Origin of the sequence: Sulfuricella sp. (assembly GCF_035531155.1) — a bacterium.
Classification (GTDB): Bacteria; Pseudomonadota; Gammaproteobacteria; order Burkholderiales; family Sulfuricellaceae; genus Sulfuricella.
Map to the genome: position 1 here is coordinate 1 of NZ_DATKTK010000052.1, position 55,808 is coordinate 55,808.

General features: G+C 57.2%; 59 protein-coding genes and 2 tRNA genes. 50 read left to right on the plus strand and 11 right to left on the minus strand.

What is annotated here, in order from left to right:
* The 5 genes from VMV64_RS11045 to VMV64_RS11065 all read left to right on the plus strand — a co-directional run.
* On the plus strand, nt 1-331 hold a 331-nt coding region (locus tag VMV64_RS11045), incomplete at its 5' end, for a M48 family metalloprotease (protein WP_325330247.1).
* A 123-nt stretch (nt 332-454) separates the two neighbouring features.
* Complete coding sequence (locus VMV64_RS11050) at nt 455-1,420, plus strand: TerC family protein (RefSeq protein WP_325330249.1); 966 nt, start codon at nt 455-457, stop codon at nt 1,418-1,420.
* A 27-nt stretch (nt 1,421-1,447) separates the two neighbouring features.
* Nucleotides 1,448-1,852, plus strand: coding sequence for a rhodanese-like domain-containing protein (locus tag VMV64_RS11055; RefSeq protein ID WP_325330251.1), 405 nt, complete (start codon nt 1,448-1,450; stop codon nt 1,850-1,852).
* 263 nt (nt 1,853-2,115) lie between these two features.
* Nucleotides 2,116-3,327, plus strand: coding sequence for an efflux RND transporter periplasmic adaptor subunit (locus tag VMV64_RS11060; protein WP_325330253.1), 1,212 nt, complete (start codon nt 2,116-2,118; stop codon nt 3,325-3,327).
* Complete coding sequence (locus VMV64_RS11065; protein WP_325330255.1) at nt 3,324-6,440, plus strand: efflux RND transporter permease subunit; 3,117 nt, start codon at nt 3,324-3,326, stop codon at nt 6,438-6,440. The genes VMV64_RS11060 and VMV64_RS11065 overlap by 4 nt, the downstream gene beginning before the upstream one ends.
* Here the strand turns inward: VMV64_RS11065 and VMV64_RS11070 are convergent.
* The 4 genes from VMV64_RS11070 to VMV64_RS11085 all read right to left on the minus strand — a co-directional run bounded on the left by VMV64_RS11070 (nt 6,373) and on the right by VMV64_RS11085 (nt 9,515).
* Nucleotides 6,373-7,377 carry a tRNA-dihydrouridine synthase family protein gene (locus VMV64_RS11070; protein ID WP_325330256.1) on the minus strand — a complete coding sequence of 335 codons (1,005 nt, stop codon included), beginning with the start codon at nt 7,375-7,377 and terminating at the stop codon, nt 6,373-6,375. The two genes, VMV64_RS11065 and VMV64_RS11070, sit on opposite strands and share 68 nt — an antisense overlap.
* A 266-nt stretch (nt 7,378-7,643) precedes the next feature.
* The gene (locus VMV64_RS11075) at nt 7,644-8,054 is read right to left on the minus strand and encodes an MOSC domain-containing protein (RefSeq protein WP_325330258.1); all 411 of its coding nucleotides are present in this window, start codon (nt 8,052-8,054) and stop codon (nt 7,644-7,646) included.
* A gap of 47 nt (nt 8,055-8,101) precedes the next feature.
* The gene (locus VMV64_RS11080) at nt 8,102-8,680 is read right to left on the minus strand and encodes a DUF1415 domain-containing protein (RefSeq protein ID WP_325330260.1); all 579 of its coding nucleotides are present in this window, start codon (nt 8,678-8,680) and stop codon (nt 8,102-8,104) included.
* A 250-nt stretch (nt 8,681-8,930) separates the two neighbouring features.
* Nucleotides 8,931-9,515 carry a superoxide dismutase gene (locus VMV64_RS11085; RefSeq protein ID WP_325330262.1) on the minus strand — a complete coding sequence of 195 codons (585 nt, stop codon included), beginning with the start codon at nt 9,513-9,515 and terminating at the stop codon, nt 8,931-8,933.
* Nucleotides 9,516-9,863: 348 nt separating this feature from the next.
* Here VMV64_RS11085 and murJ point away from each other — a divergent pair, with 348 nt between their 5' ends.
* The 22 genes from murJ to VMV64_RS11195 all read left to right on the plus strand — a co-directional run bounded on the left by murJ (nt 9,864) and on the right by VMV64_RS11195 (nt 30,408).
* Nucleotides 9,864-11,402 carry a murein biosynthesis integral membrane protein MurJ gene (murJ, locus tag VMV64_RS11090; RefSeq protein WP_325330264.1) on the plus strand — a complete coding sequence of 513 codons (1,539 nt, stop codon included), beginning with the start codon at nt 9,864-9,866 and terminating at the stop codon, nt 11,400-11,402.
* 187 nt (nt 11,403-11,589) lie between these two features.
* On the plus strand, nt 11,590-12,537 hold the full coding sequence (locus VMV64_RS11095; RefSeq protein ID WP_325330266.1) for a bifunctional riboflavin kinase/FAD synthetase: 948 nt from the start codon (nt 11,590-11,592) through the stop codon (nt 12,535-12,537).
* 22 nt (nt 12,538-12,559) lie between these two features.
* Complete coding sequence (locus tag VMV64_RS11100; RefSeq protein ID WP_325330268.1) at nt 12,560-12,946, plus strand: GxxExxY protein; 387 nt, start codon at nt 12,560-12,562, stop codon at nt 12,944-12,946.
* Nucleotides 12,947-12,984: 38 nt separating this feature from the next.
* Nucleotides 12,985-15,783, plus strand: coding sequence for an isoleucine--tRNA ligase (gene ileS / locus VMV64_RS11105; protein ID WP_325330270.1), 2,799 nt, complete (start codon nt 12,985-12,987; stop codon nt 15,781-15,783).
* On the plus strand, nt 15,776-16,261 hold the full coding sequence (gene lspA / locus VMV64_RS11110; protein WP_325330272.1) for a signal peptidase II: 486 nt from the start codon (nt 15,776-15,778) through the stop codon (nt 16,259-16,261). Before ileS ends, lspA begins: the two co-directional genes overlap by 8 nt.
* 80 nt (nt 16,262-16,341) lie before the next feature.
* On the plus strand, nt 16,342-16,782 hold the full coding sequence (locus VMV64_RS11115; RefSeq protein WP_325330274.1) for an FKBP-type peptidyl-prolyl cis-trans isomerase: 441 nt from the start codon (nt 16,342-16,344) through the stop codon (nt 16,780-16,782).
* Between the two features lie 2 nt (nt 16,783-16,784).
* Complete coding sequence (gene ispH / locus VMV64_RS11120) at nt 16,785-17,723, plus strand: 4-hydroxy-3-methylbut-2-enyl diphosphate reductase (RefSeq protein WP_325330276.1); 939 nt, start codon at nt 16,785-16,787, stop codon at nt 17,721-17,723.
* A gap of 153 nt (nt 17,724-17,876) precedes the next feature.
* Nucleotides 17,877-18,278, plus strand: coding sequence for a type IV pilin protein (locus VMV64_RS11125; protein ID WP_325330278.1), 402 nt, complete (start codon nt 17,877-17,879; stop codon nt 18,276-18,278).
* Entirely contained in the window at nt 18,272-18,823 is a 552-nt protein-coding gene (locus VMV64_RS11130; protein ID WP_325330280.1) for a pilus assembly protein, read from the plus strand. The genes VMV64_RS11125 and VMV64_RS11130 overlap by 7 nt, the downstream gene beginning before the upstream one ends.
* Complete coding sequence (locus VMV64_RS11135) at nt 18,820-20,211, plus strand: PilW family protein (RefSeq protein ID WP_325330282.1); 1,392 nt, start codon at nt 18,820-18,822, stop codon at nt 20,209-20,211. Before VMV64_RS11130 ends, VMV64_RS11135 begins: the two co-directional genes overlap by 4 nt.
* Nucleotides 20,208-20,711: a pilus assembly PilX family protein gene (locus tag VMV64_RS11140; protein ID WP_325330284.1), complete on the plus strand. Its 504-nt coding sequence runs from the start codon at nt 20,208-20,210 to the stop codon at nt 20,709-20,711. The genes VMV64_RS11135 and VMV64_RS11140 overlap by 4 nt, the downstream gene beginning before the upstream one ends.
* 26 nt (nt 20,712-20,737) lie before the next feature.
* Nucleotides 20,738-23,791 (plus strand): pilus assembly protein, encoded by a 3,054-nt coding sequence (locus VMV64_RS11145; protein ID WP_325330286.1) that lies wholly within the window; start codon nt 20,738-20,740, stop codon nt 23,789-23,791.
* Nucleotides 23,792-23,832: 41 nt separating this feature from the next.
* A complete protein-coding gene (locus VMV64_RS11150; RefSeq protein WP_325330288.1) occupies nt 23,833-24,336 on the plus strand; it encodes a GspH/FimT family pseudopilin in 504 nt (167 codons plus the stop codon).
* Nucleotides 24,337-24,534: 198 nt separating this feature from the next.
* Complete coding sequence (locus VMV64_RS11155) at nt 24,535-25,578, plus strand: NAD(P)/FAD-dependent oxidoreductase (protein ID WP_325330290.1); 1,044 nt, start codon at nt 24,535-24,537, stop codon at nt 25,576-25,578.
* A 41-nt stretch (nt 25,579-25,619) separates the two neighbouring features.
* Nucleotides 25,620-26,048, plus strand: a complete 429-nt coding sequence (locus tag VMV64_RS11160; protein WP_325330292.1) for a transcriptional repressor — start codon at nt 25,620-25,622, stop codon at nt 26,046-26,048.
* Between the two features lie 105 nt (nt 26,049-26,153).
* Nucleotides 26,154-26,229 (plus strand) — tRNA-Thr (locus tag VMV64_RS11165).
* Nucleotides 26,230-26,405: 176 nt separating this feature from the next.
* Nucleotides 26,406-27,626: a tyrosine-type recombinase/integrase gene (locus VMV64_RS11170; RefSeq protein WP_325330294.1), complete on the plus strand. Its 1,221-nt coding sequence runs from the start codon at nt 26,406-26,408 to the stop codon at nt 27,624-27,626.
* A 107-nt stretch (nt 27,627-27,733) separates the two neighbouring features.
* Nucleotides 27,734-28,312 carry a hypothetical protein gene (locus VMV64_RS11175; protein ID WP_325330296.1) on the plus strand — a complete coding sequence of 193 codons (579 nt, stop codon included), beginning with the start codon at nt 27,734-27,736 and terminating at the stop codon, nt 28,310-28,312.
* A 306-nt stretch (nt 28,313-28,618) separates the two neighbouring features.
* Nucleotides 28,619-28,933: a helix-turn-helix domain-containing protein gene (locus VMV64_RS11180; RefSeq protein WP_325330298.1), complete on the plus strand. Its 315-nt coding sequence runs from the start codon at nt 28,619-28,621 to the stop codon at nt 28,931-28,933.
* A 13-nt stretch (nt 28,934-28,946) separates the two neighbouring features.
* Nucleotides 28,947-29,090 (plus strand): hypothetical protein, encoded by a 144-nt coding sequence (locus VMV64_RS11185; protein ID WP_325330300.1) that lies wholly within the window; start codon nt 28,947-28,949, stop codon nt 29,088-29,090.
* Nucleotides 29,090-29,593 (plus strand): hypothetical protein, encoded by a 504-nt coding sequence (locus VMV64_RS11190; protein ID WP_325330302.1) that lies wholly within the window; start codon nt 29,090-29,092, stop codon nt 29,591-29,593. Before VMV64_RS11185 ends, VMV64_RS11190 begins: the two co-directional genes overlap by 1 nt.
* A gap of 143 nt (nt 29,594-29,736) precedes the next feature.
* Complete coding sequence (locus tag VMV64_RS11195; RefSeq protein ID WP_325330304.1) at nt 29,737-30,408, plus strand: hypothetical protein; 672 nt, start codon at nt 29,737-29,739, stop codon at nt 30,406-30,408.
* 174 nt (nt 30,409-30,582) lie between these two features.
* Here the strand turns inward: VMV64_RS11195 and VMV64_RS11200 are convergent, their stop codons facing one another.
* The 3 genes from VMV64_RS11200 to VMV64_RS11210 form a co-directional block, all read right to left on the minus strand.
* Nucleotides 30,583-31,074, minus strand: a complete 492-nt coding sequence (locus VMV64_RS11200; RefSeq protein WP_325330306.1) for a hypothetical protein — start codon at nt 31,072-31,074, stop codon at nt 30,583-30,585.
* Between the two features lie 708 nt (nt 31,075-31,782).
* A complete protein-coding gene (locus tag VMV64_RS11205) occupies nt 31,783-32,415 on the minus strand; it encodes a lytic transglycosylase domain-containing protein (protein ID WP_414718882.1) in 633 nt (210 codons plus the stop codon).
* A 68-nt stretch (nt 32,416-32,483) separates the two neighbouring features.
* Nucleotides 32,484-34,199, minus strand: a complete 1,716-nt coding sequence (locus VMV64_RS11210) for a proline--tRNA ligase (RefSeq protein WP_325330307.1) — start codon at nt 34,197-34,199, stop codon at nt 32,484-32,486.
* Between the two features lie 133 nt (nt 34,200-34,332).
* Between VMV64_RS11210 and VMV64_RS11215 the strand changes: the two genes are divergently transcribed.
* The 8 genes from VMV64_RS11215 (at nt 34,333) to VMV64_RS11250 (ending at nt 39,754) form a co-directional block, all read left to right on the plus strand.
* Entirely contained in the window at nt 34,333-34,656 is a 324-nt protein-coding gene (locus VMV64_RS11215) for a DUF883 family protein (protein ID WP_325330308.1), read from the plus strand.
* Between the two features lie 13 nt (nt 34,657-34,669).
* Complete coding sequence (locus tag VMV64_RS11220) at nt 34,670-35,062, plus strand: phage holin family protein (protein ID WP_325330310.1); 393 nt, start codon at nt 34,670-34,672, stop codon at nt 35,060-35,062.
* A 240-nt stretch (nt 35,063-35,302) separates the two neighbouring features.
* Nucleotides 35,303-35,602 carry a YqjK family protein gene (locus VMV64_RS11225; RefSeq protein WP_325330312.1) on the plus strand — a complete coding sequence of 100 codons (300 nt, stop codon included), beginning with the start codon at nt 35,303-35,305 and terminating at the stop codon, nt 35,600-35,602.
* 191 nt (nt 35,603-35,793) lie between these two features.
* Nucleotides 35,794-36,576 (plus strand): polyamine aminopropyltransferase, encoded by a 783-nt coding sequence (locus tag VMV64_RS11230; protein WP_325330314.1) that lies wholly within the window; start codon nt 35,794-35,796, stop codon nt 36,574-36,576.
* Nucleotides 36,577-36,782: 206 nt separating this feature from the next.
* Nucleotides 36,783-37,262, plus strand: a complete 480-nt coding sequence (locus tag VMV64_RS11235) for an RNA pyrophosphohydrolase (protein ID WP_325330316.1) — start codon at nt 36,783-36,785, stop codon at nt 37,260-37,262.
* Between the two features lie 12 nt (nt 37,263-37,274).
* Nucleotides 37,275-37,868: a CBS domain-containing protein gene (locus tag VMV64_RS11240; RefSeq protein WP_325330318.1), complete on the plus strand. Its 594-nt coding sequence runs from the start codon at nt 37,275-37,277 to the stop codon at nt 37,866-37,868.
* 96 nt (nt 37,869-37,964) lie between these two features.
* Complete coding sequence (locus VMV64_RS11245; RefSeq protein WP_325330321.1) at nt 37,965-39,170, plus strand: cyclopropane-fatty-acyl-phospholipid synthase family protein; 1,206 nt, start codon at nt 37,965-37,967, stop codon at nt 39,168-39,170.
* An 80-nt stretch (nt 39,171-39,250) separates the two neighbouring features.
* On the plus strand, nt 39,251-39,754 hold the full coding sequence (locus tag VMV64_RS11250) for a CNP1-like family protein (RefSeq protein ID WP_325330323.1): 504 nt from the start codon (nt 39,251-39,253) through the stop codon (nt 39,752-39,754).
* 296 nt (nt 39,755-40,050) lie between these two features.
* Here the strand turns inward: VMV64_RS11250 and proB are convergent, their stop codons facing one another.
* From proB to rplU, 4 genes are all read right to left on the minus strand, one after another.
* On the minus strand, nt 40,051-41,169 hold the full coding sequence (gene proB, locus VMV64_RS11255) for a glutamate 5-kinase (protein WP_325330325.1): 1,119 nt from the start codon (nt 41,167-41,169) through the stop codon (nt 40,051-40,053).
* Between the two features lie 44 nt (nt 41,170-41,213).
* Complete coding sequence (cgtA, locus tag VMV64_RS11260; protein ID WP_325330327.1) at nt 41,214-42,281, minus strand: Obg family GTPase CgtA; 1,068 nt, start codon at nt 42,279-42,281, stop codon at nt 41,214-41,216.
* Nucleotides 42,282-42,426: 145 nt separating this feature from the next.
* Nucleotides 42,427-42,684: a 50S ribosomal protein L27 gene (gene rpmA / locus VMV64_RS11265; RefSeq protein WP_325330329.1), complete on the minus strand. Its 258-nt coding sequence runs from the start codon at nt 42,682-42,684 to the stop codon at nt 42,427-42,429.
* Nucleotides 42,685-42,696: 12 nt separating this feature from the next.
* The gene (gene rplU, locus VMV64_RS11270) at nt 42,697-43,011 is read right to left on the minus strand and encodes a 50S ribosomal protein L21 (protein ID WP_325330331.1); all 315 of its coding nucleotides are present in this window, start codon (nt 43,009-43,011) and stop codon (nt 42,697-42,699) included.
* A 167-nt stretch (nt 43,012-43,178) separates the two neighbouring features.
* On the opposite strand from rplU, the gene ispB reads away from it, so the two are divergent.
* The 15 genes from ispB to VMV64_RS11345 all read left to right on the plus strand — a co-directional run bounded on the left by ispB (nt 43,179) and on the right by VMV64_RS11345 (nt 55,708).
* A complete protein-coding gene (ispB, locus tag VMV64_RS11275; protein WP_325330333.1) occupies nt 43,179-44,147 on the plus strand; it encodes an octaprenyl diphosphate synthase in 969 nt (322 codons plus the stop codon).
* A gap of 12 nt (nt 44,148-44,159) precedes the next feature.
* Nucleotides 44,160-44,236 (plus strand) — tRNA-Pro (locus VMV64_RS11280).
* 966 nt (nt 44,237-45,202) lie between these two features.
* On the plus strand, nt 45,203-45,691 hold the full coding sequence (locus tag VMV64_RS11285; RefSeq protein ID WP_325330335.1) for a hypothetical protein: 489 nt from the start codon (nt 45,203-45,205) through the stop codon (nt 45,689-45,691).
* Nucleotides 45,688-46,440, plus strand: a complete 753-nt coding sequence (locus VMV64_RS11290) for a hypothetical protein (RefSeq protein ID WP_325330337.1) — start codon at nt 45,688-45,690, stop codon at nt 46,438-46,440. Before VMV64_RS11285 ends, VMV64_RS11290 begins: the two co-directional genes overlap by 4 nt.
* 70 nt (nt 46,441-46,510) lie before the next feature.
* On the plus strand, nt 46,511-46,762 hold the full coding sequence (locus VMV64_RS11295; protein WP_325330339.1) for a hypothetical protein: 252 nt from the start codon (nt 46,511-46,513) through the stop codon (nt 46,760-46,762).
* Nucleotides 46,763-46,881: 119 nt separating this feature from the next.
* On the plus strand, nt 46,882-47,658 hold the full coding sequence (locus VMV64_RS11300) for a hypothetical protein (protein WP_325330341.1): 777 nt from the start codon (nt 46,882-46,884) through the stop codon (nt 47,656-47,658).
* Nucleotides 47,655-47,948 (plus strand): hypothetical protein, encoded by a 294-nt coding sequence (locus VMV64_RS11305; RefSeq protein ID WP_325330343.1) that lies wholly within the window; start codon nt 47,655-47,657, stop codon nt 47,946-47,948. Before VMV64_RS11300 ends, VMV64_RS11305 begins: the two co-directional genes overlap by 4 nt.
* Nucleotides 47,948-48,838: a type IV secretion system protein gene (locus VMV64_RS11310; protein WP_325330345.1), complete on the plus strand. Its 891-nt coding sequence runs from the start codon at nt 47,948-47,950 to the stop codon at nt 48,836-48,838. The genes VMV64_RS11305 and VMV64_RS11310 overlap by 1 nt, the downstream gene beginning before the upstream one ends.
* A gap of 312 nt (nt 48,839-49,150) precedes the next feature.
* Nucleotides 49,151-49,369 carry a hypothetical protein gene (locus VMV64_RS11315; protein ID WP_325330347.1) on the plus strand — a complete coding sequence of 73 codons (219 nt, stop codon included), beginning with the start codon at nt 49,151-49,153 and terminating at the stop codon, nt 49,367-49,369.
* Nucleotides 49,362-49,667: a hypothetical protein gene (locus VMV64_RS11320; RefSeq protein ID WP_325330349.1), complete on the plus strand. Its 306-nt coding sequence runs from the start codon at nt 49,362-49,364 to the stop codon at nt 49,665-49,667. Before VMV64_RS11315 ends, VMV64_RS11320 begins: the two co-directional genes overlap by 8 nt.
* A complete protein-coding gene (locus VMV64_RS11325; protein WP_325330351.1) occupies nt 49,664-50,125 on the plus strand; it encodes a hypothetical protein in 462 nt (153 codons plus the stop codon). The genes VMV64_RS11320 and VMV64_RS11325 overlap by 4 nt, the downstream gene beginning before the upstream one ends.
* 1 nt (nt 50,126) lies before the next feature.
* A complete protein-coding gene (locus VMV64_RS11330) occupies nt 50,127-51,845 on the plus strand; it encodes a type IV secretion system DNA-binding domain-containing protein (RefSeq protein WP_325330353.1) in 1,719 nt (572 codons plus the stop codon).
* A gap of 10 nt (nt 51,846-51,855) precedes the next feature.
* Nucleotides 51,856-55,092, plus strand: coding sequence for a MobF family relaxase (gene mobF / locus VMV64_RS11335; protein ID WP_325330355.1), 3,237 nt, complete (start codon nt 51,856-51,858; stop codon nt 55,090-55,092).
* A 120-nt stretch (nt 55,093-55,212) separates the two neighbouring features.
* Nucleotides 55,213-55,338 (plus strand): hypothetical protein, encoded by a 126-nt coding sequence (locus tag VMV64_RS11340; RefSeq protein WP_325330357.1) that lies wholly within the window; start codon nt 55,213-55,215, stop codon nt 55,336-55,338.
* A gap of 31 nt (nt 55,339-55,369) precedes the next feature.
* Nucleotides 55,370-55,708, plus strand: a complete 339-nt coding sequence (locus VMV64_RS11345; RefSeq protein WP_325330359.1) for a hypothetical protein — start codon at nt 55,370-55,372, stop codon at nt 55,706-55,708.
* Nucleotides 55,709-55,808: the final 100 nt, after the last annotated feature.

Here is a 55,808-nt window from a genome sequence, read left to right on the forward strand (position 1 = left end):
GTTCAAGACCGAGCGGGGAACCGGCCCGGCGTTCTTCGTCACCATGATCATCGCCGAGATGGTGCTGGGCATCCTCGCCTCGATCATCGTCATGTGGTTCTCGCGCCGGCGCGAGTTCATCGCCGACTCGGGCGGCGCGGCGCTGGCTGGAAAGGGCGCCATGATCGCCGCGCTGGAGCGCCTCAAGGCCCAGCACGAGCCCGCGCCGCTGCCGGAGAAGATGGCCGCTTTCGGTATTTCCGGTGGAATGGGTTCAGGCTTGAAGCGCCTGTTCATGACCCATCCGCCGCTGGAAGAGCGCATCGAGATGCTGAAGCGCCTTAAGGTATAGCGCTATCCAAGCCGACCCATGCGGTAGGCTCTACCCACCAATCCTGAACCTGTATTCTCCTGCGGCTGTTTTCAGCCGTAGAGGGAGGTATCGCCTTTAACCTGAGACAATTTGAACGTAACAATGAATAACGTAATCTCCGTTGGTGAACCCTGGATGTGGGCGGCCTTCATCGCCTTTGTGCTGGTCATGTTGGTGTTGGACCTGTTCGTGTTCGGCGGCAGGAAAGCGCACAAGGTGAGCGTCAAGGAGGCGGCTACCTGGTCGCTGGTCTGGGTGAGCCTTGCGCTGCTGTTCAACGCCGGTCTGTGGTGGTACTTGAACGGCACGGCCGGACAGGAGATCGCCGACCGCAAGGCGCTGGAATTCCTCACCGGCTATCTGATCGAGAAGTCGCTGTCGGTGGACAACGTGTTCATCTTCCTGCTGATTTTCTCGTCTTTCCACGTCTCCGCCGAATACCAGCGCCGGGTGCTGATCTATGGCGTTCTGGGCGCCATCGTTCTGCGCGCGGTGATGATCCTGGCCGGTGCCTGGCTGGTGCGGGAATTCAGCTGGGTGCTCTACTTCTTCGGTTTCTTCCTGGTGGTTACCGGCATGCGCATGCTGGTCATGGCAGAAAAGGAGCCCGACCTTAACAAGAACCCGGTGCTGAAATTCGCGCGCCGGCATCTGCGCATCTCCGAGGACCATCACGGCGAGAAATTCATCGTCATGAAGGGCGGCATGCGCTATTTCACGCCGCTGTTTCTGGTGCTGATCCTGATCGAGGTGTCCGACCTGGTGTTCGCGGTGGATTCCATCCCGGCCATCTTCGCCATCACCACCGACCCCTTCATCGTCTTCACCTCCAACATTTTCGCGATCATGGGGCTGCGGGCGCTATATTTCCTGCTTGCCGACGTGGCCGACCGCTTCCACCTGCTGAAATACGGCCTCGCCATGGTGCTCACCTTCATCGGCGCCAAGATGCTGATCGCACCGTGGTATCACGTGCCGGTGGCGGCTTCGCTGGCCATCGTCGCGGTGCTGATCGGATCGAGCGTCATCGCCAGCTTGATCGCCACGCGCAACAAGCCCTCCCATTGAAAATCTGCTCATGAACGGAATTACGCCATGATTTTTCGCCTCTTCGTCTTCGTTCTTTTTGTGCTTACCCTCGGCGGTTGCGCCGAGCCGCCCTACACCAACGTCGATAACGCCCAGTTGAAGGCGCTGCTGGCGCAGGGCGTACCCTTGTACGACATCCGCCGGCCGGATGAATGGCGCCAGAGCGGCGTGGTGGAGGGTGGCCGCAAACTGACTTACGTGGACGCAAGCGGGCGGCCCAATCCGGAATTCCTGTCACGCTTTACCGCCGAAGTGGACAAGAACGCCCCCGTTGTTTTGATCTGCCGCACCGGCAGCCGCTCCGACTCCTTGGCGCGTGAACTGGCGGAGATGGGCTATACGCAGGTTTACAATGTGCGTAACGGCATCACCCGCTGGATAAGTGAAGGCAATCCTGTCGCGCGTCTATGACCCGAGTACCCACTTGGGACCACGAGCAAAGCAGGGGCGTTCTCTTGCTGCATAACTCTTAACCGGGATTGTCCCGCGCCCTTTCTCCTTGCCCACTGAATGTGGGACAATCGATACCCGAAGAAGCCTGATCCGGTGCGCCGGGTAACCCTCATTCGGATTGTTGCCCGTCCTTGAACGGTCGTGTCGCGCTTCCACTTTGCGCGGGTACCACGCCGCCCTGCCACCTACAGTTCAAAAACAGATTACGTCGAGGCTCCTTGATGGGAAGTGTTTCTCAAGCAAAATCCGCGGTGCACCCGAAGCGGCGCATGGGGATAGTGATGACCGGCATGCTGCTGGTTGCGCTGGTCGCCGGCGTCTGGACCTGGCGTTCTCAGGGCGAGGCGGCCAACCCCAAGGGAAAGACAGTTGGAAAGGTCGAGGTGGTGAGCGCTGCAGTTACCCAGGGCGATGTGTCGGTCAGGCTCACGGCCAATGGCACGGTATCGGCCCGGCAAACGGTTGAGGTGCGTCCTCAGATCAGCGCCACGGTCAAAGCCGTGCACATCAAGGAAGGGCAGTTCGTGGACAAGGGCGACCGGTTGTTTACGCTCGATACGCGCACCGAAGCCGCCAATCTCAGCAAGGCCGAGGCGCAGCTGGTCAAGGACCGTGCCGACCTGGCGAACGCCGAGCGCAACCTCGAACGCCAGCGCGAGCTGTTCCGACAAAAATTCATTTCTCAGGCTGCACTCGATACGGCGCAGAACCAGGTCGACGGGTTGCGCGGTCAGCTTGCGGTCGATCAGGCGGCTGTGGAAACGAGCCGTGTGGCGCGTAGTTTCGGCGAGATTGCCGCGCCGATTGCCGGCCGCACCGGAGCCATTGCCATCTATCCGGGAAGCCTGGTGCAACCGAACGGCGCCGCGCTGGTGAGCATCACGCAGATCGACCCGATCAATGTCAGCTTCACATTGCCGGAACACGAGCTTGCGGCTTTGCAGCAGGCGTTTGCCAAAGGGGAAGTGCCCGTCAGCGCAGCACTGGATGCGGCAGGGCAGGAGGCGCGGAAGGGTCGGCTGGCATTCGTCGATAACGCGGTGGATACGGCCAGCGGCAGCATTCGTCTCAAGGCCGAGTTTTCCAATGCTGACAACCGTCTCTGGCCGGGCATGTTCGTCACTGTGGCGCTTGCGCCGCACACCTTGTCCGGCGCCCTCATGGTTCCTGTGCAGGCGGTACAGACCGGCCCGGAAAGGAAGTTCCTTTACGTGATCGGGAAGGATCGCAAGGTGGCCGCTGTGCCGGTCAATGTGCGCTTGATTCAGGACGGACTTGCCGTGATCGAGGGCGTCGCGCCGGGGATGCGCGTGGTCGTGGAGGGCGCACAAAATCTGAGGCCGGGCAGTGTAGTGACCGAGGCCGGCAAAAACTTGAAGGAAAAAGCTGACAAGGCTAATAACGCGCAATCCAGCCGCGCAGAAGCGCAATGAACCTCTCCGAATTATGTATCCGCCGCCCGGTCATGACGGTGCTGCTGTCGGTTTCTGCCGTGGTGGCCGGCATCCTCGCCTACGGCGGCATTCCGGTCGCCGCACTGCCGAGCTATGACTCTCCGACCATCTCGGTCAGTGCATCGCTTCCCGGCGCAAGTCCCGAGACCATGGCTTCTTCGGTGGCTACCCCTCTCGAGCGGCAGTTTTCCACCATCTCCGGTCTGTCGGTAATCAGTTCGACCAGCACGCTGGGCAGCACCTCGATCACCCTGGAATTCGACCAGGATCTCGATATCAACAGCGCCGCCATTGACGTGCAAGCGGCATTGCTGCGCGCGCAACGCGCACTGCCGACGGAAATGACTTCGCCGCCGTCCTATCGCAAGGTCAACCCCGCCGATGCGCCGATCATTTTTCTTTCCCTGACATCGCCTTCGATGCCGCTCTCGGAGCTGAACAGCTTCGCCGACAATCTCATTGCGCCGGTGCTTTCCACGCTGTCCGGAGTGGCGCAGGTGCAGATCAACGGGCAGAAAAAATTTGCCGTGCGCGTGCGCGTGAATCCGGAAGCATTGGCGGCGCGCAACCTGACCATCGACGATATCGCCAGCGCGTTGCGCAGTGCTAACGCCAACTCTCCGATCGGCACACTGGAAGGCCCGCGCCAGACGCTCACCATCCAGGCTAACCGCCAGCTCAGAAACGCCGCGGCGTTTGCCAACCTGATTGTCGCGACCGCGCCGGGCGGGGCTCCGGTGCGGCTTTCCGAGGTGGCGACGGTGGAAGACAGCGTGGAGTCGATCAAGACCGCAAGCTGGGCCAACGGCGAACGCGCCATCACGCTTTCGGTGCAGCGTCAGCCGGGGGCCAACACGGTCGCCACGGTAGATGCGATCAAGGCAGCGATGCCCGGGCTGATTGCCCAGATGCCATCGTCGGTTCAGCTCAAGTTGCGCAACGACCGTTCGGTGTCGGTCCGCAACGCCATCCACGACGTGCAGATCACGCTGGCGATCACCATCGCCCTGGTCGTCATGGTGATTTTCCTGTTCCTGCGCAAGGCTTCCGCCACTTTCATACCGGCGCTGTCGCTGCCGATTTCGCTGCTGGGAACAGTGGCGCTGATGCATGTCTTCGGCTACAGCCTGGATAATATTTCGCTGCTCGCCATCACCATTGCCGTCGGGCTGGTGGTGGACGATGCCATCGTGGTGCTTGAGAACATCGCGCGTCATGTCGAGAATGGCATGCCGCGGCTGCAAGCTGCGTTGCAGGGGTCGAAGGAGATCAGTTTCACCATCATTTCGATTTCCCTTTCGCTGGTCGCCGTATTCATTCCGATTTTCTTCATGCCCGGCGTGATCGGGTTGCTGTTCCACGAGTTCGCCGCAGTGCTGGGAATTTCGGTGCTGGTGTCGGCCGTCGTGTCGCTCACGCTGATCCCGCTGATGGCCAGCCGCTATCTGGCCCACCAGGAGCACGAGGGGCGCAGCCTGCGCTGGACCGCATGGTTCGAACGCGGATTCAACGCCGTGCTGGCAGCCTACGAACGCGCGCTGGACTGGGCATTGCGCCACCGCCGCGTGGTCCTGGGTATTGCGCTCGGCACCTTTATTGCCACCGCAGCGCTGTTCGCGGTCTTGCCCAAAGGGTTTTTCCCCAATGAGGATATCGGCCAGGCGCTGATCACCGTCGAGGCCGTCGAGGATATTTCCTTTCCCGCCATGGCCGCTTTGTTGCACCGCACCGGGGAGGTGATCCGCGCCAATCCCGCCGTCGATACCCTTATCGTCAATGCCAACGACAGCAACAGCGGGCGCCTGTTCATGACCCTCAAGCCGCGCGGCGAACGCCCGCCGATCGAAACTGTGCTCGAAAGCCTGCGCCGTGAGGTACGCCCGATTCCCGGCGTCAAGGTCTTCATGAACCCGATTCAGAACCTCAGGCTCGGCGGCCGCACCAGCAAGAGCCGCTATCAGTACGTCATGCGCAGCGTCCGCGCCGAAGAGCTGCGCACGGCGGCGGATGCCCTGATGGCGCGCATGGGCGAGGAAGCCATGTTTCGCGATGTCACCAGCGACGCGCAACTGAAGGGCCTGCAGGCGCGCCTGAATATCAACCGCGACAAGGCCAACCTGCTGGGCGTGCAGATAGCGGACATCCGTTCCGCGCTTTACAGCGCTTTCGGCGAGCGCCAGGTCTCGACGATCTACACTTCGAGCGATAGCTTCCCGGTGATTATGCAGGTTGCCGATCAGGACCGCACAGACGAAAGCGCCTTCGGCAAAATTCATGTGCGCGCGAAGAATGGCGCGCTGGTCCCGTTATCCAGTGTGGCGACCGTCGAGCGCGAAGTCGGGCCGGTCGCGATCAATCATGCCGGGCAGCTTGCCGCGCTGACGATATCTTTCAACCTGGCGCCCGGCGCGGCGCTGGGCGATGCTTCCAGGCGCATCGAGCAGTTCAAGCGCGAGCTCAATCTGCCGGCGAGCATACTCACCAGCTACGGCGGTGATGCTGCGGCATTCCAGTCATCGCAGACCAGCCAGGTGGTGCTGATCGTCGCCGCGCTGTTGGTGATCTATGTACTGCTCGGCGTGCTCTACGAAAGTTATATTCATCCGCTCACCATCCTGTCCGGGCTGCCCTCGGCCGCGGTCGGTGCACTGGCGACGTTGTGGCTGTTCGACATGGAGCTTTCGATCATCGCCATGATCGGCATCCTGATGCTGATCGGCATCGTCAAGAAGAACGCCATCATGATGATCGACTTTGCGCTTGACGCGCAGCGCAACGGCGGCATGGCCCCGCATGAAGCGATCCGCACCGCCTGTCTGTTGCGTTTCCGTCCGATCATGATGACCACTTCGGCGGCGCTGATGGGGGCATTGCCCATCGCCCTGGGCTTTGGCGCCGGGGCCGAACTGCGCCAGCCGCTGGGCCTCGCCGTGGTGGGTGGGTTGCTGTTCTCGCAAGTGATCACCCTTTTCATCACCCCGGTGATCTACCTCTATCTCGACCGCTTTTCGGGCAGCGGGCCGCTCAAGTTGGCGAATGACGATGCGGCGCCGGCGGTTTTGCCTCCGGAAACGCGGCGGCTAGCTGAATAGCTGCTTTTAGCAAATCCTCCAGCATCTTTCCAACCGTCACCGGGTCGCGCTCGGTGCGCAACGTGCGGTGCAGTGCCTCCGCTTCCGGGTAGGCGGCGCGGATCATTCCCAGCCATTGCTTGAGCCGCCCCGGCGCGTGCTTCGGGTCCATTCTGGCACGCAACTGGTCATAGTAATCGATGATCCAGGGTAGCAGTTCCGGCCAGGGCATGGCCTCATTCCCCGTCTTGATGCGCCGCATCAGGTCCGGGCGGACGATGGCGCCGCGTCCGATCATCACGTCGGTGCAGCCGCTGACCTGGCATATTTTTTCAGTATCCTGGGGCGTCCACACTTCGCCGTTGGCCACCACCGGCAGCTTTACTGTTTCGCGGATATGGGCGAGCCACTCCCAGCGCGCAGGAGGGCGGTAGCGGTCGGTCTTGGTGCGGGCATGGACGGTAATTTCGTCGGCGCCGCCTGCCTCGATGGCGCGGGCGCAATCCAGCGTCAGCGAGGTATCTTCCAGGCCGAGACGCATCTTGGCGGTGACCGGGATGTGATCCGGCACGGCGCGGCGAACAGCGGCTACGATGGTGCGGATTTGTTCCGGGTGCTGAAGCAGAATAGCGCCGCCGCCGTGGCGATTAACCGTGGGGGCGGGACAGCCGAAGTTGAGGTCGATGCCCGGCGCGCCCAGACCGGCGATGTATGCGGCGTTTTCGGCGAGGCAGACCGGGTCGCTCCCCAGCAGTTGCACCCGCACCGGCACCCCGGAACGCGTGCAGCCGCCAGTGGCCAGCTCCGGCACGGTGCGCAGGAGCACTTTCTCGGTGAGCAAATGGTCGGTGACACGCACGAATTCAGCCACGCACAGGTCGATACCGCCCAGGCGTGTCAATATGTCGCGCAGGCTCTGGTCGGCAAGGCCCTCCATAGGGGCGAGAATCAGGCGCATGGGGTTTTTGGTAGTTGCGGGGGAGGTTATTTTAGAAGAAATGCACGCGGATTGCTGGAAGGATTTTGAGCTTGCCCCAAAGACTATATAAGGATAATCGTGTCTGTCCCATTTGATTTGGTGACTAGAACACTCGGTCGCCACGGCCTCAATTCGACCTACAAGCGGCCGATGTAATTTTCTGCAAGCAGCAGACGTTCAGAGTCTGAATTGATTGGCGTGCTCAGCTTTTCGTGTAGGGCAGGCGGCAGAAGCCGGAATTTCGTTCAGCCCGATTCAGGCCCGTGCCCGGATACCAGTTCAACCTCCATTCCCAAGGTGAGCAAGCCGCCACGCAGCACCCGGCAGCAAACTCCTCCGCGCCAATCCGGGGTCAGGGCGTCAAACAGGCCGGGATGTACCGCCTTCATGCGCGAGCAGGGATCGGTCTCGCCGGTGATCTCCAGCACGGCATCGCCGATCACAATGCGTGAACCGACGGATTGGTACAGCGGTAAGTCTCCGACCAGAAGATTGGCACGGCGGTCTGTCCAGGGAAAAGTCATGCCGATTGTATTGCCGGCTGCTTGCCACGCTGCCAGAGACAGAAGTGTTACCTGACGGGGACCGGGCTTGCCACGGCTGTCGCCGACGAGGCCCTCGCGCAAGCTTAATTCTCCCGCGCTGAGTAATTGCATAGGCTGCAAGCGTTGCGGCTTGATGGCTATGCCAAGCAAACTTGCCTTCACTCCTCGTTGTCCTCGATGCGCATGCATTCGTCGAGTATTTCCCGCATCCGCGCTGCACCAATCTTCTCCAGGGTGCGGATGTTTCGTTCCGGAATTTTGTCTGGACGGGCATATCCGGAGATCGCTCGCGCCAATCCCTCTTCCCTCAAGAGATGAAGAATCGGGTAGGGAGAGCGGTTGGTGTAGTTCTCTGCGTCGTCAGCCTGTGTGCCGGCAAACTGATAATGTGGATGAAAGCTAGCCACCTGAAATTCACCCTCGTATCCCCCTTCGTCGATCAATGCATCGACGTCGCCGAGAAAGTCATTGTAGTCGAGGAAGTCGTTCAATACGTCGGGATGGATCAGCACTGTGGTCTCGATTTCCCCGGCATCCGTTGTGCGCAGGAACTCCAGTTCCCTATGAAGATCTGCCAGCAGGTCTTCCGACCGATCCGCTGCACTCACCACATAGCGCACTTGCCCGCTCTCGTAAGGCTTGCGGGCGAATGGGCAGAGGTTCAGTTCAACCACCACGCGCTCGATCCAGCAGCGGGTGCTAGCAATGATCGTTTCGATGTTTGAATGATTTTTCATGACCGAATAATACCAGTGATGGAGAGCAAGACCTTATCGAGTGGATGGAAATACTCGGACGTCTTCTTCGGGCACTTTGTTACGACTTTCAATCAGTATCAATGTTGCACCAATCTTGCTCAGATGGAGCAGTAGCGCGAAACCCATAAAACAAAAAGGGCGCCAAAATCGGCACCCTTTTATAACACTTGCTTCAGCCTGCTAAAGTCCGCTCACCCTTCGACATGCTCAGGATGAGCTGCGCATAAAATCAGGCGAAGTTCTTTGCCACGAAGTCCCAGTTGACCAGACTGGTCAGGAAGGTCTCGACGAACTTGGGACGCAGGTTGCGGTAGTCGATGTAGTAGGCATGCTCCCATACGTCGACACACAGCAGGGCTTTGTCGCCGGTGGTCAGCGGGGTGCCGGCAGCGCCCATGTTGACGATGTCGACGGAGCCGTCGGCCTTCTTCACCAGCCAGGTCCAGCCGGAGCCGAAGTTGCCGACAGCGGAGGTCTGGAAGGCTTTCTTGAATTCATCGACAGAACCCCACTTGGCCATGATGGCGTCAGCCAGCGCGCCGGTGGGCTGACCGCCGCCGTTCGGCTTCATGCAGTTCCAGAAGAAGGTGTGGTTCCACACCTGGGCGGAGTTGTTGTAGATGCCGCCGGCCGGGGCCTTCTTGATGATGGCTTCCAGGTCCAGATTTTCGAATTCGGTGCCCTTGATCAGGTTGTTCAGGTTGGTGACATAGGCCTGATGGTGCTTGCCGTAGTGGTATTCGAAGGTTTCTTTGGACATGTGGGGCTGCAGGGCGTCCATGGCATAGGGCAGTGCTGGCAGTGTGTGTTCCATAGTGATTGTGCTCCAGATGTTGGGTGGGTTAAAACAAGTCGTTAAATTAGACTAAGTTTAATTGTATCGATTTTCATCGCTTGCGGCAACACTCAATGATAGACCAAATCTCTTGTCTGGAAAGCACAGGGTAAACGCTATAACATAGCCGCTTTTAGTTTTATCCTAAGAACCCCATAGTTCGTTAACCGCAAAGACGCGAAGGCACAAAGGAAACGAAGGGCATAAAATCCATCTGGTATTCACCTGTCCGGTGACTGGGTGGATTCAGATAACACATTGTTTTTACTTTGCGTTCTTTGCGCCTTTGCGGTTCAAATGCTTTTTTTAGGTTTAATAGCATAATCCATGAATTTATTGAAGGCCTTGGCCGCAGTCGGCAGCATGACCCTGATTTCCCGCATCATGGGTTTCCTGCGCGACACCATCATTGCCCGGGTGTTCGGTGCGGGGCTGTATTCCGATGCATTCTTCGTCGCCTTCAAGATTCCCAACCTGCTGCGGCGGCTGTTTGCCGAGGGTGCGTTTTCCCAGGCGTTCGTGCCTATCCTGGCGGAATACAAGTCCAAGCGCGGCCATGATGCGACGCGGGATCTGGTGGATCATGTCGCGACACTGCTGGCGCTGATTCTTCTTGTCGTCTCCGTGATCGGCGTGCTGGCCGCACCGGTGCTGATCTATATCAGCGCGCCCGGTTTTTCCGCGGTGCCGAGCAAATTCGACCTGACCGTAGATCTGTTGCGCCTGACTTTTCCCTATATTTTCTTCATCTCGCTGGTTTCTCTGGCCGGCGGCGTACTCAACACCTACAGCAAGTTTTCCGTGCCGGCCTTCACCCCGGTGCTGCTCAACCTGTCCTTCATCGGCTGCGCGCTCTGGCTGGCGCCGTATTTCGATCCGCCGGTGCTGGTGCTGGGCGTCGCGGTGCTGCTCGGCGGCTTGCTCCAGCTCGGTTTTCAGCTCCCCTATCTGGCCAAGCTCGGGCTGCTGCCGCGTTTTCGGCTGAAGCTCAACGACGAGGGGGTATGGCGGATTTTGAAGCAGATGGGCCCGGCGGTCTTCGGTGTGTCGATCAGCCAGATCAGCCTCCTGATCAACACCATCTTCGCCTCGTTTCTGGTCACCGGCAGCGTGTCCTGGCTGTATTACGCCGACCGCCTGATGGAATTTCCCACCGGCATACTCGGCGTGGCGTTGGGTACCATTCTGCTGCCCAGCCTGGCCAAGCATTACGCCGATGCCTCCACCGTGGAGTACTCCCGCCTGCTCGACTGGGGCCTGCGCCTGACCCTGATGCTGGCGCTGCCTGCCGCGCTGGCGCTGGCGATCCTGTCGGTGCCGCTGATTTCCACGCTGTTTTTCTATGGCAAGTTCACTCTCACCGACCTGTGGATGACGCGAGAAGCGCTGCTCGCCTACAGCCTCGGGCTGGTTGGCCTGATTATGGTGAAGGTGCTGGCACCGGGTTTCTATGCGCGGCAGAACATCCGCACGCCGGTCAAGATCGCACTGTTTACCCTGTTCGCGACGCAGCTGATGAACCTCGCCTTCATCTGGCAGCTCAGGCATGCCGGGCTGGCACTTTCCATCGGCTTGGGGGCGTGCCTCAACGCCGGCCTGCTGTTCTACCACCTGCGCAAGCACGATATTTACCACCCCCAGCCGGGCTGGCTGAAGTTTTTCCTGCAGGTGACGGCTGCTCTGGCGGTGATGGGTGTGGTGCTGTGGTTCGCCATGGGCGCAGAAGAGGTCTGGCTCAAGGGCGGCATCGTTTCCCGCGTGGTGCATCTGAGCTGGACTGTCGTAGCCGGAGCCTCCGCCTATTTCGCCGCCCTGACCCTGTTTGGCGTGAGGGTCAAGGATTTTATCCGCCACGGCGCTAAATGACGTACTGCTGGAAAAAATCATGGACCGCAGAGGACGCGGAGGACGCGGAGTAATGCAAAGGCTTACGCGCCATAAAGCCCTCACTAGAGTTAGGTCTTAAACCCTTGTTTTTCCTCTGCGTCCTCCGCGTACTCTGCGGTGAAATGCGACTTTTTGAGTTATAATCCAATCTTTTTTTCACCCGGCTATGTTGATTTACCGCGGAACACCCGCCCAGCCTCTTTCACCGGTCGCGCTCACCATCGGAAATTTCGATGGCGTGCATATTGGACACCGGGCCATGCTCGCCCGTCTCACGCAGGCGGCGCGGGAACGCGGACTGTCGCCCTGCGTGATGACCTTCGAGCCGCATCCGCGCGAATTTTTTACCCCGGAGCAGGCACCGGCGCGCCTTTCCAACCTGCGTGAAAAGCTGGAGTTGTTCGAGCGATTCGGCGTGGAGCGGGTCTTTATCCTGCGCTTCAACAAACGCTTCGCACAGGTCAGCGCAGAGGACTTTATCGACCGCATCCTGCACCAGGGTTTGCAGGCGCGCTGGGTGCTGGTGGGGGATGATTTTCGCTTCGGCGCCAAACGCGCCGGCGATTTCACCATGCTGCAGCAGGCCGGGAAGCAACACGGTTTCGAGGTGGAGGCCATGGACAGCGTGACCGTGTCCGGCCAGCGCGCATCCAGCACCATCGTGCGCGAGGCGCTGGCGAATGGCGACCTTGAGCTTGCCGAGCGCTTCCTCGGCCGCCATTACAGCATCAGCGGCAAGGTGGTGCACGGCGAAAGCCTCGGGCGCAAGATCGGCTACCCCACCGCCAACATCCAGATGAAGCACAACAAGCCGCCGCTGTCCGGCATTTTTGCAGTCGAGGTTCACGGGATCGGCGACAAGCCGCTGCAGGGTGCTGCCAGCTTGGGCGTGCGACCCACCATCAACGACAAAGGCAAGGCAACGCTGGAAGTGTTCCTGTTCGACTTTGAAGGCGACCTTTACAACAAGCACCTGCACGTGGAGTTCCTGCTCAAGCTGCGCGACGAGATGAAGTTCCCCAATCTGGAAGCGCTGACCGCACAGATCGCGGTGGATGTGGAAAACGCGAAGAAATATTTTACGAACTCAACCGCAAAGGCGCAAAGGCGCTAAGAATGCGAAGAGTAAAATAATCATGAATGTAGATGAGCTGAACCGAGTCAGTAATGTTGTGATCGGATCTGCTATTGAAGTTCATCGTGCTTTGGGGCCAGGCTTACTCGAATCTGCTTATGAGGAGTGTCTTGCTTGGGAGTTGGAACGGGCAGGCCTGTCTGTGCAGAGGCAAATTAATATTCCGATCCGATACAAGGAATTGCATATTGAAAATGCTTATCGGGCAGACGTGCTGGTGCAGGATGAGCTAATTATTGAGCTTAAATCAGTAGATGCCTTGCAACCAATCCACACAGCGCAATTACTAACATATTTGAAGTTGATGGATAGTCGACTTGGATTATTGTTAAATTTCAAGGTGGATGTGATGCGCAATGGAATCAAACGAATCGTTAATAATTTATAGTTTTCTTCGCGCCTTTGCGCCTTTGCGGTTAATTAAATATGGCTGATTACAAAGACACCCTGAACCTGCCCGACACTCCCTTCCCGATGCGCGGCGATCTCGCCAAGCGCGAGCCGGGCTGGCTGAAGCAGTGGCAGGAAAGAAAGCTCTACGAGAAGATTCGCGAGGTCAGCGCCGGACGGCCCAAGTTCATCCTGCATGACGGTCCACCCTATGCCAACGGCGACATCCACATCGGCCATGCGGTCAACAAGGTGCTCAAGGACATCATCGTCAAGAGCAAGACCCTGTCCGGCTTTGATGCGCCCTACGTGCCCGGCTGGGACTGCCACGGGTTGCCGATCGAACTGCAGGTGGAAAAGCAGCATGGCAAGGAGATTCCCGCCGCCAGATTCCGCGAGCTGTGCCGGGAATATGCGGCGTCCCAGATCGAGCGGCAAAAGGCCGACTTCATCCGCCTCGGCGTGCTGGGCGAGTGGAATAATCCTTACCTGACCATGGACTTCAGGTTCGAGGCCGACATCATGCGTACGCTGGGCCACATCAACGCCAACGGCTACCTTTACCAGGGGCAGAAGCCGGTGCACTGGTGCGTGGACTGCGGTTCCGCCCTGGCGGAAGCCGAGGTGGAATACGAGGACAAGGCTTCGCCGGCGATCGACGTCGCCTTTGCGGTGAAGGATGTCGCCGCGCTGGCCAAGGCGCTGGGAATGAAACAGCCAAACCAGCCCATTTACGCGGTGATCTGGACGACCACGCCGTGGACCTTGCCGGCCAACCAGGCAGTGTGTGTGCATCCCGACTTCATTTACGACCTGATCCAGACGCCGAAGGGCATCCTGATCCTGGCGCGCGATCTGGCGGAGGCCTGCATCACGCGCTACGGTTTCGATTCGGTGGAAGTGGTGGCGACCGTGCAAGGCGCGGCGCTGGAACATCTGCAATTGCAGCACCCCTTCTACGACCGCAGCGTGCCGGTGATTTGCGGCGACCACGTCACGCTCGAAGCCGGTACCGGGCTGGTGCACACCGCGCCGGCACACGGTCTGGAGGACTATGCCGTCGGCAGCAAATACAATCTGCCGGTAGATTGCCCGGTGGGCGGCGATGGCAAGTTTTACGCCGGCATTCCCCTGGTCGGCGGCCAGTCGATCTGGGCGGCCAACAAGACCGTAATCGAAACCCTGGCAAACAGCGGCGCGCTGCTACTGGAAATCAAGCTCAAGCACAGCTACCCGCACTGCTGGCGGCACAAGACACCGGTCATCTTCCGCGCCACGCACCAGTGGTTCATCGGCATGGAAGCCAGCGGGCAGCACAGCAGCTTGCGCAAAGCCGCGTTGAAGGCGGTCGAGAACACCGAGTTTTTCCCGTCGTGGGGCCGCGCCCGGCTCGAGGCGATGATCAAGAACCGCCCGGACTGGTGCGTCTCGCGTCAGCGCAACTGGGGCGTGCCAATGCCGCTGTTCGTGCACAAGGAAACCGGCGAACTGCACCCGCGCACCGCGGAACTGCTGGAGCAGGTGGCGCAGCGCGTGGAAGGGCAGGGCATCGAAGCCTGGTTCAGCCTGGACGCAAGCGAGCTGCTCGGCGCCGAGGCGGAAACCTACAAAAAGGTGAGCGACACCCTCGACGTCTGGTTCGATTCCGGCTCGACCCACGCCTGCGTGCTGAAGCGGCGCGACTATCTGCAGCATCCGGCGGACCTGTACCTGGAAGGCTCCGACCAGCACCGCGGCTGGTTCCAGTCCTCGCTCCTCACCGGCTGCGGGGTGGATGGCCACGCGCCTTATAGAGCCCTGCTCACCCATGGCTTCGTGGTCGACGGCAGCGGCCACAAGATGAGCAAATCCAAGGGCAACGTGATCGCCCCGCAGAAGGTGGTGGATAGCCTCGGCGCCGACATCCTGCGCCTGTGGGTCGCTTCCACCGACTATTCCGGCGAACTCACCATTTCCGACGAGATCCTCAAGCGGGTGACGGAAAGCTACCGCCGCATCCGCAACACCCTGCGCTTCCTGCTCTCGAACATCGCCGACTTCGATCCAGCGCAGCACGCTTTGCCGGTCGAAGAGTGGCTGGAGATCGACCGCTACGCGCTGGCGATGGCGCGGGATTTCGAGAACGACTGCAAGGCGCACTACGGAAAATACGAGTTTCACTTTATCGTCCAGAAGCTGCAAGCCTTCTGTTCCGAGGATCTGGGCGGGTTCTACCTGGACATCCTGAAGGACCGTCTGTACACCGCCGGTGCCGATTCCCGCGCCCGCCGTTCGGCGCAAAACGCCTTGTATCACCTCACCCACAGCCTGGTGCGGCTGATGGCGCCTATCCTGTCCTTCACCGCCGAGGAAGTGTGGCAGGTGCTGGCCAAGAATCCGGAAGACAGCGTGTTCCTGCACACCTGGGACGACGTGCTGCCGACCCAGCCGGAAGAGGACGTAATCAGGCAGCGCTGGGTGCAGTTGCGCCGCGTGCGTGCCGATGCGCTGAAGCAACTGGAAGAGGTGCGGGTGGCCGGGCGGATCGGCTCATCTTTGGCCGCCGAGGTGGATTTGTATGCCATCGGCGAAATCTTCGACCTCCTCGATTCTTTCGGCGACGACTTGCGTTTCGTGTTCATCACCTCTCAGGCCCGTTTGCATCAGGGCAGCCATCCTGAAGCGGTGGCCGGTGAAACAGGGGTGGGCATTCGTGTGAGCGCCAGCCCGCAGCAGAAGTGCGAGCGCTGCTGGCACTACCGCGCCGATGTGGGTGCCAATGCGGCCAATCCCGGCTTGTGCGGACGCTGTGTTTCCAATCTGCACGGCGAAGGCGAGCCGCGCCAGTATGCGTAACGGGTGGGGTTGGCTGGCGCTCAGCGCGGTCGTTATCGTGCTCGATCAGCTGAGCAAGCAATGGGTGTCGAAGTCGCTAGCCTTTGGCGAGATGATACCGGTGATGCCCTCCTTCAACCTGGTGCTGGCCCACAACGCCGGTGCGGCGTTCAGCTTCCTGGCCGGGGCAGGAGGGTGGCAGCGTGGGTTTTTTATCGGGATCGCGGTGGTCGCGGCAGTGGTGATCGTCCACCTGCTGCGCAAGCATCACGGGGAAAGGCTTTTCTGCCTGGCGCTCGCCCTGATCCTCGGCGGCGCGCTCGGCAACCTGATCGATCGCATCCTGCTCGGCCACGTGGTGGATTTTCTCGATTTTTACGTGCAAGGCTACCATTGGCCCGCGTTTAATGTCGCCGATATGGCGATCACCGGCGGCGCAGGGCTGCTGATCTGGGACAGCCTGAAAAAGCCTGAAAAAACCGTGAGGGGTGAAGAGTGAGGGGTGAGTGGAAAAGGCGCCACGGTTGCCGGCTTTACTCCACACTTCTCATTTTAGAGTAGTAAATTTAGGAGGCGACCATGAGCAAACAAACTGCCGCTGCCGGCGATAAAGTGAGCGTGCATTACACCATCTCTGTTCCAGAGGGCGAGGTGATTTTCGACACCTACGAGGAAGACGAACCTGTCGTCCTGGAGATCGGTGTGGGTGAAATTGCGGAAAACCTGGAGAAGTGCCTGATCGGGCTGGAGCCGGGCGAGCAGCGCGTATTCCATCTCGAGCCCGAGCAGGCGTTCGGTCTGAGCGACCCGGAGCTGGTGCAGCGGATCGAACTGGAAATGTTCCCGGATGACGTCGCGGTGGAAGTCGACAGCCTGATTGAATTCAACCTGCCCAGCGGCGAGGCCGTCATGGGGGTGATCCTCGACAAAACCGAGACCGATGCCTTGGTGGATTTCAACCATCCCCTGTGCGACTACCCGCTGCGGTTTGAAGTCGAGATCCTGGAAATTCTGGAGTAAACATGGAAGTACTGCTCGCCAACCCGCGCGGCTTCTGCGCCGGCGTGGATCGCGCCATCGAGATCGTGGAGCGCGCGCTGGAGCTGTTCGGTGCACCGATTTACGTGCGCCACGAAGTCGTTCACAACAAGTTCGTGGTGGAGAGTTTGCGCGCCAAGGGTGCGGTGTTTATCGAGGATCTCGCCGAAGTGCCGTCCGGCAGCACGCTGATCTTCAGCGCCCACGGCGTTTCCCCGGCGGTGCGGCAGGAAGCCGAGGCGCGCGGCCTTAAGGTGTTCGACGCCACCTGCCCGCTGGTCACCAAGGTGCATCTGGAAGTGGCGCGAATGCGCGCCCAGGGCAAGGAGGTGGTGATGATCGGCCACAAGGGCCACCCCGAAGTGGAGGGCACCATGGGCCAGGCGGCGGGCGGCATGCACCTGGTGGAAAAACCGGAGGACGTGGCCGGCTTGCACGTTGGCGACGAAAACAACCTCGCCTATGTCTCCCAGACCACCCTGTCGATGGATGACGCCAGCTGCATCGTCGCCGCGCTGAAACAGCGCTTTCCCAACATCAACGGCCCGAAAAAGGACGACATCTGCTACGCCACACAGAACCGCCAGGACGCAGTCAAAACCCTGGCGCAGCAGTGCGACGTGGTGATCGTGGTGGGTTCGCCGAACAGCTCCAATTCCAATCGCCTGCGCGAGGTGGCGCGGAACATGGGGGTGGACGCCTGGATGGTGGACAACGCCGGCCAGATCGATCCGGCATGGTTGAGCGGCAAGAAGAAGGTGGGCGTCACCGCCGGCGCTTCCGCACCCGAGGTGCTGGTCAAGGAAGTCATCGCCCGGCTGGAACAGCTCGGCGCGGAATCGGTTAAAAATCTCCAGGGAGTAGAGGAAAATGTGGTGTTCCCCCTACCCAGGAACCTGACTTCAACCGGGATTGTTCCTTAGCCAGGAAATCGTGGTGCCGTAGCATCCAGGGTATAAATTCACGCGTTCAGGCCGTTTGTCTACCTGATATGTCCGTTTGTCTGCTATCTGATGAAATCCAACAAGAATTAAATTAGTATCGAAAAAAAAGAAATAACAGGCTTGGAGGCTGTCATGAAAATCAAGAATACCGCCGGTTTTACGCTGATTGAGTTGATGATCGTGATCGCCATTATCGGCATCCTTGCCGCGGTTGCCTTGCCCAGCTACCAGCAATATCTCATTCGTGGTCATCGCGCGGCTGCGCAGTCCCAGATGATGGACATCGCCAACCGCGAGCAGCAGTACATCCTTTCGAATCGCGTCTATACCGCAACGGGCGCGGATCTGGGATACTCGCTACCGAGTGACGTTGGCGCCCGTTACGGCTATTCCATCGCGGCAGACAATGGCTCTCCGCCTTCCTTCACCATCACCTTTACGCCTAAAGTGGGAACCTCACAGGTCAGCGATGGCACTCTTGTTCTCACCAGCGAGGGCGTAAAGACACGCGCTGGCGACGCTTCAAAATGGTAGATTTCTCCCCCATTTCCATCCAGCGCGGCGCGACCATGATTGAAGTGCTCGTCACGATGGTCATCCTGGTTTTTGGCCTGCTCGGTCTGGCCGGGTTGCAGGCACGCCTGCAGGTGTCGGAGATGGAATCTTACCAGCGCGCCCAGGCGCTGATCCTGCTCGAGGATATGGCCAATCGCATCACGACCAATCGCTCCGCGGCTGCGGGCTACGTCACGGGCAGCCCGCTCGGCGCGGGCATGACCTGTCCCACAGACACTTCCACCGTGCAGAAAGTTGATGCCAAGGAGTGGTGCGATGCATTGCAGGGGGCTGCTGAAACCTCTGGCGTCAGCAAAGTCGGCGCCATGATCGGAGCGCGCGGCTGCGTCGAAAGCGTGATTGCCAACGAATACCTTGTGACGGTTGCGTGGCAGGGGTTGGCCTCGATATCCGCTCCCCCGGACAGCGTGACCTGCGGGCAAAATGCGTATGACGGCGGGGCTTGCACGAATGACCGTTGCCGTCGCGCCATCACCACAGTTGTACGCATTGGCACATTATGATGACCCTGAAAACATTAGCGTCTGGCCGGTCGAAGACTGATTTCCGCATCACGCTGGCGCGGCAGGCGCAGTGCGGTTTCACCATGATTGAGTTGATGATCGGCATTGTCCTGGGCTTGTTGATCATGGTGGCGCTGAGCGAGCTTTTCGTCAACATCACCCGCACCAATAGCGAAATGGCCAAGACCAATGCCCAGATCGAGAACGGTCGCTTCGCAATCCAGTTGTTGGGGGGCGACATCGTCCATGGCGGGTACTGGGGGGGCTACGTCCCGAAATTTGACGATTTGACCGTGCCCGCCACCGGTTATGACGGGACGACAATGGCGCCCACCGACCCTGTTCCCGACCCCTGCCTGGCATACGCAAGCTGGGACGCGGCTTACAAAAACAAGCTCCTCGCCATCCCCGTCCAGAGTTACGAGAGCTTGCCTGGGTGTGCCGTAGTCGCCAACCAAAAAGCCGGCACCGACGTGCTCGTGGTGCGGCATGTCGAAACGTGCTTGCCGGGCGCGGTCAATTGCGAAGCCGATACCGCCGGCAAACTGTATTTTCAAGCCCCGCAATGTGAGGATGAAATTTCCGCTGCGGTGCAGGCGGCTACTGCCACAACCATAACCCTGCCTTCATTCGCTTCGGCGGTTAGTGATTTTTATAAGGGCAGTACCATTCGTATCATATCGGGGCCCGGGAGCTATCAATCCCGCTTGATCAGCGCCTACGATGGCGCCACCAGGGTTGCCACCCTGTCCGTCGCCTGGACGACCACGCCGGACAACACATCGAAGTACACTTTCGGCGACGGATATGTGCTCGACACCGGCGGTTATGTCTTCCACAAAAGAAACTGCACCGCGCTCGCTGACAAACGAAAATTCATTTCCAGCATTTACTATATCCGCGATTACGCTGCAACCGTGGGCGACGGCATCCCCACCCTGGTGCGTTCACGGTTCGACCTTTCCGGCGGCGTGCTGGCGCATCAGCCTGCCGAGCCGCTGATCGAAGGCATCGAAGGCTTCAGGGTTGAATTCGGTATCGACGGCATTGGTGATGCGGGTACTGTGGTCGATTACACCAAAGCCGTTGAATGGACTGACCCGCTTACCCGTGACACGCCCAAGAATCGTGGTGACGGCGTCCCAGAAGGCGCATTTGTGCGCTGCACCACAGCAGCGCCCTGCACCGCGTACCAACTTGCCAATGTGGTGGCGGTCAAGCTGTATGTGCTGGCGCGCAACAGGGATATCACGGTGGGTTATACCGACGGGAAAACCTACACCTTGGGTACAGCCACGCTGGGCCCCTTTAATGACCACTACAAACGCCATGCGTTTCCCACGTCCGTGCGCCTGACCAATATCGCCGGAAGAAGGGAGACCCCATGAGCCGGCCGGTCCCCTCTCATGCCCAGCGCGGGGCAACCTTGGTCGTCGGCCTGATCATGCTGGTTATCATCACTCTGATGGTGACCACCGCCTTTACGCTCAGCACCACCAACCTCAAGTCCGTGGGCAACATGCAGTTCCGCAATGAGGCGGTCGCCGCCGGCAACATCGCCATCGAGAAGGTGCTTGGCTCGCCCTTTACCGCCGCGCCAAGCGCTGAAGAAATCCTCGTGGACATCAACAATGATGGAATAAATGATTATGCCGTTTCGATCGCCACTCCCGTCTGCGTCCGCGCGTCGGTGGCGGCCCCGCCGGTGCTCAGTAGCGTGACGTTGGTGTCGATGTCAACCTCGTACACCTGGAATACCGTATGGGACATCGACGCCACGGTGGCGCCGACCAGCAACAATCCCGGCGCGAGCGGTACATCGGTGCATGTGCATTCGGGTGTGCGCGTGTTGCTGTCGCAGACGGATAAAGACGCAGTGTGTCACTGAAGCAAGCGCGTAAATAGGAGAGCAACATGAAAAATTATTTCCCCCCAAGATGGCTGGCGGCCGCCTTCGCCCTGCTGGTGTTTCATCTGCCCGCGATGGGGGAAGATATCGACCTGTTCGTCGGGCTTCCCCCGTCCGCGGCCGATGCGCCGAATGTGCTGATCGTCCTGGACAACACGGCGAACTGGAACACCGCATTTACCAATGAAATGGCGGCTTTGGTCAACGTCGTGAGCGGATTGCCCGCGGACAAGTTCCGCATCGGGCTGATGCTGTTTACCGAAACGGGAGGCGGCAATTCCGGCAACGATGGCGCCTACGTGCGCGCGGCGGTGCGCCAGATGGATACCGCCAACAAGGCCAAATACCAGGCACTGGTGAGCGGGCTAGGTCAGACCGCCGACAAGGGCAATGCGGGCAAGGTCGGCAAAGCCATGGAGGAAGCTTATCTGTACTATGCGGGCTTGGCGCCCCACGCCGGCAACAACAAGAACAAAACAGATTACATCGGGAACGCGTCCGGTACCGCCTCGTCGAACGCCATCTATGCGCTGCCCGGCAACGCGCTGGCATCGAAAGCCGGCACCCCCTATGCCAGCCCCCTTGTATCGGGCAGCTGCGCGAAAAACTATATCATCTATATCAGCAATGGCGCGGCACAGGATAACTCATCAGATATCTCTCAGGCCACGGCGGCGCTGACCGCGGTTGGCGGTAGCACGACCACCATTCCTATTTCTCCCAGCGGTTCGCAGGATAATGTGGCCGACGAATGGGCGCGCTTCATGAAAAAGAGCCCCTTAGGCGTCGTCACTTATACGCTCGATATCAACAAAGTGACCACGGGCCAGGGGCCGGGCTGGACCGCGCTGCTGAAAAGCATGGCGAATGTGAGCAGCGGAAAATATTTCGATGTCGCCAGCTCCGGCACCCAGATTGCCGATGCCCTGAACAAGGTTTTTTCTGAAATCCAGACCGTCAACAGCGTGTTTGCCTCGGTCAGCTTGCCGGTGAGTGTTAACACGCAGGGAACTTACCTGAACCAGGTGTATATCGGCATGTTCCGGCCCGATGCGGACTCCTTTCCGCGCTGGTCGGGCAACCTGAAGCAGTACAAACTCGGCATAGTCGGCAACGCGCTCAAATTGCTGGACGCGAACGGCAACGGCGCCATCAACTCCCAGACCGGCTTTATTGGAGAGTGCGCGCGCAGTTTCTGGACGCCCTCTACCGTGGACACTTACTGGGCATTCAGGCCGCAGGGAACCTGCCTGACGGTGGCCAATGCGGATATTTCCAACTATCCCGATGGCAATATCGTGGAAAAGGGCGCCCAGGCCTACATGCTGCGGAGCACGACGGCGCGCACGGTGAAAACCTGCTCTTCGACGTTTGCTTCCTGCACTACTATGACCGACTTCAATAACACCAACGTAACCCAGGACATGCTGGGTGCAGCCAATACGACGGAGCGGGATGCGATCATCAACTGGACGCGCGGGCTGGATATCGATGACGAAAACACGAATGCGCTGACCACAACCGAGATGCGTCCCTCGGCGCATGGCGATGTGGTGCACTCGCGGCCGGTGGCGATCAATTACGGAACCGATGCCGCACCCCAGGTGGTGGTGTATTACGGCGGCAACGACGGCGTGTTGCGCGCCGTCAATGGCAACCGTAGCACCAGTATCGGTGGTGTCACCGCAGGCAGCGAACTCTGGTCGTTTGTTGCGCCCGAGTTCTACACCAACCTCAAGCGCATTCGCGACAACACCGTCACCATCAGCTTCCCCGGCAATACCACGGGCACAACGACACCGCTGCCCAAGCCTTATGCCTTCGACGGGCCGGTCACCGCTCACAAGGCGGCCTCCAATGCCTGGATATACGCCAGCATGCGGCGTGGCGGACGGGCGCTGTATGCCTTTGACGTGACCTCCCCGGCCAGCCCAAGCCTGAAATGGAAGATAGGCTGCCCTAACAACTTCCCCGCTTCTGGAACGGTGAACGATACAGGCTGCACCACGGGTTTCGCCGGCATCGGCCAGACCTGGTCCCAGCCCAAGGTCATCAAGGCGCCGGGCTATGGCGCGGGAGCTACGCCCATGCTCATCATGGGCGGCGGTTACGATACCTGCGAGGATGTCGATTCCACTACGGCAGCCTGCGCCTCTCCCAAGGGCAACAAGATTTATGTGCTGGACGCCGACACCGGGGCATTGCTCAAGACGCTGGATACGGACCGGAGCGTGATTGCCGATCTGACGGTTGTGCCGGACAGCTCCGGACTGTCCAAGTATGCCTACGCGGCGGATATGGGCGGGAACCTCTATCGCATTACGATAGGTTCGGCTGCGCCGGCAAGCTGGACGATTACCAAGATCGCCTCCCTTGGCTGCGACACGGTAGGTACTTGTACGCCCAACCGGAAGTTCATGTTCGCACCGGATGTGGTTGAGGATAATGGCACTTATTTCCTGATGGTTGGCTCCGGCGATCGCGAAAAACCGTTGACCAGTTACACTCAAGCCGCCCTCGTGGCCAATCATTTCTTCATGGTGAAGGACAAGCCAATGGAAGCTGCTTGGCTGAGTTCAGAGAATGGTACCTGTGGTGCGGACGTGATTTGCGTAAGCTCGCTGCTGCCGATCACGACCAGTGCCAATCCGACACTGGTTCAAGTGGATGAGAAAAAAGGCTGGTATCTGGGGTTGGCTTCGACCGAACAGGTGGTCACTTCCGCCATCACGGTTTTCGGCGTGACGACATTCAGTACGCACCAGCCTGCCGTTCCCACGCCCGGCTCCTGTGGCCCTAATCTGGGAACGACCCAGGTGTATAACATCAGTTACACTAATGCGGCGAGCGCCAATGGAACCGGCCTTCGCTACCAGGAGGTCGTTGGCGGCGGTTTGCCGCCGTCACCCGTAGCCGGCATGGTGACGCTGGATGACGGCACCACTGTTCCTTTTATAATCGGCGCCAGACCGGATTCTCCGCTTGAAGGCGCGCCGCCGGCCTCGCCTTCAACGGTGGTTCAGCCCAAGAGCAGGGTTTATTGGTATATCCAGCAATAATGGGAAAAACGAGGATAAAATTCAGTCGGCGTCAGGGGCGAATGACTCACTTGCGGGTGCCGATCCAGCAGGGTTTTAGCTTGATCGAATTGATGATCACCATCTCGATATTGGGAATTTTGCTGGCGATCGCGGTGCCGTCTTTCACCGATGCCGTGCTGGGCAGCAAACTCCGCTCATATGCCAACAACTTTCTCTCCAGCACCTATCTGGCGCGCGGAGAGGCCATCAAGCGCAATTCAGTGGTCAATCTCTGCGCCTCCTCCAATGGCACAAGCTGCACGGGTGACTGGGAGCAGGGATGGATCGTATTGACCGGGACGACAGTCATCCAACGTCAGTCGGCATTGTCCTCCGGTATGAAAATGACAGAATCGGGTGGCGTCAGCAGCATCAATTTTCAGCCGACCGGGGTGGGCGTCACGCCGGCCACTCTGACTGTCTGCCGTGCTACGCCCAGCGTGGGTGGCCAGGAGCGCGTGATTTCTATCAGTGCAACCGGTCGCGCTTCGGTCGCCAAGACAACGACTGGCTCCTGCCCGTAAAAAAATTGCACCCTTAGCCTGAACAGTCCGCACGCTGATCATATTCGTTTCCGGTAGTCCAAAAGTATTGTCTACGCTATCAGGGTATCCCATTCATGTATGTTCCAAATGCCAACTCGTGGTTGAGCTATACCGATAGCATAAGCCGGCTGGCGGCCGGTTTGCTGGAATCGGCGGCAAAATGGGGGGAATGAAAATTTGAATCCTGACTTTCTGATCGTCGGCGGCGGCGTCATCGGCTTGAGCAGTGCCCTTGAACTTGCACGGCAAGGGGCCGGGGTGGCAGTGCTGGAGCGCGGGGTGTGCGGAGGGGAATCTTCCTGGGCGGGCGGGGGGATTTTGTCGCCGCTGTTGCCTTGGGATTATTCGTCTGCTGTGACCGATCTGACGCAGCTGAGCTGTCGGCTTTTTCCGGATTGGGTGGGGCGTGTTGCCGATATCAGCGGCATCGACCCGGAATACCGGGTCAGCGGAATGCGGGTCTTGCCACCGTTTGATGCCGAGAGGGCCATACCATGGTGTGCCGGTCATGGTGTGCGGCTGGAGCGGGATGGAGAGGCTTTGTGGTTGCCGGACGTCGCGCAGGTGCGCAATCCGCGCCTGATCAAGGCGTTGCGCCTCGCGCTGGAACGGATGGGGGTGCGGATTGTGGAACACACCGAGGTGACCGGGATCGTTTCCACGGAAGATCGGGTGGAGCGACTGGATACCACGGCTGGCCCTTTTGCGGCGGGGCGCTATGTCGTTGCTGCCGGGGCCTGGAGCAAGAAGCTGCTGGCCGAATGGGGTGTGCAGCTCGATATCAAGCCGATGCGCGGCCAAATGCTGCTTTACAGGGCGCGGCCCGGACTGCTGCGGCACATTATCCTGCAGAATGGCACTTATCTGATTCCTCGCGATGACGGGCATATTCTGGTCGGCAGCACTCTGGAGGATGTCGGCTTCGACAAGGCGACGACCGAGGAGGCCCGGGTTGCGCTTCATTTACGGGCACTGGGCATGCTGCCTCAACTGGCCCAGGCAGAGTTTATCAAGCACTGGGCGGGGCTGCGCCCAGCTGCACCCGATAATATCCCGACCATTGCCCGGCATCCACAGCTTGAGAACCTTTTTCTCAATAGCGGGCATTTTCGCTACGGCGTCACCATGGCACCTGCGAGCGCTCAGATTCTCGCAAATCGGTTATTTAACCGGGAGCAACCCTTCGATGTTTCAAGCTATGATTGGCCAAGGTTGAATTAAAATTATTAGACAAAGTCCAATGCTTGGTTTAGTATGAATTTATGGATATGAAAATTTACACTCGCGATAACATGGCTGATCTGCTGCGGCAGCACTCGATCAATCCGACGCATCAACGACTCGAGATTGCCTATGCGTTGTTCTCGAGGCAGGAGCACCTTTCCGCCGATCAGATTCTTGCGATCGTCAATACCAAGCACAGCGAAACCTCCAAGGCAACGGTCTACAACACCCTCAATTTATTCGTGGAAAAGAAGCTGATCCGCGAAGTGATCGTGGACCCCAGCAAAGTGTTTTACGACCCCAATACCCACGAGCACCATCATTTCTACGATGTGGTCAGCGGCCAATTGACCGATATCGACGCGACGGACTTCAAGATCAGCGGCTTGCCCATGTTGCCGCCGGGTGTGATTACCGAAGGCATCGACATTATCGTCCGTATCCGCCCGCAAGCGGTTGCCGCCTGATCAAAATTCCTTATCGCTTAACGTGAATTATTCGTTCGACCCGTTATGGTGCGCTGCAACGGTTGATGGCTGAGGGCGAAGAGGGATATAATGCCGAGCTTGTGTGCCGATGTAGCTCAGTTGGTAGAGCAGCGCATTCGTAATGCGAAGGTCACCAGTTCGATTCCGGTCATCGGCACCACCCCATACTCCAAAGCAGTCCAAAGAAGGCCGTAAACCCCAATAAATACTAAGGTTTGCGGCCTTTTTCACGTCCAGAGCAGTCCTGGCTAGTCCATTGCAATCCCAAATTATTGACGGTATATTTGACGGTACATGCAGATACCGTCAAGCGAGATACCGTCAAAAGGGGTTTCAATGGCACTGACAGCGATAGAAGTAAAGGCAGCAAAGCCGACAGACAAGCCATTCAAGCTATCCGATGGCGGCGGTTTATATCTGCTGGTGCAACCCAACGGCGCAAAGTATTGGCGGCTTGATTACCGTTTTTCAGGCAAGCGCAAAACATTGGCCGTGGGCGTTTATCCGGACGTAAGCCTGTTAGACGCAAGGGAACGGCGCGACGAGGCGCGCAAGCTGTTAGCCGCTGACATCGACCCCAGCGCGAACAAGAAGGCGAAAAGAGCCGCCAAACAGGGGCAAGCCGCAAACAGCTTCGAAGTGGTGGCCCTGGAATGGCTGGAAAAATTCGGTGCCAAGAAAGCTGCATCAACCATCGAGAAAACCCATTTCATCCTTCGGCGCGATGTCTTCCCCTGGCTGGGGGTGCTGCCCATTGCCGAAATCAAACCGTTTGATCTGCTGACAGCCCTGCAACGGATTGAAGGCCGTGGCGCACTGGAAACCGCCCACCGTGCCAAGCAATACGTGGGGCAGATATTCCGCTATGCCGTGGGCACCCAAAGGGCCGAACGGGACATATCGCAAGACCTCAAGGGGGCATTGCCAGCGCCCAACGTCAAGCACCGCGCCGCGATCACCGACCCGCTGAAATTCGGCGGATTGCTGCGCGCCATTGATGCCTTCGCCGGCACCTTTACCGTCAAATGCGCCATGAAGCTGGCCCCGCTGATCTTCGTGCGGCCGGGCGAACTGCGCCGGACGGAATGGGCCTGGGTGGATCTGGACGCGGCGATGATCTGCTACCCGGCTGCGGTGATGAAAATGCGCGAAGATCACATCGTCCCGCTGTCCCGGCAGGCGGTGGAAATCCTGCACGAGATCCAGCCGCTTACCGGGCAGGGCAGATATGTATTCCCCGGCATCCGAACCGGCGAGCAGCCGATGAGCGAAGCGGCTATTAACGCGGCGCTGCGCCGCTTGGGATTCGACAAAACGGAAATGACCGGGCACGGCTTCCGGGCCACTGTTCGGACTATCGGGGATGAAGTGCTGGGCTTTCGTGTAGACCTCATCGAGCACCAGCTAGCCCATGCCGTGAAAGACCCGAACGGGCGAGCCTACAACCGCACGGCGCACCTTCCCGAACGCAAGAAGATGATGCAGCAATGGGCGGATTACCTGGACAAGCTCAAAGCCGGGGCCGAAGTCATTCAGCTGCACGGCAACGTGGCATAATGATTTTGCTGCGCCTAGCCCGAGGCTGATCCCCGAGGGCGAATACCGGTCACCCTTACCCGGCTGGCGCAGCTTCTTAATCAAGGGACGCTGATAGGGGGCTCATTTTGATATCCAAAAACAAGCCGAAATATGGCGGGGTGTTGGGTAAGCCGATACCTCAGCGGTTGGCATTTGCCGCGCTGTTAAAAGCTAACAATCCGGAAGACGAGGCGAAAATATTTAGCGAATGGCGATCAGAAACTGATGTCGAACGCTTGTTCTTGCTCTTGAACCATTATGAAATTGGCACTGATGAAGATAGTAAGTGGCTTTTTTTGGCTTTAGAGCTGGCGCGTGATCATGTTCCGGGATTTACCCTTTCAGAAGGAAAGGGGCCGGGTAGACCGAGAAAGGTAGGGGGTAGGTTAGCTGATCTCATGCGACTACCGCGCAAACCCGGCAGACCAAAAAAGGAAAGGAATTTAACTGGTTTTCTAGGGTTGGTTGAGAAAACTAAAATTGAACATAAGCTAACTGGTCGCGGCTCAGATAAGCGAGCGCTGGAAATTCTTCTTACCGCTGACGCGAAAGATAAGAATGAATCTGTAATTAAAGTATTAAGAGACGAGCTCCCTTATTTCCAAAAACGCTTGTCCGAAGCGCGCAAGCTTATTCCGAAAATTCGAGAAAATTACCCAGAATAGTTTTTGCACTTTTATCGGATTGCAGGGCTTGTATTGTTAAACCCGTCGGCCCCCAGTGGCCTTACTTTGACGGGAGTAATCTTAGATGCACAAACTACCTGAAACGGGCTTTCTTCGCCTGCCCCAAATCATCGGCAATCTCAAAGCCGAACCGCCGATCCCCCCTGTAATCCCTGTCTGCAAATCCGCGTGGTGGGCTGGCGTCAAATCCGGGCGCTTCCCCCAACCGGTCAAACTCGGGCCGTCCACAACTGCGTGGCGGGTTGAGGACATTCGCAAACTGATTGCATCGGCAGGGGGTGAAAAATGAACCAGCGCCCCACATCCGACACCGCCACAAAAGAAAACGCCCCAGCAAGGGCCAGGGCGGAAAGTAATACAGACAACAGCCATCATAACGACAACAGTGCCGACTCGCAACGAGCCAAAATATTGGCGTGGTTCAGGACGTGCAGCACTCTGACCACGCTACAGGCGCGGCAACTTTTGGACGTGATGCACCCGGCAGCGCGGGTACAGGAATTGAAAGGCCTGGGCTTCAAGATTGATACCGTCTGGACTACCGACACGACACCGGAAGGAAAGGCCCACCGTGTAGGCAAATACGTTTATCAGCCTTAAGCGGGGGCCCATCATGAATGATGATTGGCTTGAACGCCTGCAATGGCTGTTAAATCGCTTCTCTGGGCTTGGCATCACTGCTGATATAGGCGCAATGGGCTTAATTGACCTGTGGGGGCTGTATTGCCTTCTTAACCGCTTGGCGGGGGAGGCGTGATGGCACGAAAGAACCGTTACAAGGATGCAGCGGATAAGCGGGAGGGCGGCGGGTTCGTTGCCCTTCCCCATGCCGTGATCCGTTCCCATTCCTACAGCCTGTTGAGCGCCCATGCCATCAAGCTGCTGTTCGATCAACTGTCGCAATATAACGGCGGCAACAACGGCGACCTGAGCACGGCCTGGACGCTGATGAAGCCGAGGGGGTGGAAGTCGAAGGAAACTTTGAGCAAGGCCATCAAGGAACTGGTCGAGGCGGGATGGCTGGAACTGACCCGGCAGGGGGGAAGGCACAAGCCCAGCCTCTACGCCGTTACTTTTTACGCCATAGACGAATGCAATGGCAAACTGGATGTGCAACCAACCCGCACCCCCAGGGGAACATGGAAGCAGAACGAGCCATTGCCGCCCATGCCGAAATTAAAAGTGGTGCCCCGCCTACCGGGTCAATTATCCGACGACTACCCCGCCAGCCGTACCAATTCAGAGGAGGTAACATGCTGATTGACCCGCCAGCCGTACCAGTCAGGCCATATTGCCGCATTCAATTGACCCGCCAGCCGTACACCTCTATAGATTTACCATGTAGGGGTGCTGTTCTTTTGTTGTCTGCTGAGGCTGTGGGTGATAACCAATAGGAATGAATAATGACGATCAAACCGAAGAAGCCGACAGCGAAGCCAACGGCACCACGCAAAGATAAACCCATCACGCTGCCAGATGAAAACCGCAAGGTATTGCCGATTGCCGCGACTAACGAGGACGAAGCAAGGAAGCGGCTTGCCGAACTTTACCTGCTGCCAAACCTTTACGCGGCACGACTGGTACTGGCCTACAACCCGAAAAGCTCGCTGGATCTGGTGGGGGTGGCGGCAAAAATGCGGGAACACTCCCAGGAGGTCAACGGCGGCGATCTGTCGCAAGCCGAGGCGATGCTCATCAATCAGGCGCAAGCCCTGCAAGCCATATTCACCAATTTTGCCGAACGAGCCTACAGCCAAACAGGCGTGGTTCAAATTCAAACCATGCTAGGGCTGGCACTCAAGGCGCAAAGCCAGTGCCGTGCCACCCTGCAAACGCTGGTGGACGTGAAATACCCCAGGCAGGCGACTTTCATCAAACAGGCCAATATTGCCAACCAGCAACAGGTCAACAACGGCGCCTTGTCACCCGGCGAACCTTCGCGTGAAGAAAAACCGATTCAATCAAACGAACTTTTGGAGGATCAACATGGCAAGCGGATGGACACCGGAAAGACGGGCGCGGCAAGCGGCGCTGATCCACAACTGGAAACCGTGGGCGCGATCAACCGGGCCTAAGTCTGAGGAAGGGAAGGCAGCCAGTTCCATGAATGCCAACAAGCACGGGTTACGAGGGCGCAAGTGGCTGGATCTGGCGCGTGATGTGAATGATTATGTGCGGCGGTGCAAAGAGGTTGTCGATTGAAAAGAATCAAATAAATTATTGAGCCGATGCGGCCACCGAATAATCCATTAATGAGTTAAAAATTTTATTATTAGCTCCTCTCGTTGCTGGCTAGAGATGTTCGCCATAAATTTAAATCCCTTGATGCGTTCATCCTCAGAAACTGTTGCAAGATGTTCAAGAAGTTTTCCACGCTGACTTTCTGAGAGACTATCGATCTCCTTGATAGCCCGCTCACGCTCACTCTCAGAGAGGCTCAAGAGCGAGTTTCTTAATACTCCCAGCTTACGCGAGCGTACTTCTTGCTGCTGCACGTCCATTTGCTGCTGTTGCATCTGGATTTGCTGCTGTTGCATTTGAATCTGCTGCTGTCGCAATATCATTTGTTGCTGCTGTACCGCGCGTTGATCCATAAGATCCATCAAACTGGGGCCAACTTGCATGTCAAACTGACCTGCAAGTTGCATACAACCATTTCCCCCATTGCCGTGATAGCAGTCCGCAATGGCAGCAATGGGTGAATATAGTAATGCAGAAAATAAAATCAATAGCTTATACATAATTTCACCCCTACTTATTTATGTGACATACTCATCTTTTCTCAATAAATATGCAATGAAGAGGAATAATTTTAAAGGGTGGATGCAATGAAACAAATAATGCTAATTGGTATAATGATTGCTTGGATCTTTGCATCTAATATAGCAGTGGCAGATTGTAGTTGTGTCTGTATGCGTGGCGAGGTTCAAGCGGTTTGTAGCAGCACCTTAGATATCCGGCCAATCTGCGCGCCAAGAATTTGTCCAATTACACCACCTTCTGTTGAACCGATTCAGCAACCACGTGTACCTCCGATTGGAACGTCCAATTGCACCCAACAGCAGGTGTATAACGAATATTCACACATGTATGAATGGAAAGAAATTTGCTATTGAGCTTGCCATTGATTAAAGAGATATATTGAAGTGTGTTTGACTTGGTGAACTGGCGGGTAGAAAAAATAATTGTCGGTACATTTGACGGTATTTTAATAAATCATAAAACGTAGAATAGCCAAGCGCGCCATTTTCATGCTATTGTTTCATGCCGGTCATCGCACCATTTATCCTGCTAGTCAATAAATACAGTCTATGCCTGCACAGGGTGTGCAGGATTCCAGCGTAAACCCTTTTTGCCAGTAACATTCTTCCCATACTTGGCGAGCGATTTCTTATTCGCCCCCCCAGGCTGGTTTTGACTTCTTACTGGCCGGCTTTTAAATAGCCCGATTACGACGAAGGGGCTGATGCAGCTTTGCCGATTTTACTCGGATAGGCCCAGCCGTTGCGCCAGGCGCCGATCACCATGTTGGGATACTCCGGCCTGCCCAGGCTGCCATTGTAGCGGCCCAGGGCGCGGAACAGATCGCCCTTTTCGACGTTGAGGTAGTGCCTAAGGATGGTGCAGCCGTAGCGCAGGTTGGTGCGGATGTGGAACAGGTTCTGGTCGGGAGTGCCGATATGCTTGACCCAGAACGGCATGACCTGCATGTAGCCACGTGCTCCGGCATAGGATACGGCATATTTCTTGAAGCCGCTTTCCACCTGGATCAAGCCCAGCACCATTTGGGGGTCGAGGCCCGCGCGGGAGGCCTCGTAGTGTACGGTTTTGAGGAAGTCCAGGCGCACGGTACTGTCCGGAATGCGCTTCGCCAGCCGCTGTGACATTTCCGCCATCCAGATATTGGCATCGGTTTGTGAGGCAAAGACGAGGCGCGGAGAAGCGCCATCGCTGACTGTTTTATGCAGCGCCGCCTGTACGCTGGCGCTCAACGGCTCCTCACGCTGTGCGCCGGCGTGGGCTGTGGTGGATATAATCAGCAGCAGGGAGAAAAAGAATCTTAACCACGAATGACCACGAATGACCACGAATGACCACGAATTATTCGTGTGAATTCGTGTGAATTCGTGTGAATTCGTGGTTGAGTTTTTTAATTCCCGCATGCCATTGATTTTATGTGACTCACAATATTTTGCAAGGGGATGGCTGTGGCCTTCTCATCACGGCGCCCCTGGTATTCCACGTTGCCGTCCTTCAGTCCGCGCTCGCCGATCACGATACGGTGCGGGATGCCGATCAGCTCAAGGTCGGCAAACATTACGCCGGGGCGTTCGTCGCGGTCGTCCAGCAGAACTTCGACGCCTGCGGCCGTGAATTCGGCGTAAAGCTTCTCGACTGTTTCTTTCACCAGTTCGCTTCGGTTGATGCCGATCGGCACGATGGCGAGCTGGAACGGTGCCATCGCGGGCGGGAAGACGATGCCGTGCTCGTCGTGGCCCTGCTCGATGGCGGCGGCGACGATGCGTGAGACGCCGATGCCGTAGCAGCCCATTTCCATCACCTGCTCCTTGCCATTCTCGTCAAGAAAAGTGGCTTTCATCGCTTCGGAATACTTGGTGCGCAGCTGGAAGATATGGCCGACCTCGATGCCGCGGCACAGTTCCAGCGTGCCCTTGCCATCTGGGCTGGGATCGCCCTCGACCACGTTGCGGATGTCGACCAGTTCCTTCAGTTCAGGCAGGTCACGGCCGAAATTGACGCCGGTGAGGTGGTAGCCGTCCTCATTGGCGCCGCAAACGAAGTCGCTCATCGCCGCCACCGAGCGGTCGGCGATGAGCGTGAGGTTCAGGCCGACCGGGCCGAGCGAGCCGGCGTTGCAGCCGGCGGCGGCACGAATTTGCGCGTCAGCGGCAAAGCGCAGCGGCTGGGCAAGCTGGAGCAGCTTGCCGGCCTTGACTTCGTTGAGCTGGTGATCGCCGCGCAGCAGCAGCGCCACGACGCCGCCGTCGTGCCCTTCCAGCAGCAGGGTCTTGACGGTTTTGTGCGCGGGGACTTTAAGAAATTCGCAGACTTCCTCGATGCTGTGCTTGCCGGGCGTGGCGACTTTTTGCATCGCTTCGGCGGGAGCAGGACGCGGGGTCGTAGGGGACACCGCTTCGGCCAACTCGATGTTGGCGGCATAGTCGGAACTGGGGCAGAAGGCGATGGCGTCCTCGCCGGAATCGGCCAGTACGTGAAACTCATGCGAGCCGGTGCCGCCGATCGCGCCGGTATCCGCCGCCACAGCGCGGAATTTCAGGCCGAGGCGGGAGAAAATGCGGCTGTAGCAGTCATGCATCACCTGGTAGGTTTGCTCCAGGCTGGCGAAGTTTGCGTGGAAGGAATAGGCGTCCTTCATCACGAACTCGCGTGCGCGCATCACGCCGAAACGCGGGCGGATTTCGTCGCGAAACTTGGTTTGAATCTGGTAGAAGTTCACGGGCAGCTGGCGGTAGCTCTTGATTTCGCGGCGCGCGACATCGGTGATCACCTCTTCGTGGGTCGGTCCGAAGCAGAAGTCGCGCCCATGGCGATCCTTGATCTTCAGCATCTGCGGGCCGAACACATCCCAGCGCCCGGTTTCCTGCCACAGCTCGGCGGGAACCACCGCCGGCATCAACAGCTCGACCGCGCCGCTCTGGTCCATTTCCGCGCGCACGATGTTTTCGACCTTGCGCAGCACCCTGAGGCCGAGCGGCATCCAGGTATACAGGCCGCTGCCGATGCGCTTGATCAGGCCGGCGCGGAGCATCAGTTTGTGGCTGACCAACTCGGCTTCGGCGGGCGCTTCCTTGAGGGTGGACAGGAAAAATTGTGATACACGCATGGGGAGTCCCGTAATCAAATTCAGAATTCGCGATTTTAACCGAAAACAAGGCGTATATCGGATTGATTTGGACTGGAAATAGCAGTAGCCTATAATTGATATTTACCGATTAATAAGATAAAGGGAGACGATCATGTACACCGAAGTCGATGAAGCGGCCGATATCAGCAAGGAAAAGCTGGTTGCAGATTTTAAAGTGGTGGTGGCCGATGCAGAAGCGCTGCTCAGGGCGACCGCTAATGATGCGGGTGAAAAGGTAGTGGCTGCGCGCGAAAAAATCCAGTCCAGCCTGGTCGAAGCTAAAGTACAGTTGGCACGGGCTGAAGCGGCGATTATAGACAAAACCAAGCAGGCCGCCCGGGCCACCGATCAGTACGTGCATGACAATCCGTGGAAGGCGGTGGGTATTTCCGCCTGTGTCGGGCTGGTGATTGGCGTCCTGATCGTGCGTCGCTGACATTCGGATAGTTATGACGGAAACTGATGCAGGCATGGCGCGTGCCACTGGATTGTTTGCTTCCCTGCGCAATTTTGCCGCCACGCTAACGGCGGTAGCCCAGACAAGGCTGGAGTTGTTGGCGAATGAAGTGGAGGAGGAGAAGCTCCGCTTTGGTCAGTTGCTGTTGTTCGGTAGCATCGCGCTGTTTTGCTTGGCTGTCGGCAGCGTGTTTCTCGCGATATTCGTCACCGTCCTGTTATGGGAGAGTCACCGGCTGTTGGTTCTGGGCGGATTGGCCGTGCTTTTTTTTAGCCTCGGCGGTGTGGCTGTCGCGATGTTTCGTGCCCGCGCTTCGGCCGGGAGCAGGTTATTTGCGGCCAGCCTGGCAGAGCTGGGCAAAGACCGCCAGCAGTTGTTGCCATAATCCTAGAAACCTCAGTTGACCGCTTGACTGGACATTTAATACCGTGATTTCAATAAACTTCTTCATGATTTACCGTTTCACCCGGTTGGTGAGTCCGCTACGGGGTGGATTGCACGGTTTTTGCGGCGCATGGCGGCGTTACAACTCCTTGGAATGGAACGGCCATTCCGCGTCGTTGTGCCTTGCCCTGCACCCCAGAAACCGCACACTCCACCCCGTCCAACTGAGGTTTCTAGGATAATGGGGGTCGAGCAAAGGTTGGTCGAGCTTTCCCGACGGCGTGCCGAGCTGGTGGCACATAGCGCGGCACAACGTGCTGAATTGGGCGAACTCTGTCATGTCTGGCGTCTGCCGATGGCGATTGTCGATCAGGGCGTATCCGTATGGCGTTTCTTACGCGTGCATCTGGCCTTGCCGGTCGGGCTGGGTGTTGCATTTGCGGCGGCGCGGCCGCGCAGGGCGCTAAAATGGCTCGGTCGTGGCTGGGCACTGTGGCGCTTTTTCCGCAACATGGCCGCCGGACAAGGGAAGCCGAATTGATTGGCAGTAGCCGATTTTCCTGGAAATAGCTTTTAACCACGAATTTACACGAATAGCCCAATTTCTTTCCTTGCCGCATCCTGCCGGCAGGCGTGAGTCGTTCTGCATCCTTCCTGACACAACCCGGATATATGAAGTGGAGCGGCTGGGATTGCCTTTATTTTTTTTCTCCATCGAGGTAACAATTGGGAATGTTTTTCGGACGACGTATTCATAAAGCGGTAGCCGCAGGTGATGTCGTAGACGTCAGCGAGCGCGACGGCGTACGTTCGTTGCATCTGGGCAGTCAGACAGTGCAAAGTTCGATGCGCATCAGCGCGCCCAACGAGCTTGAGCTTGCTTATACCCGCAGCATGATGGGTTTTCTCCTGTTCAACCCTGATCCGGTGCGCTTCCTGATGGTTGGGTTGGGAGGGGGGTCATTGGCCAAATTCGTTTATCACCGCATGCCGGCCACACGCATCGCGGCGGTGGAGCTGAACTCGCAGGTGGCGGCAGCTGCTCGTGCCTATTTTCAGCTGCCTCCGGAAGACGAACGATTCGAGGTGGTGATCGCCGAAGGCGGCCAGTATGTGGCTGACCATCCTGATAGCGCAGATGTGCTGATGGTGGATGGCTTCGACGGTGTTTCACTGGCCGATACACTGGTTACCCAGCGTTATTACGACGATTGTGCCGCCGCCCTGAGTGAACGGGGGGTCTTGGCGGTCAACCTGTGGGGCAGCGACAAGAATTTCGATGTCTACTTGCAGCGTATCGAGACCAGTTTCAATGGCCTGACGCTATGCCTGCCTACGGAAAAGCATGGCAATATGGTCGTGTTCGGTTTCAAGCGCAGCCCTGGCAATCCGCGCTGGGATGATCTGCGCCAGCGTGCCAGAGAACTGGAGCAGGCGTATGGACTGGAATTTCTCAAGTTCGTGGAAGGCCTGCGCAGCCTTAATGCCCACACCGAAAAGCGTTTGCTTGTTTAGATAGGATTTTGTGTGGAACCCATGCCTTATGTCCTTGTCACATGATTAAAGATAATGCGGTGATTTTTTCGGAATGCCGGGTATATGCTGAGTCTGCTTCAGTCGCAATCGTGACTTCGGTCATGGGTGTGAGTTATTTGGCTTTCATTGCCGGGTGAAATGTGAAAAAATTACGTTTAATTTAACGGATTTGAGGTGTTTCACAAATGATAGACCGGGACGGTTATCGCCCCAATGTCGGCATCATTCTATGCAATGCAAAAAATGAGGTTTTCTGGGGCAAGCGTATCAAGGAGCATTCCTGGCAGTTTCCGCAAGGTGGCATCAAGGCCGGGGAATCCCCCGAGCAGGCAATGTTTCGGGAGCTGGAGGAAGAAGTCGGGCTGCAGTCGCAGCACGTGAAGATTATCGGCCGCACCAGGGACTGGCTGCGCTACGATGTGCCGCAGAACTGGGTGCGGCGGGAGTGGCGCGGCAGTTACAAGGGCCAGAAGCAGATCTGGTTTCTTTTGCGTTTGACCGGGCGCGACTGCGATGTGTCGTTGCGCGCATCATCGCACCCCGAGTTCGATGCCTGGCGCTGGCACCATTACTGGGTACCGCTGGAATCGGTGATCGAATTCAAACGCGATGTGTACCGCTTGGCGCTCAACGAGCTGGTCGGCTACCTCAATAAATCAGAATAAACTGGAGTCAAGATGGTTGAATTTTTACCACTACCGCCCAGCAACCTGGTGCAAGGGGCGACTTATTACCAACCCCTGCAAACCTCGCCTGCCCATGTCGAACTGGGCGACCCGGCGGTGCGGGTGATGACTGACCTGAAAGAGGTGATGGCGGTCACCATCGGGCCGGAAAAGACGGTGGACGCTGCCAGGGAGCGCATGGTTCGGCACAGCGTCAGGCTGCTGCTGGTGATCGACGATCAGGAAACCGTCCTCGGGCTGGTTACCGCAACCGACATTCTGGGCGAGAAACCACTGCAATTCATCCAGAAGTCCGGCGGCAGGCGGGAAGATATCCTGGTGCGCAACATCATGACGCCGCAGGAAAAGCTGGAAGTGCTGTGCATGAAGGATGTCGCCGCGGCGAAAGTGGGTCATATCGTCGCAACCCTGAAAAAATGCGGCCGCCAGCATGCCTTGGTGGTGGATACCGAAGGGCCCGGCCAGATTCAACGGGTACGAGGGATTTTTTCCACTTCTCAGGTTTCAAGACTCCTGGGCACGGAAATCCAGACACTGGAAATCGCCCAGACCTTCGCTGAAATTCAGGCGCAGCTCGCCAAATAGTTTTTCGTTTTTCCCGCTTCTCTTTCCCGGATTTTCCTGGTTTGGGCAGTTTTCTTCACATCGTCTATTCTTTCAGTTCGGACGAGGAGAAGGAAAATGTTGCAAAATTGGATTTTGAAACAGGTCGCTCAGCACGTTCGCCGGGAGAGTCTGCCCGTTAATTTCGAGCTGTGGAATGGTGAGGTTCTGAAATTTTCCGATTTCCCGAGGGTGACGGTCAGCGTGCGCTCGTCCAAGGGGTTGTCTTCCCTGATCAGACCCACCTTGGGCAAGTTTGCGCGGAATTATGTCGAGCAGCACATCGATCTGGTCGGCGGGGCCAGGGAAATCATGCGGCTGGGCGAATCTTTATGTGAAGCATCCGGCCGAATAGCCCAAAAAAATGCTTTTTCACTGAGCTGGTTGCGCCACGCCCGCCTCGATAGTCGTCGTGCGATCAGTTACCATTACGACGTCTCCAACGAGTTCTATGGATTGTGGCTGGACCAGCGTCGTATCTATTCCTGCGCCTATTTCCGTTGCCCGGACGATAGCCTGGATGTGGCTCAGGAGCAGAAGCTGGAGCATGTCTGCCGCAAGCTTGACCTGAAAGAAAATGAGGCTTTTCTCGACATCGGGTGCGGATGGGGTGGCTTGATGCTGTGGGCGGCGGAGCGGCACGGCGTAAAGGCAGACGGTATTACCCTGAGCCAGAGCCAGTACGATTATGTGCGGGAACAGATTCGGGTGCGCGGGCTGGAAAGTCGCTGCCGCGTCCGTTTGATGGATTACCGCGATCTGCCGGAAACCGAGTCGTTCGACAAAATTGCCAGTATTGGCATGTTCGAGCATGTCGGCAGAAAAAATTTCCCCGCTTATTTCGGCAAAATTTACCGCCTGCTCAAGCCCGGCGGACTGGTGCTGAACCATGGCATCACCACGGTGCGGCTGGATGGTGGCGAGCTGGGTAGCGACCTTGGCGAGTTCATCGACCAGTATGTCTTTCCGGGCGGCGACCTGGCGCATGTGTCGGCGGTGACCGAGGCGATGTCTCAACAGAAGCTGGAATGCTGGGATGTGGAATGTCTGCGCCCGCATTACGCGAAAACTTTGTGGCACTGGGTTGATCGCCTGGAGGCCAAGCAGGATGAGGCTCGCTCCATCGTCGGCGAAGCCCGGTTCCGTATCTGGTGGATTTACATGGCGGGTTCCGCGTATGCCTTCGAACGGGGCTGGCTGTCCGTGTTCCAGGTGCTTGCCGTCAAACCGCTGGAGAACGGTGCCGTACCTTATCCGCTGACGCGGGAGCATGTATACATGTGATACGGAAGAATCGGGGAGGGCAGTGCAGCGGGCGGTGTTACGGGGTATTATTCGGTCTTCCGAGACACTGCTTTTGACCCATGAAAAAAATTCTTGTGCTGTTTTCATTGCTGCTTCCCCTGATGGCGTCCGCCGAGTGGGGGAAATTCGAATTCGAATTTGATGAGGAAAAGCCGTGGGCCGAGATCGAGGCTCAGCTCCCGCCTTATCCAAAGGAAGAAAACCTGCTGCCGCTATTCGTTAGTGCCGCCACTGATAACAAGTTCTTTGTCGATGCCGCTTCCATCAGCACGGGCGAGGACGGCATAGTGCGCTACACGATGATCGTCAAATCATCGGCAGGTGCGGTCAATGTGAGCTTCGAGGGTATCCGTTGCGCTAGTCGCGAAAGGAGGCTTTACGCTTTCGGGCGCAAGGAAGGATCCTGGTCGAGGGCGCGCTTCGCCAAGTGGGAACCGATCCGTTACCAGGACCGTAACCGTCACCATCATATGCTTTACGACGATTTCTTTTGTCCCAGCGGCATTGCCGTGAAGACCCCGCAGGAAGCGGTCGATCTGCTGAAGCGTAGCTTCAGACCTTAGTGATCGAGCAAAAACAACTTGGACAATAGCCGGTCTCCTAAGATGAAAAATTATCCGCTTATGTAGGTTGGGTTAGGCGTGGTTTTTTGCGCCGTAACCCAACAAACCCAAACATTCACCAAAAGTAGGCGCCTCTAGGCGACACCGGTGTTTAGAAGGAAGATTGGGTTTGTTGGGTTACGCGGTAAAGCCGCTAACCCAACCTACATTTATCTGCGTAATCTGTGGTGAGTGACTCCGTGTTCAAGTTATTTTTGCTCGATCCCCTAGCCTTCACTGCAATTTAGTGCTGCTCTTCAGAGCAGCACTAAATTGTCTCGATGGATCAGTTCAGGTTCGTCCACGTAACCAAGAACTGATTCGATCTCCGTACTGGCGTGGCGCAGGATTCGCCGAGTTTCCTGCGCGCTGTAATTGACCAGGCCGCGGCCAATTTCATGGCCTTTAGCGTCCAGGCAGGTCACCACTTCACCACGTTCGAAATCGCCGCTAATCGCGGTCACGCCGATCGGTAGCAGGCTTTTCCCTTCCTTGCGCAGGGCATTGACCGCGCCATCGTCGAGCGTGAGTTTGCCGCCGACCTGGAGGTGGTCGGCGAGCCATTGCTTGCGTGCCACGGTCTTCATTTCGCCGGCAATCAGTTGGGTTCCGATCGCTTCGCCTTGGGCGAGGCGGATCAGCACGTCCGGCTCTCGTCCCCAGGCAATCACGGTATGGGCGCCGCTGCGAGCCGCACGCTTGGCGGCGAGAATTTTGGTCAGCATGCCGCCGCGGCCGATATCGCTGCCGGCTCCGCCCGCCATGGCTTCCAGTGCCGGGTCGCCGGCGCGCGCTTCGCCCACCAGCGTGGCTGTAGGGTCCTTGCGCGGATCGGCGGAATACAGGCCGGTCTGGTCGGTCAGGATCACCAGCGCATCCGCGTCGATCAGGTTGGTGACCAGGGCGCCCAGGGTGTCATTGTCGCCGAAGCGGATTTCCTCGGTGACTACGGTGTCGTTTTCGTTGATGATCGGGATGGCGTTCAGTTCGAGCAGGGTGCGCAGGGTGGAGCGGGCATTCAGATAGCGCTTGCGGTCGGCGAGGTCGTCGTGGGTCAGCAGGATTTGCGCGGTGTGCAGGCCATGCTTGCGGAAGCAGGTTTCATAAACCTGCACCAGCCCCATCTGGCCCACTGCGGCTGCGGCTTGCAGCTCGTGCACGGCGCTGGGGCGCTTCTTCCAGCCGAGGCGTTGCATCCCCTCGGCGATCGCGCCGGAAGAGACCAGCACCACTTCGCGCCCCATGGCCTTGAGGGCGGCAATCTGCGCCGCCCAGGTGGCGATGGCTTCATGGTCGAGGCCGGCGCCGCTGTTGGTGACCAGGCTGCTGCCGACTTTTACGACCAGGCGCTTCGAGTTTTCGATTACGGATTTCATTCGTTTAGTTTACCGCGGAGGCGCAGAGACGCGGAGAAATTCAATTACTGGCTTTCCTCGGCGTCTCCGCGCCTCTGCGGTTCAATCTCTTGTTCAAGTTCACGGTTCTGGTCGAGAAACTCCATGATGGCGTAGACCACTTCCTTGCAGCCTTCTCCGGTGAGGGCGGAAATGATAAAACATTTTCCGTCCCAGCCAAAGTCCTTGAGGAACTGCTGTCTGTACTGGTCGCGCTCGTCGGCGGGCAGCATGTCCATCTTGTTCAGCAGCAGCCAGCGCGGCTTCTGGTAGAGCGATTCGTCGTATTTCTTGAGTTCGTTGACGATCGCATGCGCTTCTGCCACCGGGTTGGCGGTTTCGTCGTAGGGAGCGATGTCAACCAGGTGCAGCAGCAATCGTGTGCGTGCCAGATGGCGCAGGAACTGGTGGCCGAGACCGGCACCTTCGGCTGCGCCCTCTATCAGGCCCGGAATGTCGGCAATGACAAAGCTTTTATCGTGCTCCACGCGCACCACGCCGAGGTTGGGGTGCAGCGTGGTGAAAGGGTAGTCAGCCACCTTCGGCTTGGCCGCAGAAACAGCGCGGATGAAAGTGGACTTTCCGGCATTGGGCATGCCCAGCAGTCCAACATCGGCCAGCACCTTGAGTTCCATTTTGAGTTCACGTACTTCACCCAGTTCGCCGTGTGTGAACTGGCGCGGAGCCCGGTTGGTACTGGACTTGAAGTGCAGGTTGCCGAGACCACCCTTGCCGCCCTTGGCGATCAGGGCTTTTTCGCCGTCCTTGGCGAGGTCGGCGATGATTTCATTGGTGTTGATGTCAGTGATGACTGTGCCGACCGGTACGCGCAGCACCATATCCTCGCCGCCTTTGCCGTAGCAATCCGAGCCCATCCCGTTTCCGCCACGTTCAGCGCGGTGGATGCGGGCAAAGCGATAGTCCACCAGGGTGTTGATGTTGCGGTCGGCAATCGCATAAATGCTGCCGCCGCGCCCGCCATCACCGCCGTTCGGCCCACCCTTGTCGATGTACTTCTCGCGCCTGAAGCTGGCCGAGCCGTTGCCACCGTCGCCGGCATGGACTTCGATTTTTGCTTCGTCAATGAATTTCATGGTGATTACTCAGTGATCAGCTGTCAGTGATCAGTTTCTCAGTGGCTGGCTTTCCCGTTTCTGAGAACTGACAATGAGGGCTGACAACTCAAATAAAAAAGCCCTATCGTCCGATAGGGCCTAAAGGCTCCACTATCCGGCTGGTTTAAGCCGGAGTGATGGTAACCACTTTGTGCTTTGCCGCGCCTTTGATGGCGAAGCTGATGGTGCCGGTCACCTTGGCGAACAAGGTGTGATCCTTGCCCATGCCGACGAAGTCGCCGGGGTACATCTGGGTGCCGCGTTGGCGCACGATGATGCTGCCGGCGGAAACCAGCTCGCCACCGTAGCGCTTCACGCCCAGACGCTTGGAATGAGAGTCGCGGCCGTTGCGTACGCTGCCGCCTGCTTTTTTATGTGCCATTGCTGATTCTCCTTACTGCGCCGTGATGCCGTCGATGCGGATCTCGGTATAGTTCTGACGATGTCCCTGATGCTTCTGGTAGTGCTTGCGACGACGCATTTTAAAAATCTGCACCTTATCGCCGCGACCATGCGCGACGACTGTCGCCTTGACCGTAGCGCCGCTTACCAGGGGCGTGCCTACTGTGACTGCTTCACCGTCTGCAACCATTAATATCTGATCCAGTACGATTTCGCTGCCAATGTCTGCCGGTATCTGTTCTATTTTCAATTTTTCGCCAGGGGCAACGCGATACTGTTTGCCACCGGTTTTTATGACCGCGTACATATTGAGCTCCAATTACTTAGCTTTTAAAAAGGAACGCGATTGTACCAGAATTTTGTGGCGAGGGTTAAATTATTGTTTAGAAATCAGGGGCAGGGCTGGAAAAACTTGACACCGAATTGCTCTCGTTCCTACCATTAGCCCTTTTTCACTCAACCTCTGGATTTTCTGTGTCGCTGGAAGCCATACGCAGTCCCATCGAGTCGGATATGCTAGCTGTGGATGAAGTCATCCGCAAGCGGCTCTATTCCGAAGTCGTGCTGATCCGCCAGATCAGCGAATACATCATCAACAGCGGCGGCAAGCGCCTGCGCCCCGCGCTGGTGCTGCTGTCGGCGGGTGCGTTCGGCTACTCCGGCGGCTATCATCACGTCCTGGCCGCAGTGGTCGAATTCATTCATACCGCCACCCTGCTGCACGACGACGTGGTGGACGAATCGAACTTGCGGCGCGGCAACGCTACCGCCAACGCCCTGTTCGGCAACGCCGCCAGCGTGCTGGTGGGCGACTTCCTCTATTCCAGGGCTTTCCAGATGATGGTCGGGGCGGGTAGCGTGCGCGTGATGGAAATCCTGGCGGATGCAACCAACACCATCGCCGAGGGCGAGGTGCTGCAACTGTTGAACTGCAACGACGCGGACATCGACGAGGCGCGCTATCTCCAGGTGATTCACTACAAGACCGCCAAACTGTTCGAAGCCGCCACCCGCCTCGGTGCGATCCTGGGCAATGCCTCGGCTACCGATGAGGAAGCCATGGCAGTCTATGGGATGCGCATGGGCACAGCGTTCCAGCTGATCGACGACGTGCTGGATTATTCCGGCGACCATACCGAAACCGGTAAAAACGTCGGTGATGATCTGGCTGAGGGCAAACCTACGCTGCCCCTGATCTATGCCATGAAAAACGGCACACCGCAGCAAGCAGAGGTGATCCGCAGAGCGATCGAGCATGGCGGCCTGAACGAGCTTGATGCGGTGATGGCCGCGATCCGCGACACGGGCGCGCTGGATTACGCGAAAAGCCAGGCGAAGGCTGAGGCCCAGGTGGCGTGCGAGGCGATTTCGCATCTGCCGCATTCAAAATACAAGGAATCTTTGCTACAATTGGCAGACTTTTCGGTAACGCGAAACTACTGAAAGAAATCACAACGGGGTGTAGCTCAGCCTGGTGGAGCGCTGCGTTCGGGACGCAGAGGCCGGAGGTTCGAATCCTCTCACCCCGACCAAATTAAACCAATGAAAACCGCCGATTAGGCGGTTTTTTATTTTCCGCCTCTGCTTATTTTTTAAGCAAAATACGCCTCGGGAACAGTGCCACTGTTCCCGTTTTGTTCCCATTTATCCCCAACTATCCCGCCTTGCCTGTGACCGTTTTGTGCCCAAATCGAACATGCCCCATTATTTCTCAATTCCGCAGAAATTGAGATAGTTGATTGATTAAATACGGAAATATATTAAAAATCGCTTGACTTACGCGGCAACGTGAGGATAATGAGAGATACAAGAGGTTAGGCGGCGAGTTCGGCTGCCAGGTGCGCAAAGTCGGGCGCGCCCACTCCGGCGCTCCGGGGAAAAGGTGGCTAGTTCCCCTGCTGTTTTTTCAGGCGGCAGGGCTCAAGACACGGACGGGCGGGCCTGGGAGGCCAGAAACAAAGCAGCAAACCTGTCTGATGAGCTTGAGTTCTTGATGTTTTTTGTCAGGAATCAGAGACAACGCCGATTTTTGGGGGGTGACTTCCAGAATCCATGACCTGAGCAGATGCCACCCTCAAACGCAACTCCTGTGCCGCTTGCTGCAGCGGTTCCTGACTGCCCGCCTTGCGGGCGGTCAAACAGGAGTTTGACATGCCCTCAGATCTTCAAATCCGCACTCCCCGCGGGTCTTCCAGCATTGATCTTATCCTTGCCGCCTGTGGTGGCCAGATCCTCATCCCCCTCGCTCGCGCCTGTGCGATAGCTGGTTTCAGTTCCAAAACATGGCGGAACTGGGAAAGCGCCGGCAAAAAGCTGCCCTTCCCTGCCACCCCTGGCCACCGTCGTGTCGATGCTCGCGATCTCGCCGCCTATGTCGACTCATTCCAAAATCAAACAAGGCCGGCGGCAGTCCAAAAACCGGAAACCGCCCACATCTCACACCCCAAACGTGGCCGCGGCCGCCCGCCCAAGCGTCTGCAGCAGGAACGAGGTGCGCAATGAACGCCGCCCTCACCCTCGATATCCAAGGCAACTTCCTGCCTCAAATTAAGAACAAGGCCGAGGATTACTGCCTCGATCTGGATGATGCCAAGCAGGAGGCTTGGTGCGCCATTGGAATGGCCATCCAGTCCTTCAACCCATCCCGTGGCACTCTTGATGCCTGGGTGGCCACCAACATCGACATCAAGCTGCGCCAGCTGGCCTATGGACACTCCTTTGATCCTCTTTTGTTCGCCAGTGAGTTGGACGACGACCTAGCCGTTGAAAACCAAGAACAAGACGACCAAGAGATACCGCCGCTGGCCGGAATCTACGGTCGCATTCGTGACCTAGCGCTGCGCGGCAAGGACACCAAAGAAATTGCCACATCTCTCAGGCTCACCAGACGGAGGGTGGAGCAGCTGCTGGCCGACAAAGCGGCGATTCGTGATGCCGTGAGGTTTGCCCAGGTGCAGAGGGATTTGTTTGAGGGGGTGATGGCATGAGCGGCTTTGTAACCATCAAACACGCGGTCGAGCGCGACTTCACTGTCCTTAACAACAAAATCATTCGAGACGACAGGCTCAGTTGGAAAGCCACAGGCTTGCTGGTGTGGCTTCTCCATCTTTCTCCTGAGTGGAAGCTTTACCTCACCGCCATCAAAAAGTTTAAAAAAGACGGCAGTGAGTCGACCCGATCTGGCCTGCAGGAACTGATGAATATTGGATACGTGCAGGTCAAAGAAATAAGGGAAGGAGGGAGATACAAAGGAACGGAGTGGATTATTACAGATAACCCTGGAACGCTCACCAACAAAGGGATTCCACCGCGTTCGGGAAACCCGAATACGGTTACCCCGGAGGCGGCACTCCCGCGCACGGGGAACCCGCAGCTAATAAATACTAATTCAACAAGAACTAAAAATAATAAATCTTTAAATCCTGCTACTACTGCTGCTACTGGCCTGGTAGATGAATACATGTATAAGATTCAAATAAAAAATGAGGACGACCAGGCTGTGATGAAAACCATTCAGTCCTGCACAAAGGAAGAAGTCAACCTTGCCCAACAGAGACTCGGTCCGCGGCGCGGAAAATTCCCCTCCGTCATTCTCAAAGAGCTTTCTCGATTTGCAGTAGCGCTCCAGCCTGACAAACACCAGCGCCAGATCGGCGACAAGCTGACGCAAGGCAAATGGGGCGGTTTTGAGGAAAAAAACTACAGGGACGAAACGAATCCGGATGGCAGTTTTTAAAGGCAAGCAAGCAGCCATCCGGCTGCTTGCCCCATGCGCCCATCCGGGCGCCAGTCTGTAGGAGAAAGTAATGGAAGAACTCGAGCGCAAAAAAATTTATTACCGGCTGCTATTCATAATTCTGCGGGGTGATGGGCATATGGCCGCTTTTGCCAAGGCCAACCACATCACTTGCAAGCCCTCAGAAAGCGCCGTGGACGCGGCGGTACGGCTTGGTCTTGCCGTTGACCCATGGGAGGCTGTTGAATTGATTGCGGCCACCATACTGCCAGATCCCCGCCCCTTCGCCCGCGAGATCGCCGATCTTGCCCCTTCTTTTTGAAGACCAGTGCCCGGATGGGCACAGCAGCCCTCCCCGGATGGGGCGGGCTGTCCCACCCCAGCGCTGATTTCGCACCGCAGGGATTACAGACAAGAACAACCAACACAAGGAGTTTGAACATGCGTAAGAAAATCTTGCTTATGAGCGCCGTTGTTTTGGCAAATGCCAATCCAAGCGCCTTCGCTGGTTCGGTTGCGGGGAACGGAGGTGCCACGGAAATTACTCAAATCATGAACAACGCCGAACTGGTCACTTCAGTTGGGCAACAGGCTGATATGGTGGCGACACAACTCCAGCAATACATCCTGCAGCAAGTACAGACAAAAATCTCCCAGCAGAACCTTCTTCAACTGCCAACCAATCAGATCCTGCAGAACCTTGGCCCCTTTCGCGGAATGGTAGAGCCATATCTACGCACCCTAGATGTCACCAAGCAGCTGCGCGACTCGGCCATGCGCGCATCTACCCTCATGAGCGGCGAGATCAGCGCCATGGCGCGGCTGGGAATGGATCCGAGTACCTACACCGAGAAAATGCTCCAACTCGCAAAAGAGAAAGGCGGTTATTACAAACAGAGCTTGGATGACACCACCAATGCCATGCAGGACGTGCAGAAGCGCGGCGAAGCGCTGGCCATGATGCACGACCAGATTCCCGGCATCGACAGCAACATTAAAGGCATGCAGACCCTTGCCACCTCCAACATGCAAATGACTGGCGAGATGCAGAACATGAATGCGACGCTCCTGCAGATGAAGGCGCAGAACGAATCCAAAGGGATGGAGAGCGAACAGGAAAAGCAGTTGGCGCGAGAAGCCATGGCGCAACACATACAAGATGTAAAAGCGAGATATGACGCAGACCAGGAATTTTGGAAAAAAGGAGCCCTCAAATGAACTATATCAAGTCGCGCAACGCCCTGAAGCTTTTTACCCGCAAGTTTTCCCCGGAAATCCAAGCCGAAATGCGGGAAGCGGCAGAGATAAGAAGTGCGGGGGACGTGTGGGCGGGGAATCAAAAGATCGATGCGGTCCGCCAGCGCATAGCGCTTCCTAAACTGATCAGGGCGGGGGTGCTGCTGGCCTGGGGATTTTACACAGTCGCCGCCGACTCTCCTCTGCTGCTTCTGGCTGGAATCGCCGCAATGATTTCCATCCCCATCCAACTCATCGGGAGGATTTTGTGATGGAACTTTTTCAAATTCTAACGAACATCTCCAGCTCGATCGACGCGGCCGGGAAAGCAATGTCCACAAACCTGACGGACGGTAATTTTTCGACTTACGTTCTCATGATCTGCTTTGGGTTGGAAATCGCCTGGCTGCTGGTCCAGGTGGCCCTCGACGACGATGGCGGTGGAGCCGTAGCCAAAGGCATCCGCGCCATAACCATCGCCATGATCTCTTGGAGTCTGATCTTACATTGGCCGGCCGTGGCGGACGACATCACAAAAACAAGCGCTGCGGTAGTGCATAAAATCGGTAAGAATCAGGACCTGGGAAACATCGTCTCCGGCACACTGGACAAAGCGCTCCAGAACACAAACGTGGATCAGGTTTACGCCGGAGCTAAATCGACGAACTTGATTTCAAGTTTTTCGGTCGGCCAAATCTTCGACAAGTTTTTGGCTGGGTGGTTGGGGATGGTGAACGGCGGGGTGGTCGGGATCGTCGCCGCTATCTCGATTTTCATTATCCTCTTGGGCAAAATTGTTTTGTGGGTCGGCGTGGTATTCGGCCCACTATGTGTGGCCTTCGCCCCCTGGAAACCAGCGCGGAAGATCACTGAGTCTTGGGCCAGTTTCACGTTTGCCAGCATGATGTTTCCCGCCGTGGCGGCGGCGGTTTTGATCCTGTCTGGCGGAATCTTCGACGCCCTGGCTAGCATGGCCCAGAAGGCTGGCTCACAAACCTTACCTTCCACCGTTTATTCGATTGCTAGCTTGGCAATCGCAGTGGTAGGCGGAATGGTGATGTTGCAGGTACCGAGTATCACGCAGGCAATCTTCGGAAATGCGCTTGGTTTTGATTCGCCGAACCTCCCATCCGCCCAGCAGATCGCAGCTGCGGCGGCCTGATAGCATTTAAACTCCACTCCCTTTTGTCCCCGCCCCGGCGGGGATTTTTTTCGTCCTCAGTTCAAAGACTAGTTTGTTCACACCTAACCCCCACAGGGGCTGCCAGCTTTCGCCGCGTTCCGCGCCGTTGCTGGCTTTTGAACGGCAGCCGTCTGGCAGACCGATTCGCACGAAAAAAATATTTTCCTCTCCGAAAGCCCCGCCAGTCCTTGGCAGCCAGTGGCAGCCAAACGACAGAAATTTCGCAGGGCGGGGATTACATAGTGAGCAAAGAGAAAAATGCTCAGTTACCAACTGAACAGGAGCAAAGAAATGAACACCATCGACAAACTGCTGGAGCAGAAAAAAACGCTGGAAGCCAGAATCCGGCACGAGCTAAAACGCGAGCAGGAAAAGCAGCGCGCGCGCATCTATTTACTGGCCGCAGAAGCCGGAATTTCCAACCTTTCAGATGAAGTGTTGAAAGCTGCGTTTTTTCGCCTCGCAAAAGCACACCAGCAGGAAAAAGCGGGGGGCGTGAGCGATGACTGAGCCACGCGTAACCGTTCGCTTCCCTGAGTCTGAAATCAAGGCGCTTTCCCAACGTGCTGCCGCGCTGGGTGTGGGTAAAGCTGAGTACATCCGGTTTGCTGTTGGGGCGTCGATCCAGCAAGAAAAAATCGAGGACAAAATCGGGACTGCCATCGATCAACTGAGTAGCCAAATCGCAAACTTCCAAGCCCGTGAGGCGAAGCTCTGGAGACTGCTTTTGCGCTTCCAGAATGCCCCAGAAAAGGCAGTGGAAATGCTGGAAAAAATCATCGAATTACATGCAGGAGTCGAGCAATGAACAGAGCAATTCAGCATCAGGATGTTCTCAACATCAAAACACGGTTCCGCTTATTTTTTCTTTCAATAATTTTTGGCTTAGTCGTGGGTGCAGCAAGTGGCTGGCAATGGACGCACAAAGGCATGAGTACAGTCGAATCCGATGTCTTCGATATCTACACGCAGGCCTGGACATACCAGCAAACCGGCTTTGGAAATCTTTCAATCCAAAACTCTGAAAGTGGTAGTGAAGGTCTAGCAATGGTGATCCTGCCTATTGAAAAAACAACGTCAGAAAAACACCTGATCACCGCAACTGAATTCTTGAATTTTATGCATCAGCAACACCCGAAAATCGCTCAGGAGTTCGACAAAAAATCGATGCTGACATTTGTTTATCTACCCGTTGTCGGAGCGCTGGCAGGAGCAGCTTTGTTGCTCGCTTTGACTGGACTGATGCAAAAAGAAGAAAGGAACTGAAATGGAAATTTTGTTCATCGTTACTTTCGTTGCAGGACTCGTGGTGCGCTACACCGTGTGGCGTGAAGATCAGCCATGGCAGTGGGCGTGGATAGTTCGCCCGTTGTTGTGGGGTGCGCTACCTGTTGCCGCTTTCTCAACTTCTGGGAAAGGCGTCGATAAAAATGCTCTCACTCTCTTCGTTATGGCTTGGGCAACAGGTTCGGCAATCCGCTGGACCGTCAATTATTTTGGCTTTCTTAAAAGGAATAAAAACAAGGACAGCAACCGGCGCGGCGTCAACATTAAGGGCAGTCAAGATACGACAGCCTTGGGCGAAAATGACGTGGCTCGGATGATCAAAAAAGCCGGGAAAGAAACTCACGGCTATCTGGGTGGAGTGCCAGTCCCAATCGACGTAGAACCGCTCCATTTTCTCATGTCCGGCGCTCCTGGTTCGGGCAAATCCTTGGCTTTCTACCAGAGGTTGGTAAGCGCGCGGCAACGCCAACATCGGGCGATCATTTCAGACCCTGGCGCTGAGTTCTTGAAACGGTTTTGGCGCGAAGGTGATGCAATCTTCAATCCATTCGACCAGCGAGGCATCGACTGGTCGCCGTTTGCAGAAATGCGCCAGCCCTACGACGCCGATCGCATTGCAGCTTCCATGATCCCTATTCCCAATGACCCAACCAAAGCTGAGTGGAATCAATATGCCAATTCTATTTTGAGTGCTGTTCTGGAGAGATTGTTTGAACGCGACAATCCCACCAATGGCGACCTGGTTTATTACCTGACGACCGCACCAATGAGGGAATTAAAGGAACTGGTTGAAGGCAGTCCGGCGCAGCGCTTTTTTGCAAAGCTGGACTCTGGCATGTTGGCGAGCGTGATGAACATCATTGTCACCTATATCAAGCCCTATTCTTACCTCAACTCAGCTGCCGGTAAAGACGCTTTCAGTGTAAGGCGTTGGATCGAAGATGATGGCAAAGACTGGCTGTTCCTGAGCTTTCGAGACGATCAACTCCAATCCATCCGCCCCATGATTGCCGCAGTCCTGGACGTTGCATCCAGCGCCGTCCTCAGTCTGCCAGCAAGCTTTGCCCGCAGGATTTTTTTTGCAATCGACGAATTTGCAACATTGGGTCTAATCAACAGCATTGAACCGCTGCTGACAAAAGGTCGTAAATGCGGCGCCGTGGTCATGCTGGGAGTGCAGGCCATTTCTCAGCCCCGTGCCACCTACGGACGGGAAATGACGCAGACCCTTCTTTCTTGCCTGGGCACTTGGCTGGTATTGAAGCAGCCTGACGCGGACACCGCGGACTACATGTCGAAATATGTAGGAGATGAGGAAATCCGCCGTGTTTCCAGTAGTGGCAACCAGCAGGGCGGTGGCTGGCAGGAACAAATCCACCGGCAGCGCGCCGTTATCCCCTCTGAGTTGCAGAACCTTAATCCTCGCGTTGGGATCCTCAATATTGCCGGCGCAATCCCGCCTTGCTGGACCACCATTCCTATCACAAAGCTGCCCGACCAAATCGAGGCATTCCAGGACAAGGAAATGCGCCCCACTCGCTCTCCAAAGCCCTTGCCGGTAGATGCAGGCGCGGCCACTCAAGAACGGATTCCAGAGGCAGCCCCAGAGCAGGAACCGGAAACCGTCAGCAGCAGTACCGCAGCTGTGGCCACCGAGATCCAGCACGGCGACGATCCTTTTGCCGACCTGATCAATTGAGGAATACAAAATGCTATCAGTTTCCAAAATTGGTGCAGGTGCCAGCGCTAGTGCCGTGGCCAACTACCACGAAAAAGAAGGCGAAAAGGCTACAAAAGAGGACTACTACAGCGCCGAGAAGGCCGGCGTCTGGAAAGGCGAAATGGCCCGTGAGTTGGGAATCGAAGGCAAGCAGATCGAGAAAGGAGAACTGCTTGCCTCGATGCAGGGCTACAACCCGGAAACCGGGGAAGCTCTGGCCAAGAACGCAGGCGAGGCCCACAAAGCCGGCTGGGACTGCACTTTTTCAGCGCCGAAGTCGGTCAGCATGGCTTGGGCATTCGGTGACGAGAAGACCCGGCAAGCTTTGGAAGCCGCGCACAGCAAGTCGGTGGAACGCGCGCTGGCTTACACACAGAACGACACCAGAGCCTTCACAAACAAGGACAGGGCTGGAGAAAACGCTGGTGCAGCTGCCGACAAGATCCTGGTGGCAACTTACCAGCACGGGGCTAGCCGCGAAGGAGATCCACAACTGCACTCCCACTGCATCGTAATGAACATGACTCAAAGGGCAGACGGCACCACCGCCGCCCTGGACATGGACATGCGTTGGAAGATGGCAATGGGCGCGGCCTACCGTGCCGAACTGTCCGCAGAACTACAGAAACAAGGCTACCAGATCGAGCGCGACAAGGATTCATTCAGAATCGCCGATGTTTCCAAGGAGCATGAAGCCGAATTCTCAAAGCGTCGGGAACAAATCGAGAAGTCATTGAAGGAAAGCGGCCACTATGGCGCAGCAGCGGCCAGTGTGGCCGCTCTGAGCACCCGCAAGGCCAAGGAACTCACCCCGGAACAGCTGGAAGCGTCCTGGAAACAGGCCGCCAAGGAAATCGACTGGAAGAATCCTTCCACCGACCCGCAGCACCAGTCTGTGCCGGAACCAATGCCCACCCACGCCGAGTTATTGGACAAGCTGACCGTGCAGGCCAGCACAGTGACAGAGCAGCAGCTGCAGGCAGAGGTGTTCAGGGAAGCGCAGGGCAAAATGTCACTGGAAGAAGCCAAGTCTTACTTGGCCGACCTCAAGGCCTCGCCAGAGATTGTCCATTTGGAATCCTCAAAACCTTCAATGCTTCAGCGCGGCACCACGCACGACCAAGAGAACCGCTATACCTCGCGCGAGATGTGGCAGCTAGAAAAGAACATGGGTGAGCAGGCAGTGCGCATGGCCGGCGAACGCGGACACCAAGTCAAGGACACTAGCCTCCAAGCCGCCACTGCCAGCCGCACCCTAAGCGACGAGCAAAAAACAGCACTCAAGCACATCACTCAGGACAGCGGCAGGATTGCCGTGGTGCAAGGCACCGCCGGCGCCGGGAAAAGCTACATGCTGGATGCTGCCCGTGAAGCATGGGAACGTGACGGCTACACCGTCCGGGGCGCGGCCTTGGCTGGAAAAGCTGCCGAAGGCCTGGAGAAAGCCAGCGCCATTCCGTCTCAAACCCTTCACAGCCTGGCATTTGAACTCCAGCAGGGGAAAACCACTCTGGACGCCAAAACCGTGATCGTGATCGACGAGGCCGGCATGGTGGGCAGCAGACAGATGGCCGAATTGATTGATCGCGCCGACCAGGCCGGGGCCAAAGTTGTGCTGGTGGGTGATACACGCCAACTGCAGCCGATCGACGCCGGCGGCGCCATGCGATCCATCCAGGAGCGTGTTGGACGGACCGAGATGAACGAGATCCGCCGGCAGCAAACAGAAGAAGGCCGGCAGATGGTTCAAGACCTGGCGGCAGGCAGATCAGACAAAGCCCTGGAAGCCCTCGACAAAGCTGGGTGCATACGCGAGTACCAGAACCGCGACCAAGTGCGCCAAGGAGCCGCAAAAGAGCTGGTGAACGACCTCAAGGAAGGCAAAAGCGCAATCCTCTTGGCCGAAACCCGCGCCGAAGTCCACAAGATCAATCAGCTGGCCAGAGAGGACGCCAAAGCAGCCGGCCTGGTGAAGGGTAGCGACAAGCCTTTCCAGACCGAGCGCGGAGAGAGGCAATTTGCCGTGGGCGACCGCGTGATCTTCCTCAAGAACGACCGCCAGCTGGGCGTGAAAAACGGTACCACCGGAACCGTCGAGAAAGCTCAGGAGGGGCGGATCACTATCAAAACCGACGACGGCAAGACAGTGAAGGTCAACGAGTTGGGCTACAGGGACATCGATCATGGCTATGCCATGACCGTGCACAAATCCCAGGGCGTGACCGTCGACCGCGCCCACTTCGTGCCCGGTCAAATGTCGCATCGTGAACTTGCCTATGTTGCCGCCAGCCGCCACCGCGAGAGCGTCCACATCCACACCACCACCGATGCCAAAAAAGACCTGCAGCAAAGCTTCGAGAAAAGCCAGTCCAAAGGCACCAGCCAGGACTACAAGGCCAAGGAACATTTAACAGACAAACAAAAAGAAGATCACGGCAAAAATCAGCAAGTGCGCGAGAAATCTCCCCGAGTCCAGCGAGACGCCGAACTGGCGACGAAAGCCCTTGAAGCTCACAAGCGGGGCGAAAAGGCACTGGACGGCAAGAAACTGGACAAAGCGATCAAGGAAGGCAAGGCGCACATCGAGAAAGACAGCAAGGGCCGTTCCTATGTCGTCAATCACAAGGGTGGCAAGGTGCAATGCCGCGACCTCTCCAAACAAGTACGTGAAACAAAAACCGGCCTCACCACCCGCTACATCAAGACCGACAAGACGCTCAAGGTCGCCGGCATCGACACGCGCATCAAGACCGGCACGCAGATCCTCAAGAGCCAGGGCTACACCGCGCGGATGGCGTCCAACATCAAGAAGGACATCAACCAGGACAAGAAGCCTTCCAGCTGGATCAAATCACCAATCCGGCAGGTTGCGAACAAAGCGCTCACCAAAGCCGAAGGCTGGGAACGTGCCGGCAGGATCGAGAGCATTGGGGCGCGGATCAAAATGGCCGTGGAAGAACGGCAGGCCAAAAACGAGGTACTGAAAGACCTCAAAGAGCAGGCCGCCAAGGTAGCGCCAGAGAAGAAGGAAGCCGGAAAAGAAATGGATCGAGTGGAGAAGGCGAAGGAAATTAACCGCGAGATCGACAAAATCGGCAAAGAACCGGAACACCACAAACCCAATCAGGAACACAAGCACGATGGCGAACGTGAGACGGAATCCGCGAAGGAGCCGGCACCGACACCAGCACGGGAGCCGGAACGCGAGGCAGAGCGGGAACGGTAATTCATACAAATTGCATAAAAACGTCCTGTTTTTGTAGATAACAGTAATCGCTTGATCTCAGGCACATTAGATTTCGCAGGGCTGGGATTACTAAGTGCCAGCAACAAAAAAGGAGAAAAAATGAACGAGAAAACCAAATCGATCCTTATCAAGATCGGGCGTGGCTGTCACTGGATTGCCCAGGGACTGTTTGCAACATTAATAATTTTAGCGGCGCTGGCGATAGCGGCTTCAATCTTTAAATGACTCCCTTTTAACCAAACAAAAGGAGAACACCATGAACACAGAAACTGAAGATCCTGTCTTTGTCGAGCTACGCGCTTCCTTCGCCCGACAGGCAGAGGTGCGAAAGCAGGCGCTGAAGGAAGCGGAGCAGTCCGAGCGCCGAACCAAGTTTGCTCACTCGGTTGCGAAGAGTGTCCGACAAATGCTTGCCGCGAATTCGGGAGTGGCAATCCTCGGGTTTATCTCTTTTGTTTATTGGGGAATTCAGCTGGACGACTGGTTGCAGGGCAATATCCACGCCGCTTCCGACTGGCTGATCGCCCACATCAATGTCGTATTGGATGCTGTTTTCCACACCCTCCACTTATACACGCCCTTGTGGGGTGGATAAGTGGCCCCGGCCTCCTAGGCGTGGTGTGCGCCGGGCCGGGCAAGGGGCGTGGAAAACATCAAATTTCGCAGGGAATGGATTACTAAATGCCAACAACCAA

Coding starts and splice junctions, on each gene's coding strand:
- VMV64_RS11050 (WP_325330249.1), top strand. CDS start 455: ATGAATAACGTAATCTCCGTTGGTGAACCCTGGATGTGGGCGGCCTTC.
- VMV64_RS11055 (WP_325330251.1), top strand. CDS start 1,448: ATGATTTTTCGCCTCTTCGTCTTCGTTCTTTTTGTGCTTACCCTCGGC.
- VMV64_RS11060 (WP_325330253.1), top strand. CDS start 2,116: ATGGGAAGTGTTTCTCAAGCAAAATCCGCGGTGCACCCGAAGCGGCGC.
- VMV64_RS11065 (WP_325330255.1), top strand. CDS start 3,324: ATGAACCTCTCCGAATTATGTATCCGCCGCCCGGTCATGACGGTGCTG.
- VMV64_RS11070 (WP_325330256.1), bottom strand. CDS start 7,377: ATGCGCCTGATTCTCGCCCCTATGGAGGGCCTTGCCGACCAGAGCCTG.
- VMV64_RS11075 (WP_325330258.1), bottom strand. CDS start 8,054: ATGCAATTACTCAGCGCGGGAGAATTAAGCTTGCGCGAGGGCCTCGTC.
- VMV64_RS11080 (WP_325330260.1), bottom strand. CDS start 8,680: ATGAAAAATCATTCAAACATCGAAACGATCATTGCTAGCACCCGCTGC.
- VMV64_RS11085 (WP_325330262.1), bottom strand. CDS start 9,515: ATGGAACACACACTGCCAGCACTGCCCTATGCCATGGACGCCCTGCAG.
- murJ (WP_325330264.1), top strand. CDS start 9,864: ATGAATTTATTGAAGGCCTTGGCCGCAGTCGGCAGCATGACCCTGATT.
- VMV64_RS11095 (WP_325330266.1), top strand. CDS start 11,590: ATGTTGATTTACCGCGGAACACCCGCCCAGCCTCTTTCACCGGTCGCG.
- VMV64_RS11100 (WP_325330268.1), top strand. CDS start 12,560: ATGAATGTAGATGAGCTGAACCGAGTCAGTAATGTTGTGATCGGATCT.
- ileS (WP_325330270.1), top strand. CDS start 12,985: ATGGCTGATTACAAAGACACCCTGAACCTGCCCGACACTCCCTTCCCG.
- lspA (WP_325330272.1), top strand. CDS start 15,776: ATGCGTAACGGGTGGGGTTGGCTGGCGCTCAGCGCGGTCGTTATCGTG.
- VMV64_RS11115 (WP_325330274.1), top strand. CDS start 16,342: ATGAGCAAACAAACTGCCGCTGCCGGCGATAAAGTGAGCGTGCATTAC.
- ispH (WP_325330276.1), top strand. CDS start 16,785: ATGGAAGTACTGCTCGCCAACCCGCGCGGCTTCTGCGCCGGCGTGGAT.
- VMV64_RS11125 (WP_325330278.1), top strand. CDS start 17,877: ATGAAAATCAAGAATACCGCCGGTTTTACGCTGATTGAGTTGATGATC.
- VMV64_RS11130 (WP_325330280.1), top strand. CDS start 18,272: ATGGTAGATTTCTCCCCCATTTCCATCCAGCGCGGCGCGACCATGATT.
- VMV64_RS11135 (WP_325330282.1), top strand. CDS start 18,820: ATGATGACCCTGAAAACATTAGCGTCTGGCCGGTCGAAGACTGATTTC.
- VMV64_RS11140 (WP_325330284.1), top strand. CDS start 20,208: ATGAGCCGGCCGGTCCCCTCTCATGCCCAGCGCGGGGCAACCTTGGTC.
- VMV64_RS11145 (WP_325330286.1), top strand. CDS start 20,738: ATGAAAAATTATTTCCCCCCAAGATGGCTGGCGGCCGCCTTCGCCCTG.
- VMV64_RS11150 (WP_325330288.1), top strand. CDS start 23,833: ATGACTCACTTGCGGGTGCCGATCCAGCAGGGTTTTAGCTTGATCGAA.
- VMV64_RS11160 (WP_325330292.1), top strand. CDS start 25,620: ATGGATATGAAAATTTACACTCGCGATAACATGGCTGATCTGCTGCGG.
- VMV64_RS11170 (WP_325330294.1), top strand. CDS start 26,406: ATGGCACTGACAGCGATAGAAGTAAAGGCAGCAAAGCCGACAGACAAG.
- VMV64_RS11180 (WP_325330298.1), top strand. CDS start 28,619: ATGAACCAGCGCCCCACATCCGACACCGCCACAAAAGAAAACGCCCCA.
- VMV64_RS11185 (WP_325330300.1), top strand. CDS start 28,947: ATGAATGATGATTGGCTTGAACGCCTGCAATGGCTGTTAAATCGCTTC.
- VMV64_RS11190 (WP_325330302.1), top strand. CDS start 29,090: ATGGCACGAAAGAACCGTTACAAGGATGCAGCGGATAAGCGGGAGGGC.
- VMV64_RS11195 (WP_325330304.1), top strand. CDS start 29,737: ATGACGATCAAACCGAAGAAGCCGACAGCGAAGCCAACGGCACCACGC.
- VMV64_RS11200 (WP_325330306.1), bottom strand. CDS start 31,074: ATGTATAAGCTATTGATTTTATTTTCTGCATTACTATATTCACCCATT.
- VMV64_RS11210 (WP_325330307.1), bottom strand. CDS start 34,199: ATGCGTGTATCACAATTTTTCCTGTCCACCCTCAAGGAAGCGCCCGCC.
- VMV64_RS11215 (WP_325330308.1), top strand. CDS start 34,333: ATGTACACCGAAGTCGATGAAGCGGCCGATATCAGCAAGGAAAAGCTG.
- VMV64_RS11220 (WP_325330310.1), top strand. CDS start 34,670: ATGACGGAAACTGATGCAGGCATGGCGCGTGCCACTGGATTGTTTGCT.
- VMV64_RS11225 (WP_325330312.1), top strand. CDS start 35,303: ATGGGGGTCGAGCAAAGGTTGGTCGAGCTTTCCCGACGGCGTGCCGAG.
- VMV64_RS11230 (WP_325330314.1), top strand. CDS start 35,794: ATGTTTTTCGGACGACGTATTCATAAAGCGGTAGCCGCAGGTGATGTC.
- VMV64_RS11235 (WP_325330316.1), top strand. CDS start 36,783: ATGATAGACCGGGACGGTTATCGCCCCAATGTCGGCATCATTCTATGC.
- VMV64_RS11240 (WP_325330318.1), top strand. CDS start 37,275: ATGGTTGAATTTTTACCACTACCGCCCAGCAACCTGGTGCAAGGGGCG.
- VMV64_RS11245 (WP_325330321.1), top strand. CDS start 37,965: ATGTTGCAAAATTGGATTTTGAAACAGGTCGCTCAGCACGTTCGCCGG.
- VMV64_RS11250 (WP_325330323.1), top strand. CDS start 39,251: ATGAAAAAAATTCTTGTGCTGTTTTCATTGCTGCTTCCCCTGATGGCG.
- proB (WP_325330325.1), bottom strand. CDS start 41,169: ATGAAATCCGTAATCGAAAACTCGAAGCGCCTGGTCGTAAAAGTCGGC.
- cgtA (WP_325330327.1), bottom strand. CDS start 42,281: ATGAAATTCATTGACGAAGCAAAAATCGAAGTCCATGCCGGCGACGGT.
- rpmA (WP_325330329.1), bottom strand. CDS start 42,684: ATGGCACATAAAAAAGCAGGCGGCAGCGTACGCAACGGCCGCGACTCT.
- rplU (WP_325330331.1), bottom strand. CDS start 43,011: ATGTACGCGGTCATAAAAACCGGTGGCAAACAGTATCGCGTTGCCCCT.
- VMV64_RS11285 (WP_325330335.1), top strand. CDS start 45,203: ATGAACGCCGCCCTCACCCTCGATATCCAAGGCAACTTCCTGCCTCAA.
- VMV64_RS11290 (WP_325330337.1), top strand. CDS start 45,688: ATGAGCGGCTTTGTAACCATCAAACACGCGGTCGAGCGCGACTTCACT.
- VMV64_RS11295 (WP_325330339.1), top strand. CDS start 46,511: ATGGAAGAACTCGAGCGCAAAAAAATTTATTACCGGCTGCTATTCATA.
- VMV64_RS11300 (WP_325330341.1), top strand. CDS start 46,882: ATGCGTAAGAAAATCTTGCTTATGAGCGCCGTTGTTTTGGCAAATGCC.
- VMV64_RS11305 (WP_325330343.1), top strand. CDS start 47,655: ATGAACTATATCAAGTCGCGCAACGCCCTGAAGCTTTTTACCCGCAAG.
- VMV64_RS11310 (WP_325330345.1), top strand. CDS start 47,948: ATGGAACTTTTTCAAATTCTAACGAACATCTCCAGCTCGATCGACGCG.
- VMV64_RS11315 (WP_325330347.1), top strand. CDS start 49,151: ATGAACACCATCGACAAACTGCTGGAGCAGAAAAAAACGCTGGAAGCC.
- VMV64_RS11320 (WP_325330349.1), top strand. CDS start 49,362: ATGACTGAGCCACGCGTAACCGTTCGCTTCCCTGAGTCTGAAATCAAG.
- VMV64_RS11325 (WP_325330351.1), top strand. CDS start 49,664: ATGAACAGAGCAATTCAGCATCAGGATGTTCTCAACATCAAAACACGG.
- VMV64_RS11330 (WP_325330353.1), top strand. CDS start 50,127: ATGGAAATTTTGTTCATCGTTACTTTCGTTGCAGGACTCGTGGTGCGC.
- mobF (WP_325330355.1), top strand. CDS start 51,856: ATGCTATCAGTTTCCAAAATTGGTGCAGGTGCCAGCGCTAGTGCCGTG.
- VMV64_RS11340 (WP_325330357.1), top strand. CDS start 55,213: ATGAACGAGAAAACCAAATCGATCCTTATCAAGATCGGGCGTGGCTGT.
- VMV64_RS11345 (WP_325330359.1), top strand. CDS start 55,370: ATGAACACAGAAACTGAAGATCCTGTCTTTGTCGAGCTACGCGCTTCC.